The following is a 55,563-nucleotide window of genomic DNA, read 5'->3' on the forward strand; positions in this document are numbered from 1 at the left end:
CAGGGCAAGAGCAACTATAATCGCCGCTTCCGCAAAGGGTGCCTCATGATGTTAGAGATTTTCCACTACGAGTACGGGATCAGTGCCATCGATTCCGGCTACATCCGTCCTCGGCACGCCGCCATCCATTTCGTCGTCGACGCCGGTCGCGTCGCGATCGTCGACACCGGCACCAACGACTCGCTGCCGCGCGTCGAGGCGGCGCTGGAAGCGATGGGGCTCGCCGCGGACAACGTGGACTACGTCATCCTCACCCACGTCCATCTCGACCATGCCGGCGGCGCCGGCTCGCTGATGCGCGCGTTTCCCGGCGCCAAGCTCGTCGTCCATCCGCGTGGCGCCCGCCACATGGCCGATCCGAGCAAACTCGTCGCCGGCGCCGCGGCCGTCTATGGCAGCTCCGAAGTGCGCCGGATGTACGGCGAAGTGCTGCCGATTCCCGCTGAGCGGATCATCGAGGCGCCGCACGAAACGGTGATCCGCCTCGGCAACCGCGAGCTGCTGTGCCTCGACACGCCGGGGCACGCCCGCCACCACATCTGCATTGTCGACCGCAGCGCCAACGCCATCTTCAGCGGCGACACCTTCGGCCTTTCCTACCGCGAGCTCGATACCGACGGCCGCCAGTTCGTCTTCCCGACGACGACACCGGTGCAGTTCGACCCGGTGGCGCTGCACGCGTCGATCGACCTGCTCATGTCGTTCCATCCGCGGGTCATGTATCTGACGCATTTCAGCGAGCTGCGCGATCTCGAGCTGCACGCCGCCGAGCTCCACCGCCAGATCGATGCCCACGTCGCGATCGCCCGCCGCGAGGCGCGCCCGGGGTCGGACCGTCACGCGCGCATCCGCGCCAACCTCGCGCATCTGCTGGTCAACGAGGTCGAGCGCTTCGGCTGCCGGTTGGGGCCTGCCGAGGTGCTCAAGCTGTGGGAGTCCGACATCGAGCTCAATGCCCAGGGCTTGGACATCTGGCTCGACACGTCAGCGAAATAGCCGTCGCGACCAGAACACCGCGAACAGCGCGACGGCGACGCCGCCCATCAGCGCCAGTGCCGACCAGAAGCCGTCCGGCGATTCCAGCCACGGCATGCTGCGGAAATTCATGCCGAAGATGCCGGCGACCAGCGCTGCCGGCATGAACACCGTGGTCAGCAGCGTCAGCGTGCGCACTTCCAGATTGACCCGGTTGCTGACGCTGTTCAGATAGATGTCGAGCAGGCCGGTCAGCAGGTCGCGCAGGTCCTCCAGTTGCTCCAGCAGATGCACCGCGTGATCGTAGATATCGCGCAGGTAGAGCCGCGTCTCGTCGCGGAAGAGCGGCGACGGGCTGCGCTGCAGCGAGCCGATCACTTCGCGCATCGGCCAGATCGTCCGCCGCAGCAGCGACAGTTCCCGCTTCAGCTGGTGCGCCTTCTGCAGCACGTTGCGCTTCGGCCGGCCGAGAATCTCCTCCTCCAGCGCCTCGCACTTGTCGCCGAGGCGTTCGATGATGCTGAAGTAGGCATCGACCATCGCGTCGAGCAGCGCATAGGCGAGGTAGTCGGCGCCGAGTCGGCGCAGCGGGCTCTTCTCGGCGCGCAGCCGCTGCCGCACCGGCTCGAAGGTGCCCGACCGGCGCTCCTGGAAGGTGAGCAGGAAGCCGTCGCCGACGACCAGGCTGATCTGGTCGGTGGCGAGGTCGTCACGCTGCCGGGCGACGTCGTAGATGCGGCCGACGATGAATAGGTAGTCGTCGTAGGCATCGAGCTTCGGCCGCTGGTCGGTGTTCAGGATGTCTTCGAGGACCAGCGGATGCAGCGCGAAGCGGCGGCCGATCGCCGCCATCAGTTCGCTGTCGTGTACGCCGTAAACATTCAGCCAGCGCACCGGGGCCGAATCGTCGATCCCTTCCAGACCGGCGGCGCCGGCGAGCTCGCGTTCGACGATGCCGTCGGGGCCGAACGAGGTCAGCACCAGCGTCGGCGACTCCGTCCTCACCTCGCCGATATGGACCAGCGCGCCCGGCGGCAGGCCGCTCTTCTGCGAACGCCGCTTCTTGATGCGCGGCATCAGCGTGCCTCGCGCAGGTGCTGTAGCGCCGCCGATGCGGCGAACAGGCCGAAGCTCGCGGTGATGCTGATCGACGAGCCGAAGCCGGCGCAGTTGAGGCCGCCGGCGCCCGTCGCCGGCAGGTCGCAGGCGGCGGCCACCGGCGGCTGGATCGGTTCGCTCGAATAGACTGCGGCGACGCCGAAACGCTTCTTCGCATCGCGGGTGAAGCCGTGCGCCTTGCGCAGCTGCGCGCGCACCTTGGCGAGCAGCGGGTCCTGCTCGGTGCGCGCCAGGTCGTCGATGCGGATGCGGCACGGGTCGCTCTTGCCGCCGGCACCGCCGGCGACGACGATCGGCATCCGGCGGGCGCGGCAGTGCGCGATCATCGCCACCTTCGCGCGCACCTGGTCGATCGCATCGACGACGACGGCGAATTCGCCGGCGAGCAGCGTCGCAGCGTTCTCCGGTGTCACGAACTCCTCGATTTCGGTCACCGCGCACTCCGGATTGATCCCCCGGATGCGCTCGGCCATTGCCGTCACCTTGGCCTTGCCGAGGTTCTCGTCGAGCGCGTGCGCCTGCCGGTTCATGTTCGACTCGGCGACGTGGTCGAGGTCGATCAGCGTCAGCCGGCCGACGCCGCTGCGCGCCAGCGCCTCGACCGTCCACGAGCCGACGCCGCCGATGCCGACGACGCAGACGTGCGCGGCGCGGTAGCGCGCCAGCGTCGCGGCGCCGTGCAGCCGCGCGATGCCGCCGAAGCGGCGTTCCAGATCAGCGTCCATGCGCGCCGTCCGTGTGCGGAAGATCCATCGGCCTCAGCTCTCGATGGTGCGCCGGATGACGCGGTTGAACGGCTCAATCCATTCCGGCGCGAACTGCTTGTCGCAGGCGTTGATCTCAGCGATCGCGCGCAGCACCGAGCGGTTGCGGCCGCGGTGGATGTGCTTCAGGATCACCGCCTCGAAGGCGTCGACGATCGCCAGGATCTTCGCGCCGTCGCAGATCTCGCCGCTTTTCAGCCCGGCCGGATAGCCGCTGCCGTCCGGCATCTCGTGGTGCTGAGCGATCATCCGCGCTGCCTCCTCCCAGCCGTCCATGCGCTGCACCAGGCCGGCGGCGTAGCCGGGATGGCTGTGCAGCACCAGCTTTTCCTCGTCGCTCATGCGCCCGGTGTGCAGCCAGAGCGGTTCCGGCAGCAGCATCATGCCGAGGTCGTGCAGGTAGACGGCGGCCTCCAGCTGCACCGGGTCGACCTTCTTGCCGCCGGTCTGGTTGGTCTCCTGCGCCAGGCGCAGGATGCGGTTGGTGCGCCCCTTGAACATCGGCGAGCGGGCTTCCGACTGCAGCGCGATTGCGCGGAAGAAGCGCAGGTCGTCGGCGACCTGCAGGTTCTTGCGCGAGATCGCCGGGCTCTTGCCGATCGGCAGAATGGTGCTCGCCGCCGCCTTGAAACCGGTGACCGACTCGATCAGCGCCGAGGCGGCGGTGTCGATGCCCTCGGGCATCGAGCGTGACATCTTCTCCAGCCCCTGCACCAGCTGCGGCAGGCGCAGGTTGTCGAGCGGGTGGTGCGAGAGCAGCGAGTCGGTGGCCAGCTCGAGGCGGTCGGTGGCGAGCAGGATGGCTTCCGCGGTGAGGTCGGTGAACACCACCTCGCCGGCGCGCAGGCGGGAGAGCAGGCCCTCGATCGGGTGGGCGATGGCGACCGCGAAGTCGACCTTGCACATCGCCGCATCGCCCTTGATGTTGTGCATCGCCCGGAACAGGCTGGCGATCGCCTCGCGATCGCCGGGGACGTCCTTCAGCCGCGAGACGTCGCGTTCGATCGTCAGGACGTGATCGACCAGCGCGTCGAAAAACGTCTGCAGCGCCTCCACGTCCTCGACGTTGGGCGAGACGACCGAACTCATATCCATTGCGGAACCCCTTTACGTCCAGGGTTCCCAGTTTAGCCGAAGCCGGCGCCGCTGCGCAGCCGGCGGCGGCGCCGGCAACGCCGGCGTCATTGCCCCTTGCGCTGTACCACGTAGCCGCGCAGGGCGTCCTCGCGGTAGGCGTAGTCGACCGCGCCCTTGCGCACGATGCCCATTACCAGCATGTTGCCGGACAGTGCGTCGTGGTCGGTCTTCGAGAACGGCTTGTCGTAGGTGGTGATAACGCCGGCGACCGGGCGCCTGAGATCCTCCAGCGCCGCCTTGACGCGCACCGGCTCCGCGCTCTGCGCCTGGTGCAGCGCGTAGAACAGCAGCAGCGCCGCGTCGTAGCCCTGCGCCGCGGCCATCGGCGCCGGAATGATCGGCGTGTTGAACTTCTGCGTGTAGGCGGTGATGAAGGCGTTGCGCCGCTGGAAGCTGGCCTGCTGGATGAAGCTCACCGCGACCAGCGCGCCTTCGCCGGCGGGGCCGGCGCCGTCGATGAAGTTGCGCCAGCACAGCGGCCAGCTGCCCATCAGCTGCACTGGCCACTTCTGCTTCTCGATGCTCTTCGCCAGCACCGCCGCCTCGGGGCCGACGGTGTAGCTGATGACGACGTCGGCGCCGGCGGCCTTCGCCTCCCTGACCTGCTCGGAGAGGTCCTTGACGCCGATCGCGAAGCGCTGCACCGAGACCGGCTTCAGGCCGGCCGCCGCCAGCGCCTGCTCGACGTCGTTCTTGCCGGCTTCGCCGTAGCCGGTGGTGTCGGCGAACAGCGCGAATTTGCGGAAGCCGCGCTTCAGCGCGTCGGCGACGATGAACGGCGCCTGGATCTCGTCGCGCGGCGAGACGCGGAAGATCCAGTTCTCCGGCGCGTCGGCGTACTTCTTGGTCAGCGGCGTGCCGGTCGATACCGGCACGATCAGCGGTACCCGGGCTGTCTGGAAGAGGTCGATCGTCGCCAGCCCGACGCCGGTATTGCAGACGCCGAGCGCGGCCACCACCTTCTCCTTCGCCAGCATCTCGCCGATCGCCTTGCGGGCCGCCTCCGGGTTGGCCTGGTCATCGACCTCGACCAACTCGATCTTCTTGCCGTTGACGCCGCCGGCCATGCCGTTGATCTCCTCGATCGCCAGCCGGATGCCGTTGCGCATCGATACGCCCATGTCCGCCGAACCGCCGCTGAATGGACAGAAGACGCCGATGCGGATGGTCTCCTCGCCGCTCGTCGCCGTCGCCGAGCCCGGCCCGGCGACGGCGAAAAGGGTGAGCAGAAGCGCCCGTGCGAAATACGCTAACTTCATGCCGTGTCTCCATTTTATGGTTGTCAGATGACCTGATTCTATGGCAACGTTTTGCCGTTGACCATCCCCCCCGGAAGCCCCGTCGCTGCGTAAAACAGCGCGGGCTGCGGCGCTCTCGGCTAAACTTCAGCCCCTGAGATTTTTCGCCTGTCTTCCAACCTTTTCCGCAAGGAGTCCTCCATGTCCGTCACTACCACCGCCAGCGGCCTCGTCATCGAAGAGCTGGTCCTCGGCACCGGCGCCGAAGCCAAGCCCGGCAAGCTGGTCGTCGTGCACTACACCGGCTGGCTGACCGACGGCAGCAAGTTCGACTCCAGCCTCGACCGCAACGACCCCTTCGTCTTCCCGCTCGCGCAGCGCTACGTGATTCCCGGCTGGGACGAGGGCGTGCAGGGCATGCGCGTCGGCGGCAAGCGCAAGCTGACCATTCCGCCCGAACTCGGCTACGGTGCCCGCGGCGCCGGCGGCGTGATCCCGCCGAATGCGACGCTGGTCTTCGAAGTCGCGCTGCTCGACGTCAAGGAATGAGCGAAGGCGGGCGTCCTCCGCGCAAGCCGGGCAGCGCGTCCGGGCCGGCCCGGCGCGTGCCGGGGCCGGGCCGCGCCGCGCCCGGCGCCAGCGCCAAGCCGCGCGCGGCCGCGCCCGTGCGGCCGGCACCCTCGTCGGCCGCGACCGCCGCCGATGGCGTGCGCATCTCCAAGCTGATGGCCGAGCGCGGCCTGTGCTCGCGGCGCGAGGCCGATACCTACATCGAGCGCGGCTGGGTCTTCGTCGACGGCCAGCGCGTCACCGAGCTCGGCACCCGCGCGCCGGCCAACGCCCGCATCACGCTGGCGCCGGAAGCGCGCGCCAGGCAGGAAGAGCGCGTCACCATCCTGCTCAACAAGCCGATCGGCTACGTCTCCGGCCAGCCCGAACCCGGCTTCCAGCCGGCGGTGTCGCTGATCGGCCGCGACACGCAATGGCGCGCCGACCAGGGAACGGTATTCCGCCCGGCGCACCTCAAGGGGCTGGCGCCGGCCGGCCGCCTCGACATCGACTCGACCGGCCTGCTGGTGCTGACGCAGGACGGGCGCATCGCCCGGCAGCTGATCGGCGACGACTCCGAGGTGGAGAAGGAATACCTGGTACGCGTCGACGGCCAGCTGGTTCCCGACGGCCTGCGCCTGCTCAATCACGGCCTGTCGCTCGACGGCCGCCCGCTGCGCCCGGCGAAGGTCGAGTGGCTGAACGACGACCAGCTGCGCTTCATCCTGCGCGAGGGACGCAAGCGGCAGATCCGCCGCATGTGCGAGTTGGTCGGCCTCAAGGTCGTCGGCCTGAAGCGCGTGCGCATCGGTCGCGTCCGCCTCGGCGAACTGCCGACCGGGCAGTGGCGCTACCTGCGCGACGACGAGGCGTTCTGAGCGCCGCGCTCGGTGACCCTTCCGAACAAGTTGTAAAGCTTTGTTTCCGTTGTCCCGCAAGGGTTTCGGCGTGCCCTATCCTTGCCGCACGAACATTGCAAGGACCACGGAAATGAACCACACCCGACTCTCCCTCGCCGCCCTGCTGCTCGCTGCCGGCCTCGCCGCGTCCAGTGCCCACGCCCTCGACTTCGGCACCGCGATCGGCGGCGGCGTCGGCGCCGTCGCCGGCGCCGTCATCGGCGACTCGGTCGGCGGCCGCAACGGCGCCATCGTCGGCAGCGGCGTCGGCGGTGCGGTCGGCGCCGTCATCGGCCAGTCGGCCGGCGAGCCGCGCTACTACCCGGCCTATCCCGCCGGCGGCTACCGCGTCCATACGCCGCCGCGCGTCGTCGAATACCACTACTACGAGCCGCCGCAGCGGCACGGGAACGGCTGGGGGCATCGCAAGCACAAGCACCATCACCGCCACGACCACGGCTACTACCGTTACGACGACTGAAACCGGCCGTGGCCGGCCGCAATGAAGCGCCTGGCCTGCCTGCGTCCGGCGGCGGGCAGGTCCAAGGCGGGCGGGCGATAGGGCGACTGACTGCCGCCGCTCCGGCTCAGTCGCAGATCGCCTTGCAGGCCGCCGCGTCGCCGGCGCAGGCCTCGGCGTTGGCGGTGCGGCAGACGGCCTTGCTGCGGTGGGAGAACACCAGGCCGTCGCCATAGCTGCACGCCACCCGCGTCATCTTGCCGTCCGTGCCGACACTGATCTTCGACGCCTTCGCCTGTTTCACCGCCTCCGGCGGCAGGTCGCAGGAGACGTAGGCGTGGAAGGCGCCGTCCGTGGTTTCCCACAGTGCAACGTTCTTCTTCTGGCGGTAGAGCCGGTAGTCGGTGCACACTTCGGCGCCCTTGCCGTAGATGCGTGCGTTGTCGCTGCAGTAGCCGTTGAACGTGAACAGCAGATCGTCCTCGCTCGGACAGCTCGCGACCTGCGCCGCAGTGGCGAGGTCCGGGCAGGCGATTTCGGTTACCGCGGCGGCGGCCGGCAGTGCGGCGACGAGCAGGGTGAGCAGGGGCAGGCGCAACTTCATCGGTCGATCTCCAGTGCGGGAAACGGTGCGGCGGCGCGTGCCGCTGCCGCTATTCTGCCTGTCCGGCCGCCGTGCCGCACCTGCCCGCGGCCCTACGGGCGCCGCAGGAACAGCTCGGGATCGACGGCGCTGCCGCCGACCACCACCACCCAATGCAGGTGCGGTCCGGTGGCGCGGCCGCTGGCGCCGCTGGCGCCGAGCGCGGCGCCGCGCGCCACTGCCTGTCCCGGCGCGACCGCGACCTGCGAGAGGTGGGCGTAGAGCGTCAGCAGTCCCTGCCCGTGGTCGATGACGACGGTGCGGCCGGCGAAATAGAAGTCTTCGACCGCGAGCACCGTGCCGGCCGCCGGCGCCCGCACCGGCTGGCCGCCGGCGACGGCGAGGTCGAGTCCGGAATGCGGCGCGCGCGCTTCGCCGTTGAGTACCCGGCGCAGACCGAAGCGTGCCGACAGCCGGCCGGCCGCCGGCAGCGCGAAGTCGGTGGCCGGCGCGGGCGACGGCGAGAAGTGCCGCTTCAGCGCGTCCAGCCGCTGCTGTTCGGCGACGATGCGTTCCGCGAGCTCGGGCGGCGGCGTCACCATGCGCGCATCCGGGATCGTCAGCCGCTGCGTCGGATAGTGCCGGGCGCGCACGGTGAAGGCCTGTGTGCGCTGCCGGCCGCCGTCGTCGACGGTCGCCTGCTGCGGCCCCGGCACGCTGTCGAGAGGGATGCCGATCAGCGCGAACCAGCGTCCGTTCTCGCGCACCACCGGCTGCGGACGGCCGTCGAAATGCACCTGCGGCGCCGCCGCGCCGGCGAGCTCGAGGACGGCGATGCCGCCGGGAACGGGCAGGTGCCGCGGCAACGCGAGCGCAGCGCCGCAGGCGAGCGCGAGCAGGAGGCCGACGAGGTGGCGGGTGATGGTCGAGGCGTGCTTCAAGGGATGGGCTCCGGGTGTCGCGGCGGCATCCGGGCACCGCCGATCTGGCCGAAAGTCCTGCTGTTCTGCTACCTTAGGAGTCCGTAGCGCACAGTCGCGACGGACGGCGAGGCCGAGAATATACAGTACAGCCGCCTCGCCGGAACCCGCGCCGTTCCGGAATCCCGCCGGCGGCGGGTCGAACCGAGGAGGAATGGAGATGGCGGATGAACAGCTGCGCGGTGCGGGACTCGCGCTGCGCTTCGACCCCGAGGCAAGAGCACTGATCGCGACCGTCGAACCGGTCGCCGCGTCGGCGCCGATCGACGAGTCCTGGCTGCGCGCGCGCATCGCCGAGCTTGGCCACGCGGGGCTGCGCTACCTGCCGGCGGCGGCCACCGTGCTGCTCGGCAAGTACAACTCCGGCGCGCCGGTGGCGGCGCTGCGGCTCGCCGAATGCGTGGACGCCGCCTTCACCGTGAGCCTCGTCCCGGACGGGCTTTCCGCAATGCTCGACATCACGCCGGCGCAGGGCGGCGACCCGGTGGATGCTGCCGCCGTACTGGCCGAGCTGGCCGCCAAGGGCGTCAGCAGCGGCATCGACGAGGACGCGATCCGCCAAGCGGCGGCCGCCGGTGCAGCGACCGGCGTCGTCGTCGCCCGTGGCCGGCCGCCGGTGCATGGCGAGGACGCTCGCTTCGAGCGCCTGCTGCCGGATGCCCGCGACCGCTCGCCGAAGGTGGACGAATCGGGGCGCATCGACTACCGCGACCTCGGCGACATTGCCGTCGTCCATCCCGGCGAGCGGCTGATGCTGCGCCATCCGGCCACCGACGGCATCCCCGGGATGACCCTGCTCGGCGTGCCGATGGCGGCGCGGCCGGGCAAGGAGGCGCTGTTCGCCGGCAACCTTTCCGGTGTCAGCGTCGATCCCGGCAACCCCAACCTGCTGCTCGCCGCGATCGTCGGCCAGCCGGTGCAGGTCGCCGCCGGCATGATCGTCGAGCCGGTCTACTCGGTCGGCGAGGTCGGCACCGCCAGTGGCAACATCAGCTTTGACGGCAGCGTCGTGATCAAGGGCGACGTCGCCGCCGGCATGAGCGTGCGCGCCAGCGGCGACATCGAGGTCGGCGGCATGGTCGAGGCGGCGACGCTGGAGGCCGGCGGCAGCATCGTCATCAAGGGCGGCGTCGTTGGCAACCTCGGCCGCAAGGAAGGCGGCGAGCAGCACCTGCGCTGCGGCGGCTCCTTCCACGCCGCCTACGCGCAGCAGGCGAAGATCGAGGCCGGCGACAGCATCTTCATCGACGACACCGCGATGCAGTGCGAGCTGACCGCGGTGAACCACATCCTGGTCGGCGGCAAGCGCCGCGGCCACATCATCGGCGGCAAGGCGCAGGCGACGCTGTCGATCAAGGGCAAGGTGCTCGGCTCGCCGAATCGCGTCGCGACGCGCTTCGAGATCGGCGTCGACCCGAACCTGCACAAGCTTGCGCAGGAAAAGGCCAAGCTGCGCGACGGCAAGGAGACGCAGCTGCTCGAGATCAGCAAGCTGCTCGATTTCGCGCGTCAGAACCCGCAGCGGATCCGGCCGGAGATGCTGGAGAAGGCACGCGGCACCGCCGCCGTGCTCGCCGACGAGATCGCCGCGATCCGCGAGGAGGAGCAGGCGCTGGAGCGGAAGATCGAGCTCGCGCAGCAATCGCGCGTGATCGCCGAGGAGGCGATTTACGAGGGCGTCGACGTCTATCTGGGCAACCAGCGCTACCGCGTCGCCGGCGAACACGGCGCCGGTTCGATCGGCCTCGGCAAGGGCGGCCTCGGCCTGCTCGCCGACGAGGGCTGAGGTCGGCGCTCAGCCGATGTCGACCGTCGAGTCGCAGCCGGCGCCGGCGGCGATCCAGCGCGCGAACAGGCGGGCGGCGAACCGGTCGGCCGCGCGCGGCAGCCAGCGCAGATGGCGCGCCGGGGCGCAGAGCAGGCCGCAGCGGTAGCGCGCCTCTGCCGCCTGCCAGATGAGCGCCGGGCAGGGGCCGTGCCGCTGCCGGAACAGCAGCATGCCGACCGGGCACGGCTCGGCCGCGCAGCAGACGCCGCAGCCGTTGCACGGCGCACCGACGGCCGGTTTCGCCGGCGCCGCCCGCTGCAGATGGACGACTTGCAGGTGCCGCGCGTCGCTCATCGCCTCACTCCGCGCGCAGCGCCTCGACCGGGTCCAGCCGCGCCGCGCGCCGCGCCGGCAGCACGCCGGCGGCGAGGCCGATGGCGACCGCCACCGCCTCCGCCAGCAGAACGAAGCTGAGCGGCGTATGCACCGGCAGTTCCGGCACCGCCAGGTGGATGATCTGCGCCAGGCCGATGCCGAGCGCGAGGCCGAGCAGGCCGCCGAGCGCGGAGAGCGCCACCGCCTCGCCGAGGAACAGGCCGAGGATGGTCCGCCGCGGCGCGCCGAGCGCGACCAGCAGGCCGATCTCGCCGGTGCGCTCGCTGACGGCGATGGTCATGATGGTGACGATGCCGACGCCGCCGACCAAGAGCGAGATGCTGCCGAGCGCGCCGACCGCCATGGTCAGGATGTCGAGGATCTTGGAGAGCGTCTTCAGCATGTCCTCCTGCGTCGTGATCGTGAAGTCCTCGCGGCCGTGGCGTGCCGTCAGCGTCGCCTTGATCGCCGAACTCACCTGCGCCGCCGGCACGCCTTCGGCGTAGGAGACGTGGATCTCCATCAGCCCGTCGCGGTTGAACAGCTCGAGCGCGCGCGCCGCCGGAATGTAGGCGGTGTCGTCGAGGTCGATGCCGAGGAACTGCCCCTTGCTCTCGAGCACGCCGACGATGCGGAACTGGTTGCTGCCGATGCGCAGCTTGGCGCCGAGCGGGTTGGCGCTGCCGAACAGCTCCTCCTTCAGCTTCGAGCCGAGGACGACGAAGGCGCGCGCGCTCTCCAGATCCTCCGCCGGCAGGAACTGGCCGCTCTTCACCTTGATGTTGAACACCTGCGCCATCGCCGCGCTGACGCCGTAGGCCGTCGTCCGCCGCAGGCGGCCGTTGGCGCTGACCTCGGTGTTGCCCCAGATCGTCGGCGTCACCGCGGCGACCTGCGGCAGCCGTTCCAGGCTCTGCGCATCGGCCAGCGTCAGCGGCCGCACCGAGGTCGGGATGCCGGAGGGGTGCGGCCCGGCGGTCTTGGTCTTGCCCGGGCCGACGGCGATGACATTGGTGCCGAACTGTGTGAACTCGGCGAGCACGAAGCGGTGGATGCCCTCGCCGATCGAGGTCAGCAGGATCACCGCGGCGATGCCGACGGCGATGCCGAGCAGCGTCAGGAAGGAGCGCAGGCGGTGCGCGGTGATCGCGCGCAGCGCCAGTTGCAGGGAATCGGCCGGGCGGATCACGACGCGCTCACCGTTTCGACAGCGCCCGCACCGGGTCCATGCGCGCCGCACGGCGCGCCGGCAGCACGCCGAAGAGCAGCCCGGTGACGAGCGCCGTCGCCAGCCCGGCGACCACCGCCCAGGCCGGCGGCCAGGCCGGGAAGGCCGGGTAGAGGTGACGGATCAGCGCCGCGCCGGCGTGACCGAGCAGGTAGCCGAAGAGGGCGCCGGCGAGCGAGAGCATGCCGGCCTCGGTCAGGAAGGCGAGGCGGATGGTGCCGCCGGTGGCGCCGAGCGCCTTCAGCAGGCCGATCTCGGCGGTGCGCTGGGTCACCGAGACGAGCATCACGTTCATCACCAGGATGCCGGCCACCGCCAGGCTGATCGCGGCGATGCCGGCGACGCCCAGCGTCAGCGCGCCGAGCAGGCGGTCGAAGGTGGCCAGCACCGCATCCTGGGTGATCACCGTGACGTCCAGTTCGTCGTCGTGGCGGAGCCTGACGATCTCCTCGACCTGCGCCTTCGCCGGCGCGATCGCCTCGCGCCCGGTCGCCTCGACCAGCACGCGGAACAGCGTGTTGCTGTTGAACATCGCCTGCGCCAGCGCCACCGGCACGATCACCAGTTCGTCGGTGTTCATCCCCAGCCCCTGGCCGCTCGACGCGAGCACGCCGACGACGCGGAAGCGGCGGTCGCCGACGCGCACCAGCCGGCCCAGCGCCGGCTCGCTGCCGAACATCTCGTCGCGGATCTTGGCCCCGATCACCGCCTCGCTGGCGCCGCGCCGCCAGTCGCCGGCGGCCAGGAAGCGGCCCTGCGCCAGCGCCAGCCGGCGCACCTCGATGAACTCGGCGGTGGTGCCGGCGACCATCACCTCGCGCAGGCGGCCGCCGACGCTGATCTCCGAGGTGCCCACCGCCAGCGGCGCGACCCGGCGCACTGCGCGCGCCCGCTGCAGCGCCTCGGCGTCGTCGACGGTCAGGTCGCGCGGCGTGCTGGTGATGGCGTTGCCGGGGTTGAAGCCGCCGGTCTGCGAGCGGCCGGGGAGGACGATCACCAGGTTGCTGCCGATCGCCGAGAACTCGTTGATCACATAGCGCCGCGCGCCGTCGCCGAGCGCGGTGAGTACGACCACGGCGGCGACGCCGATGGCCATCGCCAGCACCAGCAGCACGGTACGCAGCGGGTTGCCGGTGGCGGCGTCGCGCGCGAAGCGGAGCAGGTCAGGGGCGCGCATGGCGGAAGGGGCGCGTCCCGTTCAGGCCGCGGCCGAGTCGCGCTTGAGCGACCCGTCCTCCATCTGCAGCCGGCGCCGCGCGCGGCCGCCGAGCGCGGCGTCGTGGGTGACGACGATCAGCGTCACGCCCTGCGCATTGAGCTCCTCGAGCAGGCGCACGACCTCGTCGCCGGTGGCGCGGTCGAGGTTGCCGGTCGGCTCGTCGGCGAGGATCACCGCCGGCCGCATGATCGTCGCGCGGGCGATCGCGACGCGCTGGCGCTGGCCGCCGGAAAGCTCGTCCGGGCGGTGGCCGGCGCGGTCGGCGAGGCCGTAGTCCTTGAGCGCCTGCGCGACGCGCGCGGCGCGCTCGGCCGGCGGGATGCCGGCCAGCGTCATCGGCAGTGCGATGTTCTCGGCGGCGGTCAGCCGCGGCACCAGGTGGAAGCTCTGGAAGACGAAGCCGATCCGTTCGCTCCTGACGCGCGCCTGCTCCTCGGGCGACAGCGTCGTCACGTCGCGCCCCTCCAGCCGGTAGGTGCCGGCGTTGGGGCGGTCGAGCAGGCCGACCAGGTTCAGCAGCGTCGACTTGCCGGAGCCCGACGGCCCCATCACCGCGACGTACTCGCCGGCGTCGATCTGCAGGTCGAGCCGGTGCAGCGCATGCACCTCGCTGTCGCCGAGGTGGAAGACGCGCTCGATGCCGGCGAGCGCGATCAGCGGCGCCGCCATCACTTGCCGCCGTTCTTCTTCTCGTCGGCGACCCAGGCAGCACCGGCCTTGACGCCTTCGCGTTCGAGCGAGGTGACGACGCGCTCGCCGGCGGCGAGTCCGTCGACCACCTCGGTGTATTCCCAGTTCGACAGCCCGGTCTTCAGCTGCCGCTCGGCGAGCCGGCCGTCGCTGCCGGCGACCAGCACGCGGCCGCCTTCCTGCAGCGCCGAGGTCGGCACGCGCACGACGTTCTCGCGCACGGCGAGGATCACCTCGATGTCGGCGCTGTAGCCGACGAGCAGCTTGCCTGGCGCCTGCGGGTCGTCGAACAGCGCCTCGACGTCGACCGTGCGCGCCTGCTTCTCGACCGCCGAGACGTAGGGCGCGACGCGCTTCACCTTGCCCGGGAAGCTCCGCTTCGGCAGCGCGTCGAGGCTGATGCGCACCGGCTGGCCGGCGGCGATCTTCGGCGCGTCGACCTCGTCCATCGGCGCCTTGACGTAGAGGCAGGAGTCGTCGATCAGGTCGATCGCCGGCGGCGTCGGCACGCCGGGGGGCGACGGGGTGGAGTACTCGCCGACCTCGCCGACGATCTTGGCGACGGTGCCGTCGAAGGGCGCGTAGAGCACGGTGCGCCCCTGCTCGACGCGGGTCGCCTTGAGCCTGGCGTCGGCCGACGCGACCTCGGCCTTCGCCGCCGCGCAGCCGGCGTGCTTGGCGTCGGCCTCGGCGCGCGCCGCCTCCTCGCGCGAGCCGGAGACGAAGCCGCGCGCGCGCAGCGAGGCCTGGCGCTCGGCTTCCTTTGCCGCGTTGGCGGCCAGCGTGCACACCTCGTTCACCCGCCGCCGCGCCGTTTCCATCTGCGCGCCGGCGAGCGTCGCCTGCGCCTGCTGGTCGTCGTTCCACAGCTTCATCAGCAGCTGGCCCTTCTGTACGCGGTCGCCTTCCTTCACCGCCAGCAGCTCGATGCGGCCGCCGACGATGGTCGACAGCTTGGTGCGCTGGCAGGCCTCGACGGTGCCGGCGCGGGTGTTGGCGATGCTGGCCTCGACCTTGCCGCGGTCGATCTCGGCCAGCGCGACGGCCACCGGCTTCGGCCGGCCGGCCCACCAGACGGCGGCGGCGACGAGGGCGATCACGGCCAGCGCGAGCGGCAGGCGGCGGGTCAGGGTGCCGGGTTTCATCGGGTCGGTCTTTCCGCGGGTCGATTAGCGAACGGCGATATTGTCGCACCGGAGCGCGCCGCGTGGGGTGCCGTCGTCATGGCGGCCGCGCCGCCGGGGGCTGCGCGCGGCCGGCACAGCGCCCCGGGCGCGGCGCTCAGCGGAAGCGGTTGATCGCGTCGCGCGTTTCGGCGGCGACGCGGCGCGCCGCGTCGGCGAAGTTCTCGTCCTTGCCGGCGTAGAGGATGGCGCGCGAGGAATTGATCATCAGCCCGCTGCCGGCGGCGCTGCGGCCGGCCTTCACCGTCGCCTCGATGTCGCCGCCCTGGGCGCCGATGCCCGGCACCAGCAGCGGCATGTCGCCGGTCAGCGCGCGCACGCGGGCGATCTCGGCGGGGAAGGTGGCGCCGACCACCAGCGCGCACTGGCCGTTGCCGTTCCACTCCTCGGCCACCAGCCGGGCGACGTGCTCGTAGAGCTTGACGCCGCCGCCGACGTCGAGGAACTGCAGGTCGCTGCCGCCGGGGTTCGAAGTGCGGCAGAGCAGGATCACGCCCTTGTTCCTGTAGGCGAGGTAGGGCTCGACCGAGTCGCGGCCCATGTACGGGTTGGCGGTGACGGCGTCGGCGCCGTAGCGCTCGAAGGCCTCGACCGCGTACTGCTCGGCGGTGCTGCCGATGTCGCCGCGCTTGGCGTCGAGGATCACCGGGATGCCGGGGTGGGTGATGCGGATGTGCGCGATCAGCGCCTCCAGCTGGTCCTCGGCGCGGCGCGCGGCGAAGTAGGCGATCTGCGGCTTGAAGCAGCAGGCAAGGTCGGCGGTGGCGTCGACGATGCTGCGGCAGAACTCGAAGATCGCGTCGTTGCGCCCCTGCAGGTGCACCGGGAACTTGGCCGGGTCGGGGTCGAGTCCGACGCAGAGCAGGGAGTCGTTGCGCGTCCACGCAGCCTGGAGTGATTCGATGAAAGTCATGGTCCGTCCTTGGTCTTGTTGTCGCCGGCGGCGGTCGGGCGTGCCCGTTTCTCGTGGAAGCGGGCGTTCTTGTCCTCGTTCGCGAAGCGGAAGCGGCCGGCCAGCGTGCAGCCCTTCATGCCCGGGTCGCACGGCAGGTCGTTCACCTTCGTGCAGCGGTCATTCACTTCGTGGGGGCAGCCCCAGCCTCCGGCCATCGCCTTCGTCCGAACGGTAAAAACGCCATTTTCGCATGCCGGCGTCCCGGCCGGCGTCAGGTGCGCTGCGCGAGCACCAGGTAGCCCTGCACTTTGTCCTGCGCGTCGAGCAGCAGCGAGGCCTGTAGGTCGATGCCGGCCACCGTGCGCTGGAGCGCGCCGGCGGCGAGCGCCGCTTCGGCGAGCTCGCCGTCCACCTCGCGCCAGCCGAGCAGGCGGAGGATACCGCGCAGGTCCTGGCCGCCGATGTCGGCGACGCGCAGGCCGAGCACGTCGGCGACCGCCGGCGTCGCGTAGGAGATGCGGTAGCTGAGGTCGGCGGCGAGCAGCGCGGTGCCGGTCGCCGAGCGCAGGATGTTGGTCAGCAGCAGCTTTTCGTCGATCGCCAGCGCCGCTTGCTTCAGCTCGTGCGCCTGCTTCTCGACGATCTCCTTGAGGTAGCCGACGTAGCCGCCCTCCAGCCCGAGCACGATGTCGTGGTGCGTGAGCAGGCCGCAGACGGCGCCGCGATCGTCGACCACCACCAGGCGGCGGATGCGCGCCTCGGCCATCGATTTCACCGCCTCGTGCAGCAGCCCGCCGGGCCGTACCGTGCGCACCGGCGTGCACATCGTCTCGGCCAGCGTCAGCCGCTCCGGGGCCGAGTGCTGGTTGCACAGGCGGACCACGTCGCGCTCGGTCAGCACGCCGATCGGCGCGCCCGCCGCATCGACGACGACGACGCAGCTCTGGCGCTCGGCCAGCATCTGCGCCGCCGCGTTGCCGACCGTCGCCGTCGGCGGCAGGCGGCCGATGCGGGTGCTCATGACGCCGCCGATGTCCTTGAAGGTCATGAAGTACTCGATGCCGAAGTCGCGCATCAGGTCGCCCTCGCTGGCGACGCCGACGATGCGCCCGGCGTCGTCGGTCACCGCCAGGTGGCGGATGCCGCTGCCGACCATGCGGTGGTAGGCGTCGATGCACAGCGTGCGGTCGGTGACGGTGATCACCGGCGACTGCATCAGGTCGGCGCAGCTCCTTTGCTTGACGTCGCCGCCGTGGTGCACGGCGCGCACGATGTCGCGCTCGGTGATGATGCCGAGGATCAGCTCGCCCTCGGTGACCAGTACCGAGCTCACCGCCCGGTGCTGCATCAGCGCCAGCGTCGCCTCGACCGTCTCCTCGGGGCCGACCTGCCAGACCGTGCTGCTCATCACGGCCGAAATCAGTTTGCTGTTGGTGTCCATGTCGTTTTCCTTGTCGGGCCGCGCGGCCCTCGCGCCGGGGATTCTAATCCGCCCGCGCGGCCGCGGCCATGCCGCGCCCTCGCCCGGCGCCATGGCTTCGGCCGTATAATGCGTACGGCATCAATCGGCGCCGCCGTATGACCCAGATCAAAGCCCGGCCTCCCCCCACCGGCTTACGATCCCACGGTCGCCGGCAGTGGCGTCCACACGGCGACTCCAGGGGGGCTTATGCGCATCAGGACGTTCATTCTGGCCGCTTCGGCGGCGGTCGGGGTGCTTTTCTTCGGCGGCATCTATCTGTCCATCGGCGACATCCTCGACCGCGTGGTCAAGGCCAATGCCGTGCGCACCTCGGACGCGGTCGCCCGCGTCACCTTCAGCTCGATGTACCAGGTCATGAGCGCCGGCTGGAAGCGCGCGCAGGCCGAGGCCTTCCTGCGCGCGACGCAGGGCGCCGGCACCGGCTCCGGGCTGAACATCGAGATCTACCGCGGCCCGCTGGTCTCGGCGATCTACGACGAGATCGAGCAGGCGCCGCTCGACGCCGAGGTGAATGCCGCGCTCGCCGACGGCAAGTCGCGCCACGTCGACACCGCGACCTCGGTGCGCCACATCTATCCGCTGGTCGCCGAGGAGCGCTGCCTGCGCTGCCACCGCAACGCCGAGAGCGGGTCGGTGCTCGGCGCGATCGAGATCCGCCAGGAATTCGGTCCGGTCATCGAGAGCGCCCGCCGCGACCTGCTGGTGGCGCTGACCGTGCTGCTGCCGATGGTCGCCTTCTTCGCCGCCGCCGTCGTCTGGTGGGTGTGCCGGCGCATCGAGGGCTCGGCCGAGGACATGCGTGCGAGCTTCGAGCAGGTCAACTCGATCCGCGACCTGCGTCAGGTCGCGCTGGAGAAGCACGACCTCGGCTTCACCGAGTTCAACCAGATCGTCGGCGCCATCGACGTGCTGGTGAACAAGCTGCGCATGATCGCCGTCGACAAGGACATCCTCACCTTCGAGATCGGCCTGCTCGAGAAATTCGTGATTACCTCCGATGTCGTCCGCGACTGGCGTGAATACGTCGGCCAGCTGCTCAGCGACATCAACCGCGTGATGCCGGCGCACGTGCTGTTCTCGGTGTTCAAGATCGACGACGAGCTGTTCGACCTGGAGATCTTCTGGCGCGGCCCGCCGTCGCGGCAGACGCGGTCGATGATGGAGGAGCACATCCGCGCCGCGCTGGTGAACAGCCCGAAGTTCTCCGACATCGCCGAGTGCACGCTGAACCATCACGTCGTCGACAGCGGCGCGCCCGAGATCGTGCTCGACGGCGACGCGGTTGCCGTGCGCGTCAAGTCCTTCTTCGTCGATTCGCCGAAGATCGGCGGCATCGTCGGCATCGGCGTCCATTCCGAGGTGCTCGAGGACGAGACCCGGCAACTGGTGATGGAGAGCGTGCTGTCCACGCTGCTCAACGTGGTCGGATCGGTGAAGGCGATCTACAAGTACACCCGCGACCTCGAGTACTACGCGACGCGCGATCCGCTGACCGACCTCTTCAACCAGCGCGTGTTCTGGGAGCTCGCCGCCTACGAGGTCGGCCGCGCCGGCCGCCACGGCTACAAGTTCGGCCTCTTGCTGATCGACCTCGACAACTTCAAGGTGATCAACGACAGCCACGGCCACCCGGTCGGCGACAAGTACCTGCAGCACTTCGCGCGCGAGGTGCAGGCCGCGCTGCGCGACGGCGACATCTTCGCCCGCTACGGCGGCGACGAGTTCGTCGCCATCCTGCCCGAAGCCGACCTCGCCGGCGTCGCGCTGGTCGCCGAGCGCGTGCGCGCGGCGATCGAGAACATGCAGCTCGAGCTCGACGACGGCCTGCGCCTGCGCGGCACCGGCTCGATCGGCCTGGCCGTGTTCCCGGACCATGCCGACAACGCCAAGGACCTGTTCCTGTTCGCCGACAACATGATGTACAAGGCCAAGGCCGGCGGCAAGGACCGGGTCGCGGTGCCCACCGCCGACGACGTCGTCGACGTCTTCCGCGACATCACCGAGAAGAGCGCGCTGGTGCTCGACGCGATCGAGTCGAAGCGGGTGATTCCCTTCTTCCAGCCGATTCTCGACGTGGCGACCAGGCGCGTCGTCGCCTACGAGGTGCTGTCGCGGATCGAGGTGAACGGCGAGATCATGCGCGCCGACGAGTTCGTCGAGATCGCCGAGAAAATGGGCGTCATCCACCGCCTCGACGCGCTGGTGATCGAGCGTGCGCTCTGCCGCCTGCACGAGATGGGGCACGACGGCCTGGTCTTTATCAACCTGTCGCCGCGCGCGCTGGTGCTGAGCGAGTTCGGCCGCAGCATCCGCCAGATCGTCGCCGACAGCGGCTTCCGCAACGAGCAGATCGTCTTCGAGATCACCGAGCGCGACACCGTGAAGAACCTGTCGATGCTCGAGCGCCTCCTGAACGAGCTGAAGATCGAGGGCTTCCAGCTGGCCATAGACGACTTCGGCTCCGGCTTCTCGTCCTTCCACTACCTGCGCCGCTTCCCAATCGACTTCCTGAAGATCGAGGGCGACTTCATCGCCAACATGCTCGTCAGCCAGAAGGACCGCGCGGTCGTCACCAGTATCAAGTCGCTGGCGCAGGAGATGGGCATCACCATCGTCGCCGAGTACGTCGAGTCGCAGGAAGTGCTCGACGAGTTGCACAAGATGGGCGTGCACCTCGCGCAGGGCTACTACATCGGCAAGCCGGCGCGGCAGACCATCGCCGTCGACTGGCAGGCGCTCGCCGAGGCCTGAGCCGGGGGTGCGCTCAGAAGCCGCTGCCGGGCTGCGCCAGGTAGTCGGCCTCGGCCGCCGTCGATTCCCGGCCGAGCGCCGCGTTGCGGTGCGGGAAGCGGCCGAAGCGCACGATCACCGCGTGGTGCCGGCGCGCGTAGTCGAGCGTGCCGTCGAAGCCCGGCCGCTCCGCCGCCAGCGCGGCGAACAGCTCGAGCGCGCGCTCCTGGTCGGCGAGCGCTTCGCCGTGCTCGAACGGCAGGTAGACGAAAAGCCGCTCGACGCCGTTCATCGCCCGGTCCCAGCCCCGCGCCAGCATGGCGTCGGCGACCCGCCGCGCGCGTGCGTCGCCGGCGAAGGCGCGCGCCTCGCCGCGGAACAGGTTGCGCGGGAACTGGTCGAGCACGAGCAGCAGCGCCAGTGCGTCGCGCGGCGCCGCCTCCCAATCCGCCAGCCCGCCGGCCAGCGCCGCCTCCACCGCCGGTAGGAAGCGGCGGCGGATCGCGTCGTCGAAGGCGGCGTCCTTGCGGAACCATTCGTCGCGGAACTGCCCATGCCCCGGCGTGCCCGGCGGCAGGAACCAGAAATCGAGAATCTCGGCGGTGGTGATCGGATTCATGGCGGACTCCGTCGTGGTGTTGCGGCGGCGCGGTGGCCGTGCCCCGCGCTACAACTCTACCTCGGTCCGCCGCGACACGCTGCGCAGCGCAAAGCTGCTCTTGATGCGGGCGACGCCGGGCAGCCGGGAGAGATGGCGGCGGTAGAGCTGCTCGTAATCCTCGGGGTCGGCGACCAGCACGCGCAGCAGGTAATCGACCTCGCCGGCCATGAAGTAGCACTCCATCACCCCCGGGCAAGTGGTCACGGCCTTCTCGAAGGCGCTCAGCGCTTCCTCGCTCTGGCTCTGCAGGCTGATCTCGACGAACAGGCTGCTGCGCTTGCCGACGCGGCGCGGGTCGACCAGCATCGCGTAGCCGGCGATGACGCCGCTCGCCTCCAGCCGCTGCACGCGGCGCAGGCAGGCCGGCGGCGACAGGTTGACCCGCTCGGCGAGGACGACGTTCGACATCCGCCCGTCGCGCTGCAGCAGGCGCAGGATCTCCCGGTCGGTCGGATCGAGCGTGACATCGCTTTCTGCAATCATGTTCGGTGGAATTGCGAAAAAAGATAATATTGTTGCCTAACAATAGGGTTTTGCGTTGATTTTGGCAACCCTATTCGCCGCCGGATGAACAACAATTGCAGGCTTGCGCCGGCCGGATCCGGTTTGCCGTGCGCTGATCCACCCCTCAGGAACACAGGAGTTCACATGAAGCGAATCGTTATGCTGCTGGCCGGCCTCGGCGCGCTCGGCGCAGCCCTTCCCGCCGCGCCCCAGACCGTCGTCAAGATTGCTTTCGCCGGCCCGCTGACCGGCCCGATCGCCCACGTCGGCAAGGACGAGGAATACGGCACCCGGCTGGCGCTCGACGACGCCAATGCCAAGGGCGTGACGATCGCCGGCCAGAAGGTCCGCTTCGAGCTGATGAGCGAAGACGACCAGGGCGACCCGCGCCAGGCCACCGTCGTCGCCCAGCGCATCGCCGACGCCGGCGTCAAGGGCGTGGTCGGCCACGTCACCTCCGGCGCCGCGATCCCGGCCGCGTCGATCTACGAGCAGGCCGGCATCCCGGCGATCACCCCGTCGGCGACCAGCCCGAAGCTGACGCAGCAGGGCTTCAAGGCGATCTTCCGCGTCATCGCCAACGACAACCAGCAGGGCGAAGCGATGGCCAAGTACACGGCCAACGTGCTCAAGGCCAGGACCGTCGCCATCATCGACGACCGCACCGCCTACGGCCAGGGCCTCGGCGACACGCTCGCCGACAACCTGAAGAAGCTCGGCGTGCAGGTCGTCGCCCGCGAATACACCACCGACAAGGCGGTCGACTTCACCGCGCTGCTCACCCGCATCAAGAGCAAGCAGCCGGACGCGATCTTCTACGGCGGCATGGACGCCCAGGGCGCGCCGATGCTGAAGCAGATCAAGCAGCTCGGGCTGAACGTCAAGTTCCTCGCCGGCGACGGCGTGTGCACCAGCGAGATGCTGAAGCTGGCCGCGCCGGCGCTCGGCCCTCAGGTCTATTGCACGCAGGCCGGCCTGCCGGTCGACAAGATGCCGGGCGGCGCCGAATTCAAGGCCCGCTTCAAGCAGCGCTTCAACGCCGAGGTCCAGCTCTACGCGCCGTACGCCTACGATGCGACCAACGCGCTGATCGAGGCGATGAAGCTGGCCAACTCGGTCGAGCCGGCGAAGTACCTGCCGCAGTTGCAGAAGGTCTCGCTGAAGGGCGTCACCGGCACCGTCGCCTTCGACGCCAAGGGCGACAACAGGAACGGCGGCATCACGCTGAACCAGTTCGGCGACGGCAAGTGGCAGGTGCTGAACTGACCCGCCGGACCGCCTGATCGCGGCTGCGGGGGCATCCCCGCCCGCGGCTTCCCCGAACAGCCCTCCGCCTGCGGAGGGCTGTTTGCGTTTACGCCGCCGGGCGCCGGCAGGGCCGGCGCCGGCGCAAATATTTCGCCCGTCGCCCGGCATTCGTGCCGCGGCCGCTATGCCATGCTGCTAGAATCCCGCGAGCATTTTTTGCGCGGAGGTTCCCATGCGGTTCGCAGCCTGGATCAAGCAGCGCGGTGTCGCGCCCGTCGTCGCCATCGTCGCCGTGCTGGCGGTCGCCGCCACCGGCTGGTTCCTCGCCTCCCGGCTGCCGGCAGGAGGCGCCCCGGGCGAACTTTCCAGCGAAGGCGTCGCCTTCGAGGTGGTCGATGCCGCGCACCGCGAGTTCGACGGCTCCCCGGCGCTGGCGCTCTCCTTCAGCCTGCCGCTCGACGCCAGGGCCGACGTCGGCCAGTTCGTGCAGGTGCTCGAAGTGCCGCCGCTGCCCGGCACGCTGCGGCCGCGCGTGCGCAGCGACGACGAGGACTACGACGAGGACTACAGCGGCCACTCCGACGCCCGCCTCGGCAGCGGCGTCAGCCGCGCCCCCGAGGACACCCGCGTCGACGACGGCAAGCCGGTCGCCGGCGCCTGGACCGTCGGCGACAACCCCCGCCTGCTCTTCTTCCCCCACATCAAGCCGAGCGCCCGCTACGTCGTGCGCGTGCTGCCCGGCCTGCCGGCGAAGAGCGGCGCCACGCTCGCCGGCGGGGAGCAGCGCTTCTCGGTGCAGACCGCCGCCGTCGCCCCGGCCTTCTACTTCGCCAGCAAGGGCATGGTGCTGCCGGCGGCGCAGAACGGCGGCCTGCCGGTGAGCACGGTGAACGTGCCCGAGGTCGACATCCAGTTCCTCAAGGTCAAGACCGAGCAGTTGCCGGCGTTTCTCGAAAAGGTCATCGCCGGCGCCGCCCGGCCTCAGCGCCAGCAAGGCGAGGCGAACGCTGAGGGCGGCGACGGCGAGGACGAGTGCTGCTACTACTACGACCGCGGCACCCGCCTGCAGGGCGCCGTGAACGGCTGGACGCTCGACAGCTTCCACAAGATGACGACCAGCGCCTTCGCCGGCCGCTTCCTCACCGAGCAGAAGCCGAATCGGCGCAGCGTCACCTTCATCCCGGTCGAGGGCATCCCGGCGCTGCAGGAACCGGGCGTCTACATCGCGGTGATGTCGCAGCCCAACCGCTTCCGCCACGAGTACCAGACCACCTACTACTACGTCAGCGACTTCGGCCTGCACGTGCGGCAGTACGCCGGCAAGGGCGCCGATGCCTTCGTCAGTTCCCTCTCCAGCGGCAAGGGCGTCGGCGGCGTCGAGATCAGCTGGCTAGCCGCCGACGGCAAGATCCTCGGCCGCGCCGAGACCGACGGCGACGGCCGTGCCCACTTCGCCGAACGGCCGAAGGACGCCAGGGTCGTGGTGGCGAAGAAGGGCGAGCAGCTGTCGCTGATCGCGCTCAAGGAACCCGCGCTCGACCTCGCCGAGTTCGACATCGGCGGCCTCACCTCGGCGCCGGTGCGCCTGTTCGCCTATTCCGGCCGCAACCTCTACCGCCCCGGCGAAAGCTTCGACGTCTCGGTCATGGCGCGCGACGCCGACGGCCGCCCGGTGCCGCCGCAGCCGGTGCAGGCCCTGCTGCGCCGCCCGGACGGCAAGGCGCAATGGACCGCCAGCTGGTCGCCGGAAGAGAAGTTCGCCGGCTACTACCGCAAGACCATCGAACTCCCGGCCGATGCCGCCACCGGCTTCTGGAACCTCGAACTGCGTGCCGACCCGGCGGCCAAGGTGGCGAGCACGGTGATGCGCATCGGCGTCGAGGAATTCCTGCCCGAGAAGATGAAGCTCGACCTCGTTTCCAAGGCGGAGCAACTGGCGCCCGAGAGTGGCTGGCAGATCGACGTCGCCGGCAACTACCTCTACGGCGCGCCCGCCGCCGGCAACAAGCTGCTCGGTGTCGTGAACACCGAGCGCAACAAAAACCCGCTGGAGAAGAAGCTGCCCGGCTTCGTCTTCGGTGATGCCGACGAAGACAGCGTGCGCTCGCGCAGCGAGCTCCCCGAAAGCGAGCTCGACGACGAAGGCAAGGCCAGCGTCGCCGTCGACCTGTCGCCGGTGCACAAGCGCCGCTCGCCCTTCACCGTGCGCGCCACGCTGAGCCTGCTCGAAAGCGGCGGCCGCCCGGTGGTGCGCAGCATCGAGCGCACCTACTGGCCGGCGCCGGTGCTGGTCGGCCTGCGCCCGATGTTCGTCGGCGCCTATGCGCGCGAAGGCTCGAACGCCGAGTTCGAGGTCGCCGTGGCCGATGCCGCCGCCAACCTCAAGGCCGGCACCGCGCTGCCGGTGCGCATCTTCCGCGAGAACCGCAACTGGTACTGGCGCTTCGACGACCAGCGCGGCTGGCATTCCGGCTACAACGAAACCGACGAACTGGTCGCCACGACGCAGGTCTCGGTGCCCGCCGGCAGCCGCGGCAAGCTGCTGGTGCCGGTGAAGTACGGCCGCTATCGCGTCGAGGTCTTCAACCCGGAAACGAAGCTCGTCACGCGCTACCGCTTCTATGCCGGCTGGTCGGCGAAGGACGACGAAACCCAGGGCGTGCGCCCGGACCGCGTTGCGCTGAAGCTCGACAAGCCGGCCTACGCCGACGGCGAAACCGCCAAGCTGACGATCACCCCGCCGCACGCCGGCGAAGCGCTGATCACGGTCGAAGGCGACAAGCTGCTGTGGTCGCGCCGCCTCAGCGTGCCGGTCGACGGCAGCACCATCGACATCCCGATCGCCGCCGACTGGAAGCGCCACGACCTCTACGTCACGGCGATGGTGCTGCGCCCCGGCTCGGCCGGAGAGAAGGGCGGCGCCGGCGTCACGCCCGCCCGCGCGCTCGGCCTCGCCTACCTGCCGCTCGAACGCGGCAAGCGCAAGCTCGCCGTCGCGCTCGATGCGCCGAAGAAGGCGGTGCCCGACCAGCCGCTGAAGGTGAAGATCAAGGTGCCGGACGCCAAGGGCCAGCAGGCGATGGTTACGCTGTCGGCGGTCGACGTCGGCATCCTCAACATCACCAGCTTCAAGAGCCCCGACCCGCACGGCTTCTTCTTCGCCAAGCTGCGCTACGGGCATGACCTCTACGACGTCTACGGCCGCCTGATCGAAAGCATGGCCGGGCAGAAGGGCAAGCTGAAGTGGGGTGGCGACGCCGCGCCGAAGCCCTCGAAGAACCTGCCGAAGAAGGTGCGCCTGGTCGACCTGTTCAGCGGCCCGGTCGCGCTCGACGCCAACGGCGAAGCCGAAGTGGCTTTGCCCGTGCCCGACTTCAACGGCAGCCTGCGCCTGATGGCAGTCGCCGCCAGCGGCGAACGCTTCGGCATGCAAGAGGCCGAAGTCACCGTCGCCGCGCCGCTCGTCGTCGAACTCGCCACGCCGCGCTTCCTCTCGGTGGGCGACTCGGCCCTGCTCGCGCTCGACGTGCACAACCTCGCCGGCGCCGAGCAGGAAGTGAAGATCAAGGTCGGCAACGGCGACGGGCTCGTCATCAGGAACGGCGAGCAGAAGCTCAGCCTCAAGGACCAGCAGAAGCGCATCCTGCGCATCCCGCTCGAAGCCGGCAGCGCCATCGGCCTCACCGAAGTGCAGGTGAAGATCGAAAGCCCGCTGATGAAGCTCGACCGCACCTTCCCGCTGCAGGTGCAGGCGCCGACGCCGCGGCAGACGGTGCTCAAGCGCTACACCGTGAACCCCGGCGAAACGCTGGAGGTGAAGGAGGCGGACCTCGCCGGCTTCCTCAAGCAGACGGTCAACGCCACGCTCTCGGTTTCCGACAAGGCGCCGATCGACGTGCGCAGCGCCGTGCAGGGCCTGCTCACCTACCCCTACGGCTGCGCCGAGCAGACCACCAGCACCGCCTACCCGCACGTCTTCATCGACGAAGCGGCGGCCAAGCAGTTCGGGCTCAAGGCCTACACGCAGGCGCAGCGCGCCGAGATGCTCGACAAGGCCATCGGCCGGCTCGCCGGTATGCAGGCGCCGAACGGCGGCTTCAGCCTGTGGGGCAACGTCAACGAGTACCAGTACTGGCTCTCCGCCTACGTCACCAACTTCCTGCTCGACGCACGCGAGCAGGGCTTCACGGTGCCGGCGGAAATGGAGAAGAAGGCCGTCGACTTCCTGCTCACCGGGCTGCAGCAGGGCGTCGCCGGCCTGCCGCGCGGCCCGGTGAACTACAACGAGAACAGCGTCTGGAACGACTGGCGCTATGCCGGCTCCGGCCGCTTCGGCGTGCTCGCCTACGGCGCCTACGTGCTGGCGCGGCAGGGCAAGGCGCCGCTGGCCACGCTGCGCACGCTCTCCGACGCCAGCGAACAGGCGCACTCCGGCCTCGGCCTCGTGCACCTCGGCCTCGCCCTCAAGCTGATGGGCGACGAAGCGCGCAGCAAGGCCGCCATCGACGCCGGCCTCAAGAAACCGCGCGTCGGCGACCGCTGGTACTGGTGGGGCGACTACGGCACCCCCCTGCGCGACTGGGCGCAGATGTACGTGCTGCTGCAGAAGCACGAGCTGGCGCCGGAAGGCCGCGAGAACCTGGTCGGCATGGTCGCCGGCGAGATCGAGAAGAACCGCTACATCAGCACGCAGGAAAAGCTCTCGCTCTTCCTCCTCGGCCGCAACTTCGCCAATCAGCAGACCGGCGACTGGGCGGCCGAGCTGACGCTGGCCGGCAAGGCGCAGGGTGTCGGCGGCAAGGGCACGCAGTTCCAGTCGCTCGCCGCCGGCGAACTCGCCACCGGCGTCAAGCTGAAGAACACCCACAAGGAGCGCCTCTTCGTCGAGCTCAACTACGCCGGCAACCCGGCCAAGCCCCCCGCCGCGCGGCGCGACGCCTTCGACATCAGGCGCGAGTGGTACACCGCCGACGGCAAGGAGTTGGGTAGCCGCTCACTGAAAGTCGGCGAAACCCTCATCGTGCGCCTGAACGTGAAGACGAAGGGGCGCTACGCCAACGGCCTCGTCGTAGACTACGTGCCGGCCGGCGTCGAGATCGAGAACGCCAACATCGTGCAGGGTGAGCAGAACACCGTCGAGATCGCCAAGGTCGACATGCGCCAGGCCATGCAGGACACGCGCATCAAGCACCTCGAGTTCCGCGACGACCGCTTCGTGGTAGCCGCCCGCCTCGAAGGCGAGATGAACTTCTTCTACCGCGTGCGCGTGGTCACCCCCGGCAAGTTCGTGATGCCGCCGACCTATGCGGAGGATATGTACCAGCCGATGGTTTATGGGCTGGCGGGAGGCGGGGAGACGGTGGTGGTGGGGGATGGCGCGAAGTAGCTAGCATCGCACTATGCGTGACTTGTTAATTCCCTACGCTGTTGGCGAGGGCGAAACCTCCGTGTTTCCTGATCAAGCCTTTTCTGGCGGAAACTACCACTGCCCAGAGTGCAAAGGCGCTGTCGGGGTGAGAACCCCGGCTAACAGGCGGGCGCACTTTTTCCACCTTCCGCCGCATGGCATTTGCAAACTTGAGCCGTCAGGCGCGAGGGGCGAGGGTGAGCTACACGCGTTCGCGAAGCATTGCCTCTATGCTTGGTTGGATCGTTGGCTCACGGGCGAACTGGAGATACCGCCAGTCGTGGAAGGCAAATGCGCCATGCACGGCAAGAAATTCACGGTGAGTATTCCGCGTCCAAGGCCCTACAAGCTGCTGATGGAGCACACGACTCCAGAAGGTCGGCGACTTGATCTGGCGATGCTGAATTCGGACGGTCGGATCACGATAGGGTTTGAAGTCAGAGCGTCCAACAGCGTCACTGCGGACAAGGTTGCAACGTTGCCGGCACGTTGGCTGGAGTTGGGGGCGGCGAGTATTGTCAAGGCTTACAAGAAACTTCTATCTGGACAGCAGCCGCCAGCTATCTCGTTGTTGAGATGGGCGGAATACGATCAGCCTTCCTGCTGCAAAGTGCCTCGCGCTACCCTTAGCAGCACGTGGACGGGTGCAGAGTTTCGTTCCTATGCGTCCCCGCCAGAGCCATACATACCGCCGCCGATTCGGGAGGCGCCGGGCGATGCTCAATTAATGGCCGCAGCAGGGCGAGCAATCGGATCAGGGCTGACCCCTCAAAGCTTCGCAGACAGCTATGGTGCAGAAACGGGACAACCCCCTCGCGACATATTGAGTCGCCTCAGGGCTTATGGTGTCGCCAAATCGGGGTGGTCGTGGTCGTGATGGATGGGCGAAAAGAGGCCCAAGGTTAGATAAGAGCGATAAGGGGTCAGCATGAATTTCAATTTGCAGGCTCCTGACCTGCCTTACGATTTTCGACCCTCGTCCTTCCCTATGAAATCAATCATCTCGCTTGTCATTGGATTGCTCGTTTCTGGCGCGGCATTCGCTCAGCACCGTTGTGTGGAAAACGGTAAGACGATTCTTACTGATCGGCCGTGTGCCAGCCAGCCCATTCCCGCTGCTTCGGGCGGCGCAAACGCGGTTAACCATGTCGGGGATGCCGCTTACGCTACGACCCATGGCGCATGGCGAGGGCAAGTGCAGTTCATGGCGAAATCCGGTACCACGGTCATCAATGAGGCGCATGCGGTTGTCCCGTTTGTGATCGAGCTTGATCCGCAGGGGCGGGTTACGGGCACCGGCAACAATTGCTCGATCAAGGGCATCGCGGCTCCTTCAGTGGCGGATACGATTACCTCGCTGGACATAACGCTGACCGGGTGCGCATATGCTGGTTTCAATCGGCAAATGTCGGGGCGCCTCGCTCTCTACACGGCCAAGAAATATGTCGATTTCAGCGTTCAAAGCTACGACATGCAGCGCCGACCGACTGGCTATTACGAGATCAAGGGCACGCTTCGTCGTTAAAGGCGGCGACAACCATGGCGAGAAAGAAATCTTCCGCGCTCGACGACCTGATGGAAATCGGCATGAAACTTCCCTGGCAGGCCAGTCTCGTTCTGGCGCTGATCGCCTATCTCGGGTTCCACTATCTGGCGACGATGCCGCCGCGTCCGGTCGTCATTGCCGACCCGAAGCAGATGGGGCCGGCGATGGGCCCCATGGTCTTTCGGCAGGTCGCGATCACGGCGGGAATGTTTCTGCAGTATCTGGTGCCGGCGGCCTTGCTGATCGGTGCCGCCGTCTCGGCGCTCAAGCGTCGCCGTCATTCCGCGCTGCATCTGGCCGTGGCTTCGTCGCCGAGTCGCAACGCGCTTGAGCAGATGAGTTGGCGCGAGTTCGAAGGATTCGTTGGCGAGGTCTTCCGCCGCAAGGGCTTCGAGGTGGTCGAGCGCGGCGGCAACGCGCCGGACGGCGGCGTCGATATCGAACTGTTCGCCGGCAAGGACAAGTACCTCGTGCAGTGCAAGCAGTGGAAGGTGACCAAGGTCGGAGTGGCGACGGTGCGCGAGTTGTACGGCGTGATGGCCGCCGAGGGGGCGGTCGGCGGTTTCGTCGTCGCCTCCGGCGAATTCACGGAGGAGGCGAAGCGATTTGCCGAAGGGCGCTCGATCGAGCTGGTGCCGACCGACTCGCTGCTTCGCCTGGTTTGGCAGACCGGCGGGGCGTTGCCGACGGCCAGCGCTGCGCCGACAGGCGATCCGGCCTGCCCGAAGTGCGGCAGCCAGATGGTGATGCGCACCGCCAGAAAGGGAGAGAACGCGGGGGCTGCGTTCTGGGGGTGTCCTCAGTACCCGGCTTGCCGGGGTACGCGCAACGTCGCGTAGCAAGGATCATGGGCCAGCAAGGAGGTTGGTATGACCGATATTGAGATCGACGTGCCAGAACAACTACGGGATCGTGTCGTCCGCGCGGCTGCGTATGCTGGGCAAACCGAACAAGAATTCATGCTTGCGGCGATTGTCGAAAAGGTCGTCCGGAGTGAGGACTCTCTTGGTGGCGCGGACGCTGGCGTTGACCAGCTATCTGTTTAATACCTAATCCGGTATATTTAACTGTGACCGCTTCTCCCCGGAAAGAACGGCCGCTGCATTGGGTAGGTTCCACCAAGCGCGACTTGCTGGACTTTCCGGACGACGTGATCGACGAATTCGGCTACTCGCTCGGTGTCGTGCAGTTGGGCGGTCAGCCCCCGGCCGCCAAGCCCTGGAAAGGCGAGGGACCGGGTGTATTCGAGTTGGTTGAGGATGCGCGGGGCGATACGTATCGGGTGGCCTACACGGTGCGCTTCGCGAAGGCGATCTACGTGCTGCATTGCTTTCAGAAAAAATCGCCCTCCGGCATTCGTACGGCCAGAACGGATGTCGAGTTGATCCATGAACGCCTGAAACTGGCTCGCGATGATTATGAGGTGCGCTATGGCAAGGAAAAATGAATCGGTCGAGGTCGGCTCTGGCAACGTCTTCAAGGATCTCGGCTATGCCGATGCGGACGAACGCAAGCTGCGCACGCAACTGGCGATGCGTCTCAACGACCTGCTCAAGGAGCGCAAGCTCACCCAGACCGCTGCGGCACAAATTTTCGGCATTCCGCAGCCGCACGTTTCGGAACTGCGCAACTACAAGCTGAGCCGCTTTTCCTCGGAGCGGCTGCTGCATTTCATCACCCTGCTCGACAAGGATGTCGAGATCGTCATCCGCCCGAAAGCGGCCAATCACGAAGCGGGGCATGTCTCGGTGCTGGTGGCGGCCTGAGTTGGGGTCGATTCAGAGACCGCAGCCAGGCCACGATCCGGAGGGCCATTTCGGTGCTGTCACCAAAATGGTCGCCAGTGGTTCCGGTGCACAGCGGCCGGTGCTGGATATCGAACTGTCGCGTCTATTGACCGTTGGGCGGTGGCGGTATTACAGTTAAAACACAGGTAATACTAAGGAGTTCCATCATGTCGGCAACTCTGACCAGCAAAGGCCAGGTCACTATTCCCAAGCAGATTCGCGATGCGCTTAATCTGGCACCCGGCTGTGCGGTGGACTTCGCCGTCAATCGCGATGGTGACGTGGTGATCCGCAAGGTAGGCGCCCGAACCAGCCGCAAGCCGGATCGCTTCGAGGCCGCGCGCGGCAAGGCCGACGTGAAATGGCGGACGGACGATCTGATGGCGCTGCTGCGCGGCGACTAGGGCAACGCCGATGCTACTGGTCGATACCAATGTGCTCGTCGATGTGCTGGAGGATGATCCGGAATGGGCGGATTGGTCGATTGGCCAGTTGCGGGCGCAATCGAAAATCCACCGGCTGGCTATCAATCCGGTCATCTACTCGGAGTTGTCGCTGACGTTTTCCTCGGTAGAAGCGCTCGATCAGGTGATCGATGACCTGGGGGTGGTGATGGTCGAACTTCCGCGTCCGGCGTTGTTCCTTGCCGGCAAGGCGTTTGTCCGCTATCGCCGACAGGGTGGTACGAAGGGTAATGTGCTCGGCGATTTTTTCATCGGCGCGCATGCTGCAGTGTCGAAGTATCCAATCTTGACCCGTGATACGCGCCGCTTCGCCTCGTATTTCCCGTCGGTGAAACTCATCGCACCGGAAAACTGAGCGGAGGCGATGCGGTTGTGCGATCGACTACCGCTCTCCGATTCTGGTTAGCAGCCCTGCTCGCCACCCTTCTCCTCGCCGACCAACTCCTCCCGCCCCCGCTCCCCGGTGGCAGCAACCCCGCCCACCTCGCCCCTCACGCCCAGGTCGTCCTCGCCCGCGACGGCACGCCGCTGCGGGCCTTTCCCGATCGTGCGCACATCTGGCGGCACCCGGTGCGGGTGGCGGAGGTGTCGCCGCGCTATGTGGAGGCGGTGCTGGCCTACGAGGACCGCTTCTTCCGCTGGCATCCCGGCGTGAATCCGTTCGCGCTGCTGCGCGCGGCGGGGCAGTGGCTGTGGCACGGGCGCATCGTCTCGGGCGGTTCGACGCTGACCATGCAGGTGGCGCGCATGCTGGAGCCGGAGGTCTACGCCTCGCGCTCGCTCGCCGGCAAGCTGCGCCAGATGGCGCGGGCGGTGCAGCTGGAGCTGCGCCTGTCCAAGGCCGAGATCCTCGAGCTGTATCTCACCTATGCGCCGATGGGCGGTGTGCTCGAAGGCGTCGAGTCGGCGAGCCGCGCCTATCTCGGCAAGCCGTCGCTGGCGCTGTCGCACGCCGAGGCGGCGCTGCTGGCGGTGCTGCCGCAAACGCCGTCGCGCCTGCGGCCGGACCGCTTCCCCGGGCGGGCCCGCGAGGCGCGCGACAAGGTGCTCGATCGCCTTGTGCCCGAGTGGGGCGAGGCCACGGTGATGGAGGCGAAGCAGGAGCCGGTGATCGCGCAGACGTTGCGCGAGCCGCTGCTGGCGCCGCTCTTCGCCGAGCGCGTGCGCAAGCTCTACCCGAAGGCGCAGCGGGTGGATACGACGCTCGATGCCGGCACGCAGGCGAGCGTCGAGCAGCTCGTCGCGGCGCGGCTCGCCGTGCTGCCGCCGCGCGTGTCGATGGCGGCGCTGGTGGTCGACAACGCCACGCTGGAGGTGCGCGCCTACGCCGGTTCGGCCGATTTTTCCGACGCCGAGCGCTTCTCGCATGTCGACATGGTGCAGGGCCGGCGCTCGCCCGGTTCGGCGCTGAAGCCCTTCCTTTACGGGCTGGCGCTGGACGAGGGGCTGATCCATTCCGAATCGCTGCTCTCCGACGTGCCGCAGTCCTTCGCCGGCTACCAGCCGGGCAACTTCCAGGCGAGCTTTTCCGGCCCGGTGGGGGTGACCGAGGCGCTGCAGAAATCGCTCAACGTGCCGGCGGTGGAAGTGCTCGACCGCCTCGGGCCGCAGCGCTTCGTCTCGCTGTTGCGGCGCGGCGGGCTGAAGCTCGATCTGCCGCGCGGCGCCGAGCCGAATCTGTCGGTGATCCTCGGCGGGGTGGCGGTGAACCTCGAAGGCATGGTCGGCGCCTACACGGCGTTCGCGCGCGGCGGCGTGGCCGGCAAGCCGCGCTACACGGCCGATGCGCCGGTCGAGGAAGCGCGCCTGCTGAGTGAGGGCGCGGCCTTCATCATCCGCGACGTGCTCGAATCCGGCGGCCCGGTGGCGCGGCAGGTCGAAGGTGGCGTCGGCGCGCGGCGCGGCATCATGTGGAAGACCGGCACCAGCTTCGGCTTCCGCGATGCGTGGGCGGTCGGCGTCAGCGACCGCTACACGGTCGGCGTCTGGGTCGGCCGCCCGGACGGCACGCCCAACCCCGGCTTCTTCGGCGCCAACGTCGCGGCGCCGCTGCTGGTCGATGTGTTCGCGGCCATCGACGATTCGCGCCCGGCCAAGCGCACGCCGCCGGCGAGCGTGACGCAGGCCAAAGTCTGCTGGCCGCTCGGCCTGCGCGCCGACGCCGTGCCGGCCGCGCTGTGCCACCACGAGCGTACCGCGTGGCTGTTGAACGACGCGGCGCCGCCGACCTTCCCCGACCGCCTGCGCGGCGGCGCCGCGCGCTACACCGACTACCGCGACGCCACCAGCGGCCGGCGCGTGCGCGCGGCCTGCTCGCCGGGCGAGATGCAGGCGGTGGAGATGGCGCGCTGGCCGGCGGCGCTGGAGCCGTGGCTCGACGCCGCGACGCGCGAGCGTGCGCTGCCGCCGGCCTGGGCGCCGGCCTGCGCGAAGGCGCAGGCGCCGGAGGCCGGGCTGAAGATCGTCGGCATCGCCGACGGCGAGACGATCCGCCGCGCCGGCGGTTCGCCCGGAGGCCCCGTGCCGTCCTTGCGCCTCGAAGCGCGCGGCGGCCAGCAGGAGCGCATCTGGCTGGTCGACGGCCGCCAGGTCGGTCGGGCGCCGGCCGGCACGGCGCTGCATCACCGCTTCGCCGACCCCGGCCGGCACACGATCACGGTGATGGACGACGCCGGCCGCCACGATCGGGTGGAGATCAGCGTGCGCTGATCGCCGATGCCTCTGGAATGCGCGACAATGGCCCATTACTTCCAGCGCAGGGGGCGTCATGAATGAACAATTCCAGTCGCTTGACCAGGTGAAGGCCACGGCCATCGACATGGTGCTCAAGTTCGGTCCGAAGCTGGTGGTGGCGGCGGCGATCCTGGCGGCGGGCTATTTCGCCGGGCGCTGGGTGGCGCGCATGGTCGGCCGCCTGCTGCAGCGCTTCCGGCTGGAGCCGCCGGTGCTGGCGCTGCTGACGCGGGTGGCGCACCTCGCCGTCTTCGCGCTGTTCGGCATCATGGCGCTGCAGAACCTCGGCGTCGAGCTGCTGCCGCTGATCGCCGGCCTCGGCGTCGCCGGCGCCGGCGTCGCGCTGGCGATGCAGGGCATCCTCGGCAACGTCGCCGCCGGGCTGACGATCATCTTCACGCAGCCCTTCCACGTCGGCGACTACATCTCGATCGCCGACGAGGAGGGCGAGGTGCTCGACATGAGCCTGTTCAGCACCACGCTCGGCCACACCGACCGCTCGAGGGTGGTGATCCCCAACCGCAAGATCGTCGGCGAGATCCTGCACAACTACGGCAAGCTGCGGCAGCTCGACCTGACGGTGGGCGTCGCCTACGGCACCGACATGAATGCCGCGCTGCACGTGATCGACGAGGTGCTGCGCGCCAACCCGCGCGTGCTGCAGGACCCGGCGCCGGTGGTCGGGGTCAAGCAGCTGGCCGACTTCAGCGTGAACATCAGCATCAACCCGTGGGTGGCCGTTGCCGACTACGTGGCGGCGGGGGGCGAGCTCAACAAGGCGGTGCTGGAAGCCTTCCGCAAGGAGCAAATCGAGATCCCGTTCCCGCAGCACGAGGTGCGCATGCTCGGCGGGGCAGCCTGAGGCGCCTGCCTGTGCTAAATTGATTGCGGCTGCCGGCAGTTCGCCGCGGCCGCCACTCCGCCCGGGCCTGCCGGGATTCCGCATGGGCATTCTGATCGAGTTGAACAAGGGGCGCGTCCCGGTCAAGGTGTGGACGCGCGACATCGAGCCGGAGGCGATGCAGCAGCTGCTCAACGTCGCTTCGCTGCCGATCGTGCACGGCCACGTCGCGGCGATGCCGGACGTGCATCTGGGCATCGGCGCCACCGTCGGCGCGGTCATCCCGACCCGGCAGGCGATCATCCCGGCCGCCGTCGGCGTCGACATCGGCTGCGGCATGAACGCCGTGCGCACCTCGCTCACCGCCCGCGACCTGCCGGACAACCTGCGCCGGCTGCGCTCGGCGATCGAGGCGGCGGTGCCGGTCGGCTTCGACCAGCACGCGCGGAGCCCGATGCGCGGCGCCGAACTGCAGCGCATCGAGCGCGAACTGGGCGGGCGGCTGGCCCGCATCGTCGGCAAGCATCCCGAGCTGAAGAAGATGCAGCGCCGCTTCGACGAGACCTGGGCCTGCCAGATCGGCACGCTCGGCGGCGGCAACCACTTCATCGAGCTGTGCCTGGACGAGGCCGACCGCGTCTGGATCATGCTGCACTCGGGTTCGCGCGGCATCGGCAACGTGCTCGGCCGCTACTTCATCGCCGCTGCGCAGCGGGACATGCAGCGCCACCAGCTGCAGCTGCCGGACCGCGACCTCGCCTATTTCGCCGAGGGTTCGGCCCTCTTCGACGACTACGTCGAGGCGGTCGAGTGGGCGCAGGACTACGCCTTCCTCAACCGCAGCCGGATGATGGCGGCGATCGTCGAGGCGCTGAAGCCGCTGCTGCCGCCGTTCCGGCTGGAGGCCGAGGCGATCAACTGCCACCACAACTACGTCGCGCGCGAGGAGCATTTCGGCGAGCGCCTGTTCATCACGCGCAAGGGCGCGATCTCGGCGCGCGCCGGCGAGCTGGGGATCATCCCGGGCAGCATGGGCGCCCGGTCGTACATCGTGCGCGGTCTGGGCAACCCGCAGTCCTACTGCTCGTGCGCGCACGGCGCCGGGCGGCGGATGAGCCGCAGCGCCGCCAAGCGCCGCTTCGGCCCGCGCGACCTGGAGGCGCAGACCGCCGGCGTCGAGTGCCGCAAGGACGCCGGCGTGGTCGACGAGATTCCGGCGGCGTACAAGGACATCGACCAGGTGATGGACAACCAGCGCGACCTGGTCGAGGTCGTGCACACGCTGAAGCAGGTGCTGTGCGTGAAGGGATGAGGCGGCCGGGAACGACCGCCAGCGAAAGGGAGACGATGGCCTACGCCGCCGAATACCAAGCCAGCGAACCGAGCCGCGCCGAGATCGACGCGCTCGGCGAACCCGCCGTCGTCGAGTTCGGCGCGCCGTGGTGCGGCCATTGCCGGGCGGCGCAGCCGCTGGTCGCGGCGGCCTTCGCCGCCTATCCGCAGCTGCGCCACGTCAAGGTCGAGGACGGCCGCGGCCGTCCGCTCGGGCGCTCGTTCCGCGTCAGGCTGTGGCCGACGCTGGTCTTCCTGCGCGGCGGCGTCGAGGTGGCGCGGCTGGTGCGGCCGACCGACGGCGCGGCGATCGCCGCGGCGCTGGCGAAGGTGACGGCGTGAGCGCCCCCGGCCCGGCGATCGGCGACGCCGCCGACTTTTCCGCGCTCGATCGGGCCGGCCTCAACCTGCGCGCGGTTTTCGACCTCGCCGCGCTGCCGGCCGCGATGCGCGCGGCGCTCGACCCGGCCGGCCGCTACCGCCAGCTGATCCTGCTCGGCCATGGCGGGCGGACCTTGTGGGAACGGGTGCAGGCCGCCGGGCTGCAGTCCGCGCACCCGATCGACGACTTCTGCGTGGCCGTCGTCGAGGACTGGCTGGCCGCGCAGCTGCCGGGGCGCGCGTATGCGATCGCCTATCCGGGCGAGGTGCCGGTCGGCCTGCAGGCGCTCGGCCGGCTCGCCGGCTGGCACCACGAATCGCCGTTCCGCGTCGGCATCAACACCGCGTGGGGCTCGTGGTTCGCCTACCGCGCGCTGGTGCTGGCCGATACCGCCTTGCCGCCGACCTCGCCGCTGCCCGGCGAGTCGCCGTGCGCGAGTTGCGCGGGGCAGCCCTGCGTTGCCGCCTGCCCGGCGGGCGCGCTCGCCGGCGGCGATTTCTCGCTGGCGAAGTGCATCGCCTACCGCCGGCAGCCCGACTCGCGCTGCCGCGTCACCTGCGTCGCGCGCACCTCATGCCCGGTGCGGCCCGAGCACCGCTACGACGACGCGCAGATCGCGCACAGCTATGCGCGCTCGCTGGCGATGATCGAGCGCTGGGGCGGCTGAGCGCTGCCGTCGGCGCCCGTGCCGGCGCGGCCGGCGTTCGGTTTCAACACCGCCAGCAGCACCCCGGCCGCGGCGAGCGCGATGCCGCCGAAGGCCGCGCTCTCGATCGTCTGCCCGAACAGCAGGTAGGCGGTGATCGCGGCGCTGACCGGCATCAGGTAGAAGATGCTCGCCACGCGGCTGACCTCGCCGCGCTGGATCAGCAGGCCGAGCAGCGTCACCGCGCCGACCGACACCGGGACCGCCATCCACAGCAGCGCGACGACGAACTCGCCGTTCCAGTCCGCCGTTCCCGATTCGAACAGCGCGGCGCCGGCGAACATCGGCAGCGCGCACAGCGCGTGCTGCAGCGTGCTGCCGGTGAGCGCAAGCATCCCCGGGCAGCGCGCCTTCTGGTACAGGTTGCCGGCCGACATGCCGAGCAGGCCGAGCCCCGACAGCAGCGCCGCGTTGAGGTAGGCGGGGTCGATCTGCAAGCGTCCGCGCAGCACCAGATAGACGCCGGCCAGCCCGAGCAGCAGGCCCAGCCATTGCCGCCGCGAGACGCGTTCGCCGAGCAGCGGTCCGGCGCCGAGCGCGACTAGGATCGGATGCAGCGCGATGATCAGCGCCGACACCGCCGGCGGCACGCCGCGCGCGATGCTGTAGAAGACGCTCGCCGAGAAGAGGCCGATGCCGAGCAGGCCGGCGATGCCGGCGAGGATCGCCGCCGCCAGCGCGAAGCGCAGGCCGAGGAAGAGGAAGGGCTCGGCGTGCGGCAGGCCGAGGCGGGCGCCGACGAAGCCGGAGCCGGACAGCGCGACGAAGAGCAGCGGCAGCGCCGCCGGCAAATCCAGTATGCGCTTCACGGCGTCGTCGCCGCCAGCCGCCGCGCCGCCTGCGTACGGCCGGCATAGCCCCAGTTCTCGGCCGGCAGTTCGCGGATGACGACGTAGCTCGCCTCCGGCACGTCGCCCAGCGTCTCCGCCAGCAGCGCGTGCAGCGCGGCGATCGTGCGCGCCTTCTCGGCCGGGGTGTTGGTGCCGGCGGTGATGGCGATATCGCAGTGCGCCGGCGTCGCGCCGCCGGCGACGTGCTCGCCGCCGATCAGCCAGGCCGCCTCGCCGGCGTCTTCGACGAGCACCGCGGTGACGTCGCGGCGCTTGCCGAGCAGGTCGACGATCAGGTCGGTGGCGCGCCGGCCGAGCCGTTGCCGGGTGGCGGCGTCCGCCGGCCGGCCGAGGGTGATGCGGATGAAGGGCATGGTCGTTCTCCTGCGGGGTTGATTCCTGACCACTCTAGCGGCTACGATGTAATTTCAAAAATTGATTTATCTGAGATCAAAATACAGATAGAGAATTATGCGGACCCGTCACCTCGACCCCGAGGCGCTGCGCGCACTGGTCGCCATCGCCGACACCGCGGGCTTCTCCGCTGCCGCGCAGCAGCTCGGCCGCACGCAGTCGGCGGTCAGCCTGCAGATCAAACGGCTGGAGGAGGCGCTCGGGCAGACCTTGCTCAAGCGCGTGCAGGGGCGGGTCGACGGACCGACGGCCGAGGGCGAGCTGTTGATCGCCTACGCCCGCGAGATCCTGCGGCTGAACGACGAGGCCTACGCCAGCGTGGCCGAGAACGCCGCCGCCGGCTCGCTGCGCATCGGCGTGCCGGAGGAGCTGATGGAGCACGTCTTCCCGCCGGCGATGCGGCGCTTCCAGGCGCTGTTTCCGCGCATGCGCGTGACGCTGCGCGCCGGCCCGTCGCCGGAACTGCGGCAGGCGCTCGCCGCCGGCGAGTTCGACCTGATCCTGTTCAAGCACTGCGACGCAACGCCGCCGAAGGGCTGCGTGCCGGTGTGGTCGGAGCCGCTGGCGTGGATGGCCGGCGAAGGCTACGCAACGGGCTTGCCGACGCCGCTGCCGCTGGCGCTGTTCGGCGAGAATTGCGTCTTCCGCATCGCCGTCACCGCGGCGCTGGCGAAGGCGGGGGTCGCCTGGCAGCTGGCCTATTCCGGCGCCAGCGTGAGCGGCCTGCGCCAGGCGGTGATGTGCGGGCTGGGCATCGGCGTGCTGCCGCGCAGCCTGCTGCTGCCGGGCATGGTGGAGATTGCGGCGGGCCTGCCGCGTCTGCCGGATGCGAATCTCGCGGCGGCCTTCGCGCCCGGTCAGCCGCTCCCGGCGGCGGAGCGCTTCGTGGCGCTGATGGGCGAGGAGCTGCGCCAGCAACGCGGCATGCGTGCTGCGGCCTGAGAGTTCAACGATTCAGCGGGGCAGCGGCCGGCGCCACAGCGGCGCCAGTCCGAGCAGCCCGAGCAGCGGGCCGGGCAGCAGCAGCCAGGCGATGGCGAGTCCCCAGCCGTCGAGCAGGCGCGTCGCCAGCGCGATGGCGACGACGGTGATGGCGAAGCCGATCGAGTTCTGGATCGCCAGCGCGCTGCCGACGATCTCCGGCGGGCAGGCCTTGGCCGACAGCGCCGAGAACTGCGGCGAGTCGGCGACGACGCTCATTCCCCACAGCAGCAGTACGGCGAAGACCAGTGCCGCCGGCGCGCCGCCGAGCAGCGGGAAGGCGAGGCAGCAGGCGGCCGAGGTGGCGAGTGCGACGGCAGCGACGCGGGCGCTGCCGAAGCGCGCCGTGAGCTGGCCGCCGAGCACGCAGCCGAGCGCGCCGATGCCGATCACGGCGAAGGCCTGCGCGGCGACGCCGACGCCGAGCGCCTCGGGCAGGCCGGCGCGGACGATCAGCATCGGCGTCAGCGTCCACATCGCGTAGAGTTCCCACATGTGGCCGAAGTAGCCGAGCGCGGCGGCGCGGAAATCGGGGATCGTGAACGCGCGGAAGACGCCGCCCAGCGACAGATGCGGCGCGCCGTGCCGGCGCTTCAGGTGCGGGCCGTCGCCGAGGGTCAGGATCAGCAGCGCGGCGACCACGGCCAGGGCGGAGGCGGTGAGGATCGGCGCCTGCCACGGCCAGGCCGCGCCGAGCGCGCGGATGCCCTGCGGCAGCGAAGTGCCCAGCGTCAGCATGCCGACCAGCCAGGCCAGCGCGGCGCCGGCGCGCTGCGGCTCCCAGCTGACGATCAGCTTCATGCCGAGCGGGTAGACGCCGGCGAGGCTCAAGCCGACCAGGAAGCGCCAGCCGAGTGCGGACGGGATGTCGCTGGCGAGCCCGGCGAAGGCCGCGTTGGCGGCGGCGCCGAGCACCGCGCAGACGGCGAAGATGCGGCTCGCCGGGAAGCGGTCGGCGAGCCCGCTGACAGCGAAGGCCAGCGTGCCGAGGATGAAGCCGAGCTGCGTGGCGTTGGTCAGCCAGCCGATCTCGGCCGGGCCGGCGCCCCATTGCCGCATCAGGTCGTCGGCGGCGCTGTTGGCGGAAAACCAGAGCGAGGTGCCGAACAGCTGGGCGAGGACGATGACGGCGATCGGAGCGCGGGCGCTCATCGTCCCGCTCTCCTCACTTCGCCGGCTTTGCCGACCACGAATCCTTCAGCGTCACCGTGCGGTTGAACACCGGCGCCCCCGCCTTCGAGTCGACGCGGTCGGCGACGAAGTAGCCGTGGCGCTCGAACTGGAAGCGGTCCTCGGCCTTCGCGTCCTTCAGCGACGGTTCGAGCTGGGCGGTGATGACCTGCTTCGAGTTCGGGTTGATGTCGTCGAGGTAGTTGCGCTCGAGTTCCGGGGCGTCGCCTTCGCGCCGCGCGCCCGGCGCCGGCGCGGCGAACAGGCGGTCGTAGAGGCGGATCTCGGCGCTGTAGCCGTGCGCGGCGGACACCCAGTGCAGGTTGCCCTTGACCTTGACGCTGTCGGCGCCCGGCGTGCCGGACTTGGTGTCGGGCAGGTATTCGCAGAAGACCGTCGTCACCTTGCCCGCCGCATCCTTCTCGCAGCCGGTGCATTTGACGATGTAGCCGTACTTCAGCCGCGCCATGTTGCCGGGATAGAGGCGGTGGTAGCCCTTCGCCGGCTCCTCCATGAAGTCCTCGGCCTCGATCCACAGTTCGCGCGAGAAGGGCATCGCCCGCTTGCCGAGCTCGGGCTTCAGCGGATGGTTCGGCGCGAAGCAGTCCTCGCTCTGGCCTGCCGGGTAGTTGGTGATGACCAGTTTCAGCGGGTCGAGCACGGCGACGCGGCGCTCGGCCGAGTCGTTCAGCACCTCGCGCATGCAGTCCTCGAAGACGACGTAGTCGATCAGCGAGTCGGCTTTCGAGACCCCGATGCGCTCGGCGAACAGCCGGAAGCCCTCCGGCGTGTAGCCGCGGCGGCGGGCGCCGACCAAGGTCGGCATGCGCGGGTCGTCCCAGCCGGCGACGTGCTTCTCGTCGACCAGCTGGATCAGCTTGCGCTTGGAGAGCACGACGTAGGTCAGGTTCAGCCGCGAGAACTCGATCTGCTGCGGCAGCGGCCGCTGCAGCAGGCCGCCTTCGGCGAGGCGCTCGAGCAGCCAGTCGTAGAACGGGCGCTGGTCCTCGAATTCGAGCGTGCAGATCGAGTGCGTGATGTTCTCCAGCGCGTCCTCGATCGGGTGCGCGAAGGTGTACATCGGATAGACGCACCACTTGTCGCCGGTGTTGTGGTGCGTCGCGTGGCGGATGCGGTAGATCGCCGGGTCGCGCAGGTTGATGTTGGGCGAGGCCATGTCGATCTTCGCGCGCAGGATGTGGGCGCCGTCGGCGAACTCGCCGGCCTGCATGCGCTTGAACAGGTCCATGCTCTCGGCCGGCGTGCGCTCGCGGTAGGGGCTGTCGATGCCGGGCTGGGTCAGCGTGCCGCGATTGAGCCGCATCTCCTCGGCGCTCTGGCTGTCGACATAGGCGTGGCCGGACGAGATCAGGTACTCGGCGAAAGCGACCATCCAGTCGAAGTAGTTCGACGCATAGTAGAGGTTGTTCTCGCCGTCTAGCTCCCACGAGCAGCCGAGCCATTTCACCGCGTCGACGATCGAGTCGACGTACTCCTGCTCCTCCTTCTCCGGGTTGGTGTCGTCGAAGCGCAGGTGGCAGCGGCCGCCGTACTGCTCGGCCAGCCCGAAGTTGAGCAGGATCGACTTGGCGTGGCCGAAGTGCAGGTAGCCGTTCGGCTCCGGCGGGAAGCGGGTGCGGATCTTCGCCGGATCGAGCGGCGCGCCGGCGTGGTCGGCGGCGGTGCCGGGCCTGCCGGCCCAGCGGCGCTGCGCGTGCTTGCCGGCGGCGAGGTCGGCCTCGACGATGTTCTTGATGAAATTGGCGGCCGGGGCGGCGGTGTTCTCTTTGGACATGGGATCGTGGGCAGCGGGGGCCGCGGCGGGGCGGCGATAGGCGAATTCTATCAGGCCGCCGCGGCGCCCGTGCCGCCGCGGCCGCTCACTGCCCGTGGGCGGCGGAGCGGCGGAAGCGCTCGAGCAGGTCCGGGTCGTGCTTCTGGGCTTCCTCGGTGTCGAGGATCGCCATCACTTCCTGGTGCGTGCGAGCCCGGTGGTAGGGGCGCGGCATCGCCATCGCGTCGTAGCTGTCGACGATCGACAGGATGCGCGCGAGCAGCGGCACGTCCCCGCCGGCCAGCCCGTCCGGGTAGCCGCTGCCGTCGTAGCGCTCGTGGTGGTGGCGGACGATGGTCGCCACCTCGCTCATGCCTTCCTCCTCGATCGCGCGCAGGATGCGTTCGCCGCGGATCGGGTGGGTCTTCATCACTTCCCATTCGTCGGCGTTGAAGCCGCCGGGCTTCATCAGCACGTGGTCGGGGATGCCGATCTTGCCGATGTCGTGCATCGCCGAGGCGATGCCGAGCAGGCGCAATTCTTGTGAGGACAGGCCGCATTCGACGCCGAGCGCGCGCGCCAACGTAACGACGCGGTCGCTGTGCTCGCGGGTCCGCCCGTCGCGTTCGTCGAGCGCGGCGATCAGCGTGCGTGCAAATTGTTCCGGGGCCAGGTCGTCGGTCGGGCGGTCGGGGCCGGTCATGGTCGCTCCTCGGTGGCCGCCCCGCGGCGGAAAAGGGGCGTGTCGGTGTGACCGCGGGCGGGGAAGGGGGTTCCGCGCGCCGGGCTAGAGCATCAGCGCGACGCCCTGGCGCGAGGATTCGATGTGGCGCTCGAAGTCGCCGCGGCGGAGGATGCCGAGGAAGGCGGCGACCACCGCCGGATCGAACTGCGTACCGGCGCCGGCTTCCAGCGCCGCCATCGCCGCCTCCTGCGTCCACGGGCTCTTGTACGGGCGCGGGCTCATCAGCGCGTCGAAGACGTCGACGACGGTGACGATCCGCGTCGCCAGCGACAGTTCGCGCGCCGGCCGTCCTTCCGGGTAGCCGGTGCCGTCCCAGCGTTCGTGGTGGCTGTAGGCGATCTCGCGCGCCTGTTCCATGAATTTGTCGTGAGCGAGGATCGAGGCGCCGATGTGGGTGTGGCGCTGGATCTCGGCGAATTCCTCCGGCGTCAGTGGCCCCGGCTTCTGCAGGATGGCGTCGGAGATGCCGACCTTGCCGACGTCGTGCAGGCGGCTGGCCTTGCCCCACAGTTCCGCCTCTTCCGGGGCGATGCCGAGCTCGATGGCGACCGCGCGGGTGTAGTGGTCGATGCGCTGGATGTGGCCGCCGGTGGTCTTGTCCTTGAATTCGGCGACTTCGGCGAGCATGTCGATGGCGTGGTCGAAGGATTCCTGCACTTCCAGGTGCAGGCGCTTGTTGTCCAGCGCCGCCGAGCACTGGTGCGCGAGCACCCGGATCAGGTCGCGGTCGGAGGCGGTCAGTGGATTCTGCGCCTCGATATAGACGAAGCCGACCGGGCGGGCGGCGATGGTCAGCGGCACGACCATCACGCGGTCGGAGTTTGCGGCGTCGGTCCGGTCGTTGAGGATCAGGCCCGTGCAGTAGTCGCGGATTTCCTCGAAGCGCTTGCTGTCGGCGAAGCCGCCGCAGGCTGCGCGGACGCTCACCTCCTGGCCGTCGAGGGTGGCGACGATGCCGTCGAGGGTGCCCAGGCAGCTGGTCTCGGAGAGGTCGCAGAGGCCGACGATCTGCGTCAGGATGCCCTCGAAGAACTGGTTCAGCGGCGTGTTGGCCAGGCGGTAGATATCGGGCGCCGCGGCGAGCACGTGCGCCAGGCCGAGCCGGTTGAGGTCGATCGTCTTCAGGTCGCGGTAGGACTTGATCGCGGTGCGCACGGTCGTATACAGCCGGGTCGAGGTCAGCTCGGTCTTGTCCTTGTAGTCGTCGATGTCGTAGTGGTCGATGACGAAACGCTCGGGGGCGATGCCGGGCTGGCCGGTACGGATGACGATGCGCAGCATCGCGTTGTTCAGCTCGTTGCGGATGTATTCGACCAGGCGCAGCCCGGCGTCGTCGCTTTCCATGACCACGTCGATCAGCGCGGCGGCGATGTCGCCGTGGTCGGCGAGCAGCGCGCGTGCGTCGCGGGCCGAGCGGGCGGCGAGGATGTCGAGGCCGCGGCCGGCGAAGCGGAAGTCCTTCAGGTTCAGCTGCGTCAGCGCGATCACGTCCGGTTCGTCGTCGACGATCAGCAGTTTCCAGTTCGGTGCCGCCGGCTGGCGCGGTGCTTCCGGCCTGTTTCCCTTGACCAGTTTCATGGCTTGCGGTCTCCCTCGACGATTTCACAGGGAATCGAAATATCGAACTCTACGCCGGCGCCGGGTTGCGCGGTGCACCGGATCTGGCCGGCGAGCTCCTCGGTGACGATGTTGTAGCAGAGGAACATGCCGAGCCCGGAGCCGCCCGCGCCGCGCTTGGTGGTGAAGAAGGGCTCGAAGATGCGTTCGGCGACGTCCTGCGCCATGCCGGCGCCGTCGTCGCGGTAGACGATCCGCAGCGTGCCGCGCGCCGGCACGCCGACCGAGACGGTGATCGTGCCGCTGCGGCCGCCGTCGGCGAACCCGTGCTGCAGGCTGTTCAGCACCAGGTTGGTGAGCACCTGCTCGAACAGGCCGGGGATGCTGTTGATGCGCAGTTCCGGCGGACATTCGATGCGCAGTTCGACCGGCTTGCGGCTGAGCTGCGCCTTCAGCGTGAAGGCGACGTCCTCGATCAGTTCGCGGACGGCGAAGACGCGGCGCTGCTCCGAGGTCTGGTCGATCGACGACTGCTTGAAGCGCTGCACGAGCGCTGACGCCCGCCGCAGGTTGGCCAGCGCCAGCTGGCTGCCGGTCTGCAGCGTCGCGAGCTCGTCGCGCAGCTGCGCCTCGTCGACCTCGTCGCCGGCGAGCAGCCGGTCGATCCGCCGCAGCGCCTCCTCGTTGTGCGAGACGGCGCCGACCGAAATGCCGACCGGCGTGTTCAGCTCGTGCGCGAAGCCGGCCACCATGCGCCCGAGCGAGGCCATCTTCTCGGCCTGCAGCAGCTCGTCGCGGGTCTGCTGCAGTTCGGCGATGTTGTCCTCCAGCCTCAACCAGCTGCGCCGCAGCTGCTCGAGCGCCCAGCCGCTGAACAGCACCAGCAGCAGGAACACGCTCCAGTGGGCGACGATGCTGCTGCGCTCGCTCGGCGCAGCGGCGGCGAGGAAGGGGGCGTAGTCCTGCGAGATGCTGATGCCGCCGCGCAGGTCGCCGACGCGGTAGCCCTGGTCGCGGTGGCAGTCGAGGCATTCCTTGGTCACATGCAGCGGCGCCAGGTAGCGGAAGACGCCGTTGCCGCCCGGCGCGACCAGCTCGGCGATCTCGTGCCGGCCGGCGGCGAGCTGTGCGAAGCCGGCGTTTTCCCACGCGTCCGGCGCGTTGTTCGGGTTGATCGGCTTCTGGCTGATGATGCGGAAGCTGAGTCCGCCGATGTCGCGGGTCATGTCGGCGATCATTCGCGTCATGAACGCCGGGTTGATCATCGTCAGCTTCTGGCCGTCGCGGGTCTCGATGTCGCGCCGCGGGTGCTCCAGGTACGGGTTCGGCTGCACCTGCTCGCTGATCGGCACATAGACGCCGCCGTGCATTGCGTTCCACTTGCGCGTGACGACCAGCATGCGGACGACGTTGCGGGCGCCCTCGGTGGCGATCTCGATGTTGTGCTGGCGGATCTGGGCGAGCGACGCGTCGAGGAAGAGGGCGGCGATCAGCGCGTAGATCGCCCAGAGCAGCAGCCACCAGACGCGGTTCACGACCAGCGAACGGATCACAGCCCCCATGACCTAGGCGCCCCCCTTGTGCTTATGGAATATTGATTTTCGTAAATCATGCCACAGCCGGCCGCTGCCGGCGTCGGCCGCCGCAGGCAAAAAAAACCCCGGCCGGGGCCGGGGTTGTCAATGCGGCGGGGGATGCCGCGAGGGGTCACACTCAGGACTGCAAGGCTCGAATCCGGGACTCGATCGGCGGGTGGCTGGCGAACAGCGCCATCCACGCCGGGCCGCCGGCGATGCCGGAACTGGCCATGTTCTGCGGCAGCGGTTCGGTGTGCAGGCCGCCCAGGCGGCGCAGCGCCGACACCATCGGCTGCGGGTTGCCCATCAGCTGCGCGGCGCCGCGGTCGGCGCGGAATTCGCGCTGGCGCGAGAAGTAGGCGACGATGATGCTGGCCAGGATGCCGAAGACGATGTCGCAGACGATCGTCGTCACCATGTAGCCGATGCCGGGGCCGGACGATTCCTGGTCGCCGCGGCGCAGGAAGGAATCGACCAGGTAGCCGACGACGCGCGAGAGGAAGACGACGAAGGTGTTCACGACGCCCTGGATCAGCGTCAGCGTGACCATGTCGCCGTTGGCGACGTGCGCCACTTCGTGCGCGAGCACGGCTTCGACCTCGTCGCGGCTCATGTTCTGCAGCAGGCCGGTGGACACGGCAACCAGCGAGCTGTTCCTGGTCGCGCCGGTGGCGAAGGCGTTCGGTTCGCCCTCGTAGATGGCGACTTCCGGCATCGCGACGCCGGCCCTCTGCGCCAGGCGCTCGACGGTCTGCACCAGCCAGAACTCGGTCGAGGTCGAGGGGCTGTCGATGACGCGGGCGCCGGTGCTCCACTTGGCCATCGGCTTCGACATCCACAGCGAGATGAAGGCGCCGCCGAAGCCCATCAGGGCGGCAAAGGCGAGCAGCGCGCCGAGGTTGAGGCCGTTGGCGGTGAGGAACTTGTTGACGCCGAGCAGGCTCGCCGTGATGCCGAGAACGATCATCACGGCCAGGTTGGTGGCGAGGAACAGCAGGACGCGTTTCATGGGGTTACTCCAGCAAAGGAATACGACGTGCGCATCATAAGGGGCTTGTCGATTCAGAAAAAGCGTATAAAAATTGAAGTAATGATCGAAAAAACGGAAGCTTTGCCGTGCCCGAACTGAACTACAAGCATCTCCACTACTTCTGGGTGGTGGCCAAGGAAGGCGGCGTTTCGCGCGCCGCCGACAAGCTCGGCGTCGCCGCGCAGACGATCAGTGGACAATTGGCGATGCTCGAGCGTTCGCTCGGCGTCGCGCTGCTGGCGCCGGCCGGGCGCGGGCTGACGCTGACCGAGGCCGGGCGGACGGCGCTTTCCTACGCCGACCGCATCTTCAGCCTCGGCGAGCAGATGCTGGAGGCGCTGGAGGCGAACGCCGGCGCCGGGGCCTTGCGGTTGACCGTCGGCATTCTCGACGCGCTGCCCAAGCTCGCCGCGCACCGCCTGCTGCAACCGGTGATGGCGCTCGGCAAGCCGCTGCGGCTGGTCTGCTACGAGGGCGAACTCGACGAACTGATGTCCGACCTGGCGCTGCACCGGCTCGACGTGGTGCTCTCCGACCGCCCGGTGGCGAGCAGCGGCAGCCTGCGCGTGTTCAGCCATGCGCTCGGCGAGTATGCGGTCAGCTTCTATGCGGCGCCGGCGCTGGCTGCGCAGTACGCGCCGCGGTTCCCGGCCAGCCTGGCCGGCGCGCCGCTGCTGCTGCCGACGCGCACGAACGCGCTGCGCGGCCGGCTGGAGCACTGGTTCGAGGCCAACGAGCTGCGCCCGACGATCGTCGGCGAGTTCGAGGACGCGGCGCTGATGGACACCTTCGGCCGGCACGGGCTGGGACTGTTCCCGGCCTTGTCGATGCTCGGCCCGGAGATCGCGGCGCAGTTCGGCGCGCTGCCGGTCGGCGAGCTCGACGGGGTGCGCGAGCAGGTCTTCGCGATTTCCGGCGAGCGGCGCATCCGCCATCCGGGCGTCGAGGCGATGCTGCGCGGCGGCGAGGCCTCGCCGCGTCAATAGACGCGCCACTCGCCGGCGCCGACCGCGCAGGCGGTCTGCCGGGCGACGTCGCGGCCGCGGGCGAACTCGTAGTCGCGGCACTGGCGACCGTCGCGCTGGTAGCTGCGCAGCGGCGTCACCACGTAGTCGACGCCGCTGTCCGGGCTGCGCCAGGCGACCCGCTGGCGGTCTTTCGCCAGTTCGAGCGCGTGGCCGAAGCAGGCCTGGTCGGCGCCGGACAGCTCGCGCGCGGCCTGCGCGCCGACGACGGCGCCGAGCACCGTGCCGACGATGATGGCGACGGTGCGTCCGTCGCCCTTGCCGATCTGCGAGCCGATGGCGCCGCCGACCACGCCGCCGATCGCCGCGCCGGCGGCCTCGACGTTGCAGCGCCCGCTGAAGATGCCGTAGTCGTTGCCCCACTGCTTGCCGGTATAGCCCTGATAGTAGGGGTCATGCTTCTTGCGCCAGCCATGCGCCGGGGCATGCGACGGCGGGTCGGCGAGGCTGGCGGTCGGCAGCGGTGCGGCGATGGCCAGGGCGAGGGCGATGAGCAGGGGTTTGCGCTGTCGGTTCATGGTCGTCCTTTTTCGGTGGTGACTCGGGTTGCCGGTAGAATAACGTTTTGTCCGGAAATGCGTTGATATGGCTTGGAGCGGGTTTCTTGCCGTCGGGGCGGGCGCGGCGCTCGGCGCCTGGGTGCGCTGGCTGCTCGGCCTCGCGCTCAATCCGCTGCTGGTCATGCTGCCGCTCGGCACGCTCGCCGCCAACCTGATCGGCGGCTACCTGGTCGGCGTCGCCGTCGGCGTCTTCCATATCAACTCCGGCCTGCCGCCGGCGCTGAAGCTGCTAGTCATTACCGGCTTTCTCGGCGGCCTGACCACCTTCTCCACTTTCTCGGCCGAGGTCGTCGAGCGCCTGCTCGCGCACCAGCTCGGCTGGGCGCTGGCGCTGGCTTGCACGCACCTCGTCGGCTCGCTGCTGATGACCTACCTCGGCCTGCTCACCGTCGGCGCCGACAAACTGTTTTCCTGATGCGTATCGAACTCGATGACTGCCTCGCCGCGGACCGGCGGCGGCTGAAAGCCCTGCTGCGCGACCTGAAGTCGGCGCCGGGGGCGAAGAAGGACAAGGCGCGCGCCGATTTCACGACGCTGGCGACGAAGTCGGCCGAGATCGTGCAGAAGCGCCGCGCGCGGCTGCCGAAGCCGGAGTACGACGAGGACCTGCCGGTCAATACGCGGCGGGCCGAGATCGCCAAGCTGATCGCCGAAAATCAGGTGCTGATCGTCTGCGGCGAGACCGGTTCCGGCAAGACGACGCAGCTGCCCAAGATCTGCCTCGAACTCGGCCGCGGCACCACCGGCCTGATCGGCCACACGCAGCCGCGCCGCATCGCCGCGCGCTCGACGGCGGCGCGCATCGCGCAGGAGCTGAAGACCGACCTCGGCGGGCTGGTCGGCTACAAGATCCGCTTCACCGAACGGACGATCCCGGAAACCTTCGTCAAGCTGATGACCGACGGCATCCTGCTCGCCGAGACGCAGGGCGACCCGACGCTCTCCCAGTACGACACGCTGATCATCGACGAGGCGCACGAGCGCAGCCTGAACATCGACTTCCTGCTCGGCTACCTGAAGACGCTGCTGCCGAAGCGCCCGGACCTGAAGCTGATCATCACCTCGGCGACGATCGACGCCGAGCGCTTCGCGAAGCATTTCAACGACGCCCCGGTGATCGAGGTTTCCGGCCGCCTTTTCCCGGTCGAGGTGCGCTATCGCCCGGTCGAGACCGAAGAGGCCGAGCGCGAGGACCAGCGCGACCTCTACGACGCGCTGGTCGATGCCTGCGACGAGCTGCACCGCGAAGGGCCGGGCGACGTACTGGTCTTCCTGCCCGGCGAACGCGAGATACGCGACGCAGCGGAAGCCTTGCGCAAGCGCCATCCACCGCATACAGAGATATTGCCGCTGTTCGCCCGCCTCTCCGCCGAGGAGCAGTCGCGCATCTTCAAGCCGCACACCGGCCGCCGCATCGTGCTGGCGACCAACGTCGCCGAGACCTCGCTGACGGTGCCGGGGATCCGCTACGTCGTCGATACCGGCCTCGCCCGGGTCAAGCGCTACTCGTACCGCAACAAGGTCGAGCAGCTGCAGGTCGAGAAGATCTCGCAGGCCGCCGCCAACCAGCGCGCCGGCCGCTGCGGGCGCGTCGCCGCCGGCATCTGCATCCGCCTCTACGACGAGATGGGGTTCAAGGCGCGGCCGGCGTTCACCGATCCGGAAATCCTGCGCTCCTCGCTCGCCGGCGTGATCCTGCGCATGAAGTCGCTCCATCTCGGCGACATCGAGGCTTTCCCGTTCCTGGAAGCCCCGTCGTCGCGCGCCGTCGCCGACGGCTACCAGCTGCTGCAGGAGCTGAACGCCCTCGACGGCGACAACGCGCTGACCGGCATCGGCCACGGCCTCGCCAAGCTGCCGCTCGATCCGCGCATCGCGCGCATGATCGTCGCCGCCCGCGACGGCGGCTGCCTGAAGGAAGTGCTGGTCATCGCCGCGGCGCTCTCGGTGCAGGACCCGCGCGAGCGGCCGCAGGAGAAGCAGGGCACGGCCGACGCGGCACACGCCAAGTGGGCCGACGAGAAGTCGGAGTTCCTCTCCTGGCTCAAGCTGTGGCACTGGTACGAGAACGAGATCGAACACAAGAAGTCGCAAAGGAAGCTGGTGCAGATCTGCCATGCGAATTTCCTGTCGGCCAACCGCATGCGCGAATGGCGCGACATCCACTCGCAGCTGCATGCCTTGATCGGCGAGCAGGGGTGGAAGGAAAACACGCAGCCGGCGACCTACGACGCGATCCACAAGGCGCTGCTCACCGGCCTCCTGGGCAATCTCGGCTGCCGTTCCGAGGACTCGATGTACTTCCTCGGCGCGCATGGCATCAAGTTCCTGGTCCACCCCTCGTCGCCGCTGCAGAAGAAGATAGGCCGCTGGCTGATGGCGAGCGAGATCACCGAGACGACCAGGCTCTACGCGCGCTGCATCGCGCGCATCGACCCGCTGTGGCTGGAGGAAGTGGGCGCTCACCTGATCCGCCGCAGCTACTTCGATCCGCACTGGGAGCAGAAGGCGATGCAGGTCGCGGCTTGGGAGCGGTCGACGCTCTACGGCATCGTGGTCAACCCGAAGAAGCGCGTGAACTTCGGCCCGATGAACCCGGCCGAGGCGCGCGCGATCTTCATCCGCCAGGGGTTGGTCGGCGGCGAGATCAACGAGGACTTCGCCCGGCGCTGGCCGTTCTGGCAGCACAACCGGAAACTGATCGGCGAGATCGAGTCGCTCGAACACAAGTCGCGCCGGCCGGACGTGCTGGTGGACGACGAACTCATCTACGCCTTCTACGACCACGTGATTCCGGAAGGCATCCACAACGGCGCCGACTTCGACAAGTGGCGCAAGGAAGCCGAGCGCGAAAACCCGAAGCTGCTGTTCCTCAAGCGCGAGGACCTGATGCGGCACGAGGCGGCGGGCGTCACGACCGACGCCTTCCCGTCGCAGATCAAGCTCGGCGGCGTCGAGTACGCGCTCAGCTATCACTTCGAGCCGGGCTCGCCGAAGGACGGCGTGACGCTGACCGTGCCGCTGGCGCACCTCAACCAGGTGCCGGCGCTGCGCTGCGAGTGGCTGGTGCCCGGGCTCTTGAAGGAAAAGGTGCAGCAGCTGGTGAAGACGCTGCCGCAGAAGATCCGCGCCAAGCTGGTGCCGGTGCCCGAGTTCGCCGCCGAGTTCGCCGACAAGGTGCAGCCGTCCGACAAGGGCCTGGTGCCGGCGCTGATCGCCTTCATCATGGAAACGCGCGGGCTGAACGCGCGCGGCTGGGCGGTGACGCCCGACGCCTTCCGCCCCGGCGAGCTGCCGGCGCACCTGTCGATGAACTTCAAGCTCGTGGACGAGCACGGCCGCCAGCTCGACATGCGGCGCAACCTGACCGAGCTGCGCGGCGAATGGGGCGGGCAGGCGAAGGCGGAGTTTTCGGAGAAGCACGAGGCGCCGTCGGAGTTTTCCGGGCTGACCGACTGGACCTTCGGCGAACTGCCGGAGCTGATGGAGGTCGAGGTCGGTGGGCAGATGCTGCTCGGCTACCCGGGCCTGACCGATGACGGCGAGAGCGTGTCGCTGAAGGTCTTCGACTCGCCCGAGGAGGCGCGCGCCGCGCACGAGAAGGGGCTGGTGCGGCTGTTCAAGATCCAGTTCCGCGAGCAGTTGAAGTATTTCGAGAAGAACCTGCCCGGCCTGCCGCAAATGGGCATCCAGGCGATGGGGCTGATGACGGTCGACGAGCTGAAGCAGCAGCTGATCGACGTCGTCTTCGCCCGCGCCTGCCTGACCGCGCCGCTGCCGCAGGACGAGGCGCAGTTCCGTACGCGCTGCGCTGAGGCGAAGTCGCGGCTGGGGTTGCTCTCGCAGGAGATCTGCCGCCTCGTCAGCCTGGTGCTCAGCGAATGGCAGGCGCTGACGAAGAAGCTGCCGGCGTTCAAGGCACATGCAGCGGCGGTCAAGGATATCGAGGCGCAGGCGGCGCGACTGATGGGCAAGCGTTTCGTCGCCGCGACGCCGTTCGAGCGCCTGCAGCACTACCCGCGCTACCTGAAGGCGGCGGCGCTGCGCCTCGACAAGCTCAAGGCCGACCCGGCGCGCGACGCGCGGCTGATGGCCGAGTACGCGCCGCTGTGGACGAACTACGAGCGCCGCGCCGGGCAACTCGCCAAGCAGGGCGTGGTCGACGAGAATCTGGAGCAGTTCCGCTGGCTCCTGGAGGAATTGCGAGTGTCGCTGTTCGCGCAGGAGCTGAAGACGCCGACGCCGGTGTCGACGAAGCGCCTGCAGAAAACCTGGGAGGGCCTGGCCCGTGGTTGAAATCTTCAACGCGCTGATGCGCAGCCTGAACAACCTGCAGGACCGCGGCATCTGGCTGCGCCTGGTCGGGCCGGCGGTGGTCGCGCTGGTCGTCTGGCTGGCGCTGGCCTTTTTCGCGCTCGACTGGTTCGTCGCCGAACTGCTGGAGATTCCGCCGCTGACCTGGGTCGCCGGCTGGGGCGCGCTGTGGCTGGCCAAGGTGCTGGCCTGGCTCGGCGGCTGGCTGGCGGTGTTCGCGCTGGCCTACCTGACGGCGATGCTGCTCGCCGCGATCTTCGTCGTGCCGCTGCTGGTGAACGAGATCGGCGCCCGCGAGTATCCGGACGTCGCGCGCATGGGCGAGGACAGCTTCGTCGCGGCGACCGGCAACAGCGTGCTCGCCGCCGTCGGCTTCATCGTCGGCTGGATCGGCACGCTGCCGCTGTGGCTGATCCCGGGGATGGGGCTGGTGCTGCCGATCTACTGGCTGGCCTGGCTGAACCGGCGCACCTTCGCCTACGACGCGCTCGCCGCGCACGCGACGAAGGAGGAGTGGAAGGCGCTGTTCGAGAAGCATCGCGGCAAGCTGCTGCTGCTCGGCGTGCTGCTCGGCCTGCTCGCCCACGTGCCCTTCGTCGGCCTGCTGGCGCCGGCCTTCGGTGCGCTGGCCTACGTCCATTACGGGCTGGAGGCGCTGCGCCGCGAACGCGACGGTGCCGTCCTGACCCTCGAAAAGACGCAATGGGAGCGCACATGAAGACTTTCGGCGCAATCGTCATCGGCGACGAAATCCTTTCCGGCAAGCGCCTGGACAGGCATTTCGCCAGGCTCGCCGAGCTGCTCGGCGCGCGCGGGCTGCGCCTGTCGTGGGTCGAGTACCTCGGCGACGAGCGAGAGCGGCTGACCGCGACTTTCCGCCGCACGCTCGCCGCCGGCGACGTCGTCTTCTCCTTCGGCGGCATCGGCAACACGCCGGACGACCACACGCGGCAGGCCGCCGCGGCGGCGCTCGGCGTCGACCTGGTGGTCCATCCCGAGGGCGTGGCCGAGGCCAGGATCCGCTTCGGCGACGAGCTGACGCCGCAGCGCCTGCAGCTGGTGACCTTCCCGGCCGGCGCGCGGATCATCCCCAACCCGTTCAACCGCATTCCTGGCTTCATGGCGCGCGAGCACTACTTCGTGCCCGGCTTCCCGCAGATGGCGCACCCGATGGTCGAATGGGTGCTGGAAACCTTCTACCGCGACCAGTTCCGTGCGGCACCGGTCGAGAAGGCCTTCCTGCTGACCGGCGAGGGGGCCTACGAGAGCGCGCTGCTCGACCTGATGGAGCGCATCGTCGCCGACTACCCGACTCTGCGCCTGTTTTCGCTGCCGTCGATCGTCGGCAAGGAGCGGCGGCATCTGGAGCTGGGGGTGGAGGGCGATCCGGCGCTGGTCGACCGGGCGATGGGCGAGATTCGCAGCGAGGTCGAGCGACGCGGCATCCGCTGGGCCTGGCGCGACGCGCAGTCCTGAGCGGGGTCCCTCCGCAGAAAACAAAAAACCCGGCCGGGCCGGGTTTCTGTTCGCGCAGCGGTCGGGCGCTTACTTCTTCTTCGTCGTGCCGGCGCCGACGGCCTTGGCGGTGGCGCTGGAGGCGGCCTGCAGGTTGGCGTCGGCGATCTCGGTCATCTGCTTGGCCATGTTCTGCATGTTGCCGAAGGCCTGGTTGGTCGCGTCGAGCATCGACTTCATCGCC

52 protein-coding genes (1 of these 52 cut by a window edge) are annotated in these 55,563 nt (G+C 69.2%); 26 read left to right on the forward strand and 26 right to left on the reverse strand.

What is annotated here, in order from left to right; genetic code table 11:
• The first annotated feature begins 45 nt into the window (after positions 1-45).
• Complete coding sequence (locus tag IWH25_RS07395; protein ID WP_338022731.1) at positions 46-996, forward strand: MBL fold metallo-hydrolase; 951 nt, start codon at positions 46-48, stop codon at positions 994-996.
• Here the strand turns inward: IWH25_RS07395 and corA are convergent.
• The 4 genes from corA to IWH25_RS07415 all read right to left on the reverse strand — a co-directional run bounded on the left by corA (position 985) and on the right by IWH25_RS07415 (position 5,254).
• Positions 985-2,052 carry a magnesium/cobalt transporter CorA gene (gene corA, locus IWH25_RS07400; protein WP_203388674.1) on the reverse strand — a complete coding sequence of 356 codons (1,068 nt, stop codon included), beginning with the start codon at positions 2,050-2,052 and terminating at the stop codon, positions 985-987. The genes IWH25_RS07395 and corA overlap by 12 nt on opposite strands.
• Positions 2,052-2,819 carry a tRNA threonylcarbamoyladenosine dehydratase gene (locus IWH25_RS07405; RefSeq protein WP_203388675.1) on the reverse strand — a complete coding sequence of 256 codons (768 nt, stop codon included), beginning with the start codon at positions 2,817-2,819 and terminating at the stop codon, positions 2,052-2,054. The genes corA and IWH25_RS07405 overlap by 1 nt, the downstream gene beginning before the upstream one ends.
• Before the next feature lie 33 nt (positions 2,820-2,852).
• Complete coding sequence (locus IWH25_RS07410; RefSeq protein ID WP_203388676.1) at positions 2,853-3,953, reverse strand: HD domain-containing phosphohydrolase; 1,101 nt, start codon at positions 3,951-3,953, stop codon at positions 2,853-2,855.
• A gap of 86 nt (positions 3,954-4,039) precedes the next feature.
• On the reverse strand, positions 4,040-5,254 hold the full coding sequence (locus tag IWH25_RS07415; protein ID WP_203388677.1) for an ABC transporter substrate-binding protein: 1,215 nt from the start codon (positions 5,252-5,254) through the stop codon (positions 4,040-4,042).
• 180 nt (positions 5,255-5,434) lie between these two features.
• Here IWH25_RS07415 and IWH25_RS07420 point away from each other — a divergent pair, with 180 nt between their 5' ends.
• From IWH25_RS07420 to IWH25_RS07430, 3 genes are all read left to right on the forward strand, one after another.
• Positions 5,435-5,782, forward strand: a complete 348-nt coding sequence (locus IWH25_RS07420) for an FKBP-type peptidyl-prolyl cis-trans isomerase (protein ID WP_203388678.1) — start codon at positions 5,435-5,437, stop codon at positions 5,780-5,782.
• A 116-nt stretch (positions 5,783-5,898) separates the two neighbouring features.
• A complete protein-coding gene (locus IWH25_RS07425; protein ID WP_238999030.1) occupies positions 5,899-6,660 on the forward strand; it encodes a pseudouridine synthase in 762 nt (253 codons plus the stop codon).
• A 112-nt stretch (positions 6,661-6,772) separates the two neighbouring features.
• Positions 6,773-7,162, forward strand: a complete 390-nt coding sequence (locus tag IWH25_RS07430) for a glycine zipper domain-containing protein (RefSeq protein WP_203388680.1) — start codon at positions 6,773-6,775, stop codon at positions 7,160-7,162.
• Positions 7,163-7,268: 106 nt separating this feature from the next.
• Here the strand turns inward: IWH25_RS07430 and IWH25_RS07435 are convergent, their stop codons facing one another.
• Complete coding sequence (locus IWH25_RS07435) at positions 7,269-7,745, reverse strand: hypothetical protein (RefSeq protein ID WP_203388681.1); 477 nt, start codon at positions 7,743-7,745, stop codon at positions 7,269-7,271.
• Positions 7,746-7,837: 92 nt separating this feature from the next.
• The gene (locus tag IWH25_RS07440) at positions 7,838-8,665 is read right to left on the reverse strand and encodes a peptidoglycan DD-metalloendopeptidase family protein (protein ID WP_203389315.1); all 828 of its coding nucleotides are present in this window, start codon (positions 8,663-8,665) and stop codon (positions 7,838-7,840) included.
• A 199-nt stretch (positions 8,666-8,864) separates the two neighbouring features.
• Here IWH25_RS07440 and IWH25_RS07445 point away from each other — a divergent pair, with 199 nt between their 5' ends.
• On the forward strand, positions 8,865-10,490 hold the full coding sequence (locus IWH25_RS07445; protein WP_203388682.1) for a DUF342 domain-containing protein: 1,626 nt from the start codon (positions 8,865-8,867) through the stop codon (positions 10,488-10,490).
• A gap of 9 nt (positions 10,491-10,499) precedes the next feature.
• Here IWH25_RS07445 and IWH25_RS07450 read toward each other — a convergent pair whose 3' ends face one another.
• The 8 genes from IWH25_RS07450 to IWH25_RS07485 all read right to left on the reverse strand — a co-directional run bounded on the left by IWH25_RS07450 (position 10,500) and on the right by IWH25_RS07485 (position 17,504).
• A complete protein-coding gene (locus IWH25_RS07450) occupies positions 10,500-10,826 on the reverse strand; it encodes a hypothetical protein (RefSeq protein ID WP_203388683.1) in 327 nt (108 codons plus the stop codon).
• A gap of 4 nt (positions 10,827-10,830) precedes the next feature.
• Positions 10,831-12,033, reverse strand: a complete 1,203-nt coding sequence (locus IWH25_RS07455) for an ABC transporter permease (protein ID WP_203389182.1) — start codon at positions 12,031-12,033, stop codon at positions 10,831-10,833.
• 10 nt (positions 12,034-12,043) lie between these two features.
• Complete coding sequence (locus IWH25_RS07460) at positions 12,044-13,252, reverse strand: ABC transporter permease (protein WP_203388684.1); 1,209 nt, start codon at positions 13,250-13,252, stop codon at positions 12,044-12,046.
• 21 nt (positions 13,253-13,273) lie between these two features.
• On the reverse strand, positions 13,274-13,963 hold the full coding sequence (locus IWH25_RS07465) for an ABC transporter ATP-binding protein (protein ID WP_203388685.1): 690 nt from the start codon (positions 13,961-13,963) through the stop codon (positions 13,274-13,276).
• Complete coding sequence (locus IWH25_RS07470) at positions 13,963-15,129, reverse strand: efflux RND transporter periplasmic adaptor subunit (protein WP_203388686.1); 1,167 nt, start codon at positions 15,127-15,129, stop codon at positions 13,963-13,965. Before IWH25_RS07470 ends, IWH25_RS07465 begins: the two co-directional genes overlap by 1 nt.
• A gap of 136 nt (positions 15,130-15,265) precedes the next feature.
• The gene (gene pyrF / locus IWH25_RS07475; RefSeq protein WP_203388687.1) at positions 15,266-16,081 is read right to left on the reverse strand and encodes an orotidine-5'-phosphate decarboxylase; all 816 of its coding nucleotides are present in this window, start codon (positions 16,079-16,081) and stop codon (positions 15,266-15,268) included.
• Entirely contained in the window at positions 16,078-16,278 is a 201-nt protein-coding gene (locus IWH25_RS07480) for a hypothetical protein (protein ID WP_203388688.1), read from the reverse strand. Before IWH25_RS07480 ends, pyrF begins: the two co-directional genes overlap by 4 nt.
• A 56-nt stretch (positions 16,279-16,334) precedes the next feature.
• Positions 16,335-17,504 (reverse strand): CBS domain-containing protein, encoded by a 1,170-nt coding sequence (locus tag IWH25_RS07485; protein ID WP_203388689.1) that lies wholly within the window; start codon positions 17,502-17,504, stop codon positions 16,335-16,337.
• Between the two features lie 228 nt (positions 17,505-17,732).
• Between IWH25_RS07485 and IWH25_RS07490 the strand changes: the two genes are divergently transcribed.
• Positions 17,733-20,297: a putative bifunctional diguanylate cyclase/phosphodiesterase gene (locus IWH25_RS07490; protein WP_203388690.1), complete on the forward strand. Its 2,565-nt coding sequence runs from the start codon at positions 17,733-17,735 to the stop codon at positions 20,295-20,297.
• 13 nt (positions 20,298-20,310) lie between these two features.
• Here IWH25_RS07490 and IWH25_RS07495 read toward each other — a convergent pair whose 3' ends face one another.
• Both IWH25_RS07495 and IWH25_RS07500 read right to left on the reverse strand, forming a co-directional pair.
• Positions 20,311-20,895, reverse strand: coding sequence for a DUF924 family protein (locus IWH25_RS07495; RefSeq protein ID WP_203388691.1), 585 nt, complete (start codon positions 20,893-20,895; stop codon positions 20,311-20,313).
• Between the two features lie 48 nt (positions 20,896-20,943).
• The gene (locus IWH25_RS07500) at positions 20,944-21,420 is read right to left on the reverse strand and encodes an Lrp/AsnC family transcriptional regulator (protein ID WP_203388692.1); all 477 of its coding nucleotides are present in this window, start codon (positions 21,418-21,420) and stop codon (positions 20,944-20,946) included.
• A 165-nt stretch (positions 21,421-21,585) separates the two neighbouring features.
• Between IWH25_RS07500 and IWH25_RS07505 the strand changes: the two genes are divergently transcribed.
• The 14 genes from IWH25_RS07505 to IWH25_RS07575 all read left to right on the forward strand — a co-directional run bounded on the left by IWH25_RS07505 (position 21,586) and on the right by IWH25_RS07575 (position 37,848).
• Positions 21,586-22,707, forward strand: a complete 1,122-nt coding sequence (locus IWH25_RS07505) for a branched-chain amino acid ABC transporter substrate-binding protein (protein WP_203388693.1) — start codon at positions 21,586-21,588, stop codon at positions 22,705-22,707.
• 214 nt (positions 22,708-22,921) lie between these two features.
• Positions 22,922-28,075 (forward strand): alpha-2-macroglobulin family protein, encoded by a 5,154-nt coding sequence (locus tag IWH25_RS07510; RefSeq protein WP_203388694.1) that lies wholly within the window; start codon positions 22,922-22,924, stop codon positions 28,073-28,075.
• Positions 28,076-29,024: 949 nt separating this feature from the next.
• Positions 29,025-29,621 (forward strand): hypothetical protein, encoded by a 597-nt coding sequence (locus IWH25_RS07520; protein ID WP_203388696.1) that lies wholly within the window; start codon positions 29,025-29,027, stop codon positions 29,619-29,621.
• 14 nt (positions 29,622-29,635) lie between these two features.
• On the forward strand, positions 29,636-30,481 hold the full coding sequence (locus IWH25_RS07525; protein WP_203388697.1) for a restriction endonuclease: 846 nt from the start codon (positions 29,636-29,638) through the stop codon (positions 30,479-30,481).
• A 30-nt stretch (positions 30,482-30,511) separates the two neighbouring features.
• Positions 30,512-30,688 (forward strand): hypothetical protein, encoded by a 177-nt coding sequence (locus tag IWH25_RS07530; protein ID WP_203388698.1) that lies wholly within the window; start codon positions 30,512-30,514, stop codon positions 30,686-30,688.
• Between the two features lie 23 nt (positions 30,689-30,711).
• Positions 30,712-31,089, forward strand: a complete 378-nt coding sequence (locus IWH25_RS07535) for a type II toxin-antitoxin system RelE/ParE family toxin (protein WP_203388699.1) — start codon at positions 30,712-30,714, stop codon at positions 31,087-31,089.
• Complete coding sequence (locus IWH25_RS07540) at positions 31,073-31,408, forward strand: helix-turn-helix domain-containing protein (RefSeq protein ID WP_203388700.1); 336 nt, start codon at positions 31,073-31,075, stop codon at positions 31,406-31,408. Before IWH25_RS07535 ends, IWH25_RS07540 begins: the two co-directional genes overlap by 17 nt.
• Before the next feature lie 188 nt (positions 31,409-31,596).
• Positions 31,597-31,833: an AbrB/MazE/SpoVT family DNA-binding domain-containing protein gene (locus IWH25_RS07545; RefSeq protein WP_203388701.1), complete on the forward strand. Its 237-nt coding sequence runs from the start codon at positions 31,597-31,599 to the stop codon at positions 31,831-31,833.
• Between the two features lie 10 nt (positions 31,834-31,843).
• A complete protein-coding gene (locus IWH25_RS07550) occupies positions 31,844-32,248 on the forward strand; it encodes a type II toxin-antitoxin system VapC family toxin (protein ID WP_203388702.1) in 405 nt (134 codons plus the stop codon).
• Positions 32,249-32,265: 17 nt separating this feature from the next.
• Positions 32,266-34,602, forward strand: coding sequence for a penicillin-binding protein 1C (gene pbpC / locus IWH25_RS07555; protein ID WP_203388703.1), 2,337 nt, complete (start codon positions 32,266-32,268; stop codon positions 34,600-34,602).
• 58 nt (positions 34,603-34,660) lie between these two features.
• Entirely contained in the window at positions 34,661-35,488 is an 828-nt protein-coding gene (locus tag IWH25_RS07560; RefSeq protein ID WP_203388704.1) for a mechanosensitive ion channel family protein, read from the forward strand.
• A gap of 82 nt (positions 35,489-35,570) precedes the next feature.
• Positions 35,571-36,779, forward strand: a complete 1,209-nt coding sequence (locus IWH25_RS07565; RefSeq protein ID WP_203388705.1) for an RtcB family protein — start codon at positions 35,571-35,573, stop codon at positions 36,777-36,779.
• Between the two features lie 35 nt (positions 36,780-36,814).
• Positions 36,815-37,141: a thioredoxin family protein gene (locus IWH25_RS07570; protein ID WP_203388706.1), complete on the forward strand. Its 327-nt coding sequence runs from the start codon at positions 36,815-36,817 to the stop codon at positions 37,139-37,141.
• Positions 37,138-37,848: a hypothetical protein gene (locus IWH25_RS07575; RefSeq protein ID WP_238999031.1), complete on the forward strand. Its 711-nt coding sequence runs from the start codon at positions 37,138-37,140 to the stop codon at positions 37,846-37,848. The genes IWH25_RS07570 and IWH25_RS07575 overlap by 4 nt, the downstream gene beginning before the upstream one ends.
• Here IWH25_RS07575 and IWH25_RS07580 read toward each other — a convergent pair.
• Together IWH25_RS07580 and IWH25_RS07585 are read right to left on the reverse strand one after the other, a co-directional pair.
• A complete protein-coding gene (locus IWH25_RS07580; RefSeq protein ID WP_203388707.1) occupies positions 37,806-38,696 on the reverse strand; it encodes a DMT family transporter in 891 nt (296 codons plus the stop codon). The genes IWH25_RS07575 and IWH25_RS07580 overlap by 43 nt on opposite strands.
• A complete protein-coding gene (locus IWH25_RS07585; RefSeq protein WP_203388708.1) occupies positions 38,693-39,091 on the reverse strand; it encodes a tautomerase family protein in 399 nt (132 codons plus the stop codon). Before IWH25_RS07585 ends, IWH25_RS07580 begins: the two co-directional genes overlap by 4 nt.
• 97 nt (positions 39,092-39,188) lie before the next feature.
• Here IWH25_RS07585 and IWH25_RS07590 point away from each other — a divergent pair, with 97 nt between their 5' ends.
• Positions 39,189-40,073 (forward strand): LysR substrate-binding domain-containing protein, encoded by an 885-nt coding sequence (locus IWH25_RS07590; protein ID WP_203388709.1) that lies wholly within the window; start codon positions 39,189-39,191, stop codon positions 40,071-40,073.
• Between the two features lie 12 nt (positions 40,074-40,085).
• On the opposite strand, the gene IWH25_RS07595 is transcribed toward IWH25_RS07590, so the two are convergent.
• From IWH25_RS07595 to htpX, 6 genes are all read right to left on the reverse strand, one after another.
• Positions 40,086-41,264 carry an MFS transporter gene (locus IWH25_RS07595; protein WP_203388710.1) on the reverse strand — a complete coding sequence of 393 codons (1,179 nt, stop codon included), beginning with the start codon at positions 41,262-41,264 and terminating at the stop codon, positions 40,086-40,088.
• Between the two features lie 13 nt (positions 41,265-41,277).
• Complete coding sequence (locus tag IWH25_RS07600; RefSeq protein ID WP_203388711.1) at positions 41,278-43,077, reverse strand: glutamine--tRNA ligase/YqeY domain fusion protein; 1,800 nt, start codon at positions 43,075-43,077, stop codon at positions 41,278-41,280.
• 85 nt (positions 43,078-43,162) lie between these two features.
• A complete protein-coding gene (locus tag IWH25_RS07605; protein ID WP_203388712.1) occupies positions 43,163-43,759 on the reverse strand; it encodes an HD-GYP domain-containing protein in 597 nt (198 codons plus the stop codon).
• Between the two features lie 84 nt (positions 43,760-43,843).
• Positions 43,844-45,379 (reverse strand): HD domain-containing phosphohydrolase, encoded by a 1,536-nt coding sequence (locus IWH25_RS07610; RefSeq protein ID WP_203388713.1) that lies wholly within the window; start codon positions 45,377-45,379, stop codon positions 43,844-43,846.
• Positions 45,376-46,920 carry an ATP-binding protein gene (locus tag IWH25_RS07615; protein ID WP_203388714.1) on the reverse strand — a complete coding sequence of 515 codons (1,545 nt, stop codon included), beginning with the start codon at positions 46,918-46,920 and terminating at the stop codon, positions 45,376-45,378. Before IWH25_RS07615 ends, IWH25_RS07610 begins: the two co-directional genes overlap by 4 nt.
• A 151-nt stretch (positions 46,921-47,071) precedes the next feature.
• Positions 47,072-47,944: a protease HtpX gene (gene htpX, locus IWH25_RS07620; RefSeq protein ID WP_203388715.1), complete on the reverse strand. Its 873-nt coding sequence runs from the start codon at positions 47,942-47,944 to the stop codon at positions 47,072-47,074.
• 107 nt (positions 47,945-48,051) lie between these two features.
• Here htpX and nhaR point away from each other — a divergent pair, with 107 nt between their 5' ends.
• Positions 48,052-48,951: a transcriptional activator NhaR gene (nhaR, locus tag IWH25_RS07625; RefSeq protein ID WP_203388716.1), complete on the forward strand. Its 900-nt coding sequence runs from the start codon at positions 48,052-48,054 to the stop codon at positions 48,949-48,951.
• On the opposite strand, the gene IWH25_RS07630 is transcribed toward nhaR, so the two are convergent.
• Complete coding sequence (locus IWH25_RS07630; RefSeq protein ID WP_203388717.1) at positions 48,945-49,508, reverse strand: glycine zipper 2TM domain-containing protein; 564 nt, start codon at positions 49,506-49,508, stop codon at positions 48,945-48,947. The genes nhaR and IWH25_RS07630 overlap by 7 nt on opposite strands.
• Before the next feature lie 67 nt (positions 49,509-49,575).
• On the opposite strand from IWH25_RS07630, the gene crcB reads away from it, so the two are divergent.
• The 4 genes from crcB to IWH25_RS07650 are packed head-to-tail and all read left to right on the forward strand — an operon-like array spanning position 49,576 to position 55,340.
• The gene (crcB, locus tag IWH25_RS07635) at positions 49,576-49,965 is read left to right on the forward strand and encodes a fluoride efflux transporter CrcB (protein ID WP_203388718.1); all 390 of its coding nucleotides are present in this window, start codon (positions 49,576-49,578) and stop codon (positions 49,963-49,965) included.
• Positions 49,965-53,846: an ATP-dependent RNA helicase HrpA gene (gene hrpA / locus IWH25_RS07640; protein WP_203388719.1), complete on the forward strand. Its 3,882-nt coding sequence runs from the start codon at positions 49,965-49,967 to the stop codon at positions 53,844-53,846. Before crcB ends, hrpA begins: the two co-directional genes overlap by 1 nt.
• Positions 53,839-54,582, forward strand: coding sequence for an EI24 domain-containing protein (locus IWH25_RS07645; protein WP_203388720.1), 744 nt, complete (start codon positions 53,839-53,841; stop codon positions 54,580-54,582). Before hrpA ends, IWH25_RS07645 begins: the two co-directional genes overlap by 8 nt.
• Complete coding sequence (locus IWH25_RS07650; protein ID WP_203388721.1) at positions 54,579-55,340, forward strand: competence/damage-inducible protein A; 762 nt, start codon at positions 54,579-54,581, stop codon at positions 55,338-55,340. The genes IWH25_RS07645 and IWH25_RS07650 overlap by 4 nt, the downstream gene beginning before the upstream one ends.
• A 69-nt stretch (positions 55,341-55,409) precedes the next feature.
• Here IWH25_RS07650 and IWH25_RS07655 read toward each other — a convergent pair whose 3' ends face one another.
• On the reverse strand, positions 55,410-55,563 hold the final stretch of the coding sequence (locus tag IWH25_RS07655) for a phasin family protein (protein WP_203388722.1). It continues 398 nt past the right edge of the window; only the last 154 of its 552 coding nucleotides appear in the window; its start codon lies beyond the right edge, outside the window; it ends in the stop codon at positions 55,410-55,412.

The organism is Azospira restricta (assembly GCF_016858125.1).
Taxonomy (GTDB): domain Bacteria; phylum Pseudomonadota; class Gammaproteobacteria; order Burkholderiales; family Rhodocyclaceae; genus Proximibacter; species Proximibacter restrictus.

What these genes read in the sequence shown, in the direction of transcription:
- IWH25_RS07395 (WP_338022731.1), top strand. Translation starts at nt 46, where the DNA reads ATGATGTTAGAGATTTTCCACTACGAGTACGGGATCAGTGCCATCGAT.
- corA (WP_203388674.1), bottom strand. Translation starts at nt 2,052, where the DNA reads ATGCCGCGCATCAAGAAGCGGCGTTCGCAGAAGAGCGGCCTGCCGCCG.
- IWH25_RS07405 (WP_203388675.1), bottom strand. Translation starts at nt 2,819, where the DNA reads ATGGACGCTGATCTGGAACGCCGCTTCGGCGGCATCGCGCGGCTGCAC.
- IWH25_RS07410 (WP_203388676.1), bottom strand. Translation starts at nt 3,953, where the DNA reads ATGGATATGAGTTCGGTCGTCTCGCCCAACGTCGAGGACGTGGAGGCG.
- IWH25_RS07415 (WP_203388677.1), bottom strand. Translation starts at nt 5,254, where the DNA reads ATGAAGTTAGCGTATTTCGCACGGGCGCTTCTGCTCACCCTTTTCGCC.
- IWH25_RS07420 (WP_203388678.1), top strand. Translation starts at nt 5,435, where the DNA reads ATGTCCGTCACTACCACCGCCAGCGGCCTCGTCATCGAAGAGCTGGTC.
- IWH25_RS07430 (WP_203388680.1), top strand. Translation starts at nt 6,773, where the DNA reads ATGAACCACACCCGACTCTCCCTCGCCGCCCTGCTGCTCGCTGCCGGC.
- IWH25_RS07435 (WP_203388681.1), bottom strand. Translation starts at nt 7,745, where the DNA reads ATGAAGTTGCGCCTGCCCCTGCTCACCCTGCTCGTCGCCGCACTGCCG.
- IWH25_RS07445 (WP_203388682.1), top strand. Translation starts at nt 8,865, where the DNA reads ATGGCGGATGAACAGCTGCGCGGTGCGGGACTCGCGCTGCGCTTCGAC.
- IWH25_RS07450 (WP_203388683.1), bottom strand. Translation starts at nt 10,826, where the DNA reads ATGAGCGACGCGCGGCACCTGCAAGTCGTCCATCTGCAGCGGGCGGCG.
- IWH25_RS07460 (WP_203388684.1), bottom strand. Translation starts at nt 13,252, where the DNA reads ATGCGCGCCCCTGACCTGCTCCGCTTCGCGCGCGACGCCGCCACCGGC.
- IWH25_RS07465 (WP_203388685.1), bottom strand. Translation starts at nt 13,963, where the DNA reads ATGGCGGCGCCGCTGATCGCGCTCGCCGGCATCGAGCGCGTCTTCCAC.
- IWH25_RS07470 (WP_203388686.1), bottom strand. Translation starts at nt 15,129, where the DNA reads ATGAAACCCGGCACCCTGACCCGCCGCCTGCCGCTCGCGCTGGCCGTG.
- pyrF (WP_203388687.1), bottom strand. Translation starts at nt 16,081, where the DNA reads ATGACTTTCATCGAATCACTCCAGGCTGCGTGGACGCGCAACGACTCC.
- IWH25_RS07480 (WP_203388688.1), bottom strand. Translation starts at nt 16,278, where the DNA reads ATGGCCGGAGGCTGGGGCTGCCCCCACGAAGTGAATGACCGCTGCACG.
- IWH25_RS07485 (WP_203388689.1), bottom strand. Translation starts at nt 17,504, where the DNA reads ATGGACACCAACAGCAAACTGATTTCGGCCGTGATGAGCAGCACGGTC.
- IWH25_RS07490 (WP_203388690.1), top strand. Translation starts at nt 17,733, where the DNA reads ATGCGCATCAGGACGTTCATTCTGGCCGCTTCGGCGGCGGTCGGGGTG.
- IWH25_RS07495 (WP_203388691.1), bottom strand. Translation starts at nt 20,895, where the DNA reads ATGAATCCGATCACCACCGCCGAGATTCTCGATTTCTGGTTCCTGCCG.
- IWH25_RS07500 (WP_203388692.1), bottom strand. Translation starts at nt 21,420, where the DNA reads ATGATTGCAGAAAGCGATGTCACGCTCGATCCGACCGACCGGGAGATC.
- IWH25_RS07505 (WP_203388693.1), top strand. Translation starts at nt 21,586, where the DNA reads ATGAAGCGAATCGTTATGCTGCTGGCCGGCCTCGGCGCGCTCGGCGCA.
- IWH25_RS07510 (WP_203388694.1), top strand. Translation starts at nt 22,922, where the DNA reads ATGCGGTTCGCAGCCTGGATCAAGCAGCGCGGTGTCGCGCCCGTCGTC.
- IWH25_RS07520 (WP_203388696.1), top strand. Translation starts at nt 29,025, where the DNA reads ATGAATTTCAATTTGCAGGCTCCTGACCTGCCTTACGATTTTCGACCC.
- IWH25_RS07525 (WP_203388697.1), top strand. Translation starts at nt 29,636, where the DNA reads ATGGCGAGAAAGAAATCTTCCGCGCTCGACGACCTGATGGAAATCGGC.
- IWH25_RS07530 (WP_203388698.1), top strand. Translation starts at nt 30,512, where the DNA reads ATGACCGATATTGAGATCGACGTGCCAGAACAACTACGGGATCGTGTC.
- IWH25_RS07540 (WP_203388700.1), top strand. Translation starts at nt 31,073, where the DNA reads ATGGCAAGGAAAAATGAATCGGTCGAGGTCGGCTCTGGCAACGTCTTC.
- IWH25_RS07545 (WP_203388701.1), top strand. Translation starts at nt 31,597, where the DNA reads ATGTCGGCAACTCTGACCAGCAAAGGCCAGGTCACTATTCCCAAGCAG.
- IWH25_RS07550 (WP_203388702.1), top strand. Translation starts at nt 31,844, where the DNA reads ATGCTACTGGTCGATACCAATGTGCTCGTCGATGTGCTGGAGGATGAT.
- IWH25_RS07560 (WP_203388704.1), top strand. Translation starts at nt 34,661, where the DNA reads ATGAATGAACAATTCCAGTCGCTTGACCAGGTGAAGGCCACGGCCATC.
- IWH25_RS07565 (WP_203388705.1), top strand. Translation starts at nt 35,571, where the DNA reads ATGGGCATTCTGATCGAGTTGAACAAGGGGCGCGTCCCGGTCAAGGTG.
- IWH25_RS07570 (WP_203388706.1), top strand. Translation starts at nt 36,815, where the DNA reads ATGGCCTACGCCGCCGAATACCAAGCCAGCGAACCGAGCCGCGCCGAG.
- IWH25_RS07585 (WP_203388708.1), bottom strand. Translation starts at nt 39,091, where the DNA reads ATGCCCTTCATCCGCATCACCCTCGGCCGGCCGGCGGACGCCGCCACC.
- IWH25_RS07590 (WP_203388709.1), top strand. Translation starts at nt 39,189, where the DNA reads ATGCGGACCCGTCACCTCGACCCCGAGGCGCTGCGCGCACTGGTCGCC.
- IWH25_RS07595 (WP_203388710.1), bottom strand. Translation starts at nt 41,264, where the DNA reads ATGAGCGCCCGCGCTCCGATCGCCGTCATCGTCCTCGCCCAGCTGTTC.
- IWH25_RS07600 (WP_203388711.1), bottom strand. Translation starts at nt 43,077, where the DNA reads ATGTCCAAAGAGAACACCGCCGCCCCGGCCGCCAATTTCATCAAGAAC.
- IWH25_RS07605 (WP_203388712.1), bottom strand. Translation starts at nt 43,759, where the DNA reads ATGACCGGCCCCGACCGCCCGACCGACGACCTGGCCCCGGAACAATTT.
- IWH25_RS07610 (WP_203388713.1), bottom strand. Translation starts at nt 45,379, where the DNA reads ATGAAACTGGTCAAGGGAAACAGGCCGGAAGCACCGCGCCAGCCGGCG.
- IWH25_RS07615 (WP_203388714.1), bottom strand. Translation starts at nt 46,920, where the DNA reads ATGGGGGCTGTGATCCGTTCGCTGGTCGTGAACCGCGTCTGGTGGCTG.
- htpX (WP_203388715.1), bottom strand. Translation starts at nt 47,944, where the DNA reads ATGAAACGCGTCCTGCTGTTCCTCGCCACCAACCTGGCCGTGATGATC.
- IWH25_RS07630 (WP_203388717.1), bottom strand. Translation starts at nt 49,508, where the DNA reads ATGAACCGACAGCGCAAACCCCTGCTCATCGCCCTCGCCCTGGCCATC.
- crcB (WP_203388718.1), top strand. Translation starts at nt 49,576, where the DNA reads ATGGCTTGGAGCGGGTTTCTTGCCGTCGGGGCGGGCGCGGCGCTCGGC.
- hrpA (WP_203388719.1), top strand. Translation starts at nt 49,965, where the DNA reads ATGCGTATCGAACTCGATGACTGCCTCGCCGCGGACCGGCGGCGGCTG.
- IWH25_RS07650 (WP_203388721.1), top strand. Translation starts at nt 54,579, where the DNA reads ATGAAGACTTTCGGCGCAATCGTCATCGGCGACGAAATCCTTTCCGGC.